Annotated in this window: 41 protein-coding genes, 2 tRNA genes, 1 pseudogene and 1 riboswitch; of the genes and pseudogenes, 39 read left to right on the top strand and 5 right to left on the bottom strand. The window is 34.3% G+C overall.

All coding sequences use genetic code 11. The features are described 5' to 3' along the window. Nucleotides 1-350 precede the first annotated feature (350 nt). Nucleotides 351-1,415, top strand: a complete 1,065-nt coding sequence (locus BUB63_RS05070) for a S66 family peptidase (protein WP_027308635.1) — start codon at nucleotides 351-353, stop codon at nucleotides 1,413-1,415. Between the two features lie 19 nt (nucleotides 1,416-1,434). On the opposite strand, the gene BUB63_RS05065 is transcribed toward BUB63_RS05070, so the two are convergent. Beyond that, on the bottom strand, nucleotides 1,435-2,295 hold the full coding sequence (locus tag BUB63_RS05065; RefSeq protein ID WP_073248217.1) for a transposase: 861 nt from the start codon (nucleotides 2,293-2,295) through the stop codon (nucleotides 1,435-1,437). A 176-nt stretch (nucleotides 2,296-2,471) separates the two neighbouring features. Here BUB63_RS05065 and BUB63_RS05060 point away from each other — a divergent pair, with 176 nt between their 5' ends. From BUB63_RS05060 to purD, 15 genes and pseudogenes are all read left to right on the top strand, one after another. After that, nucleotides 2,472-2,912: a MarR family winged helix-turn-helix transcriptional regulator gene (locus BUB63_RS05060; RefSeq protein ID WP_073248215.1), complete on the top strand. Its 441-nt coding sequence runs from the start codon at nucleotides 2,472-2,474 to the stop codon at nucleotides 2,910-2,912. A gap of 76 nt (nucleotides 2,913-2,988) precedes the next feature. Then, nucleotides 2,989-4,716, top strand: coding sequence for an ABC transporter ATP-binding protein (locus tag BUB63_RS05055; protein ID WP_073248213.1), 1,728 nt, complete (start codon nucleotides 2,989-2,991; stop codon nucleotides 4,714-4,716). 1,688 nt (nucleotides 4,717-6,404) lie between these two features. Continuing rightward, nucleotides 6,405-7,997 (top strand): annotated as a pseudogene (locus tag BUB63_RS05050) (ABC transporter ATP-binding protein); the annotation flags it as partial. Between the two features lie 243 nt (nucleotides 7,998-8,240). Further along, a riboswitch (purine riboswitch) is annotated at nucleotides 8,241-8,342 on the top strand. A 78-nt stretch (nucleotides 8,343-8,420) separates the two neighbouring features. Beyond that, a complete protein-coding gene (locus BUB63_RS05045) occupies nucleotides 8,421-9,845 on the top strand; it encodes an NCS2 family permease (protein ID WP_073248211.1) in 1,425 nt (474 codons plus the stop codon). A 57-nt stretch (nucleotides 9,846-9,902) separates the two neighbouring features. After that, nucleotides 9,903-10,613, top strand: a complete 711-nt coding sequence (gene purC / locus BUB63_RS05040; protein WP_073248209.1) for a phosphoribosylaminoimidazolesuccinocarboxamide synthase — start codon at nucleotides 9,903-9,905, stop codon at nucleotides 10,611-10,613. Continuing rightward, complete coding sequence (gene purS / locus BUB63_RS05035) at nucleotides 10,610-10,858, top strand: phosphoribosylformylglycinamidine synthase subunit PurS (protein WP_073248207.1); 249 nt, start codon at nucleotides 10,610-10,612, stop codon at nucleotides 10,856-10,858. Before purC ends, purS begins: the two co-directional genes overlap by 4 nt. Continuing rightward, nucleotides 10,855-11,517: a phosphoribosylformylglycinamidine synthase subunit PurQ gene (gene purQ / locus BUB63_RS05030; RefSeq protein WP_073248205.1), complete on the top strand. Its 663-nt coding sequence runs from the start codon at nucleotides 10,855-10,857 to the stop codon at nucleotides 11,515-11,517. The genes purS and purQ overlap by 4 nt, the downstream gene beginning before the upstream one ends. 1 nt (nucleotide 11,518) lies before the next feature. Further along, nucleotides 11,519-12,631: a 5-(carboxyamino)imidazole ribonucleotide synthase gene (locus tag BUB63_RS05025; protein ID WP_073248203.1), complete on the top strand. Its 1,113-nt coding sequence runs from the start codon at nucleotides 11,519-11,521 to the stop codon at nucleotides 12,629-12,631. 1 nt (nucleotide 12,632) lies between these two features. Next, complete coding sequence (gene purE, locus BUB63_RS05020; protein ID WP_027308626.1) at nucleotides 12,633-13,127, top strand: 5-(carboxyamino)imidazole ribonucleotide mutase; 495 nt, start codon at nucleotides 12,633-12,635, stop codon at nucleotides 13,125-13,127. Further along, nucleotides 13,120-15,309, top strand: a complete 2,190-nt coding sequence (gene purL, locus BUB63_RS05015; protein WP_073248202.1) for a phosphoribosylformylglycinamidine synthase subunit PurL — start codon at nucleotides 13,120-13,122, stop codon at nucleotides 15,307-15,309. Before purE ends, purL begins: the two co-directional genes overlap by 8 nt. Then, nucleotides 15,294-16,700, top strand: coding sequence for an amidophosphoribosyltransferase (gene purF, locus BUB63_RS05010; protein ID WP_073248200.1), 1,407 nt, complete (start codon nucleotides 15,294-15,296; stop codon nucleotides 16,698-16,700). The genes purL and purF overlap by 16 nt, the downstream gene beginning before the upstream one ends. A 1-nt stretch (nucleotide 16,701) precedes the next feature. Then, entirely contained in the window at nucleotides 16,702-17,694 is a 993-nt protein-coding gene (purM, locus tag BUB63_RS05005; protein WP_073248198.1) for a phosphoribosylformylglycinamidine cyclo-ligase, read from the top strand. After that, nucleotides 17,682-18,275 (top strand): phosphoribosylglycinamide formyltransferase, encoded by a 594-nt coding sequence (gene purN, locus BUB63_RS05000; RefSeq protein ID WP_073248196.1) that lies wholly within the window; start codon nucleotides 17,682-17,684, stop codon nucleotides 18,273-18,275. Before purM ends, purN begins: the two co-directional genes overlap by 13 nt. Then, nucleotides 18,250-19,743, top strand: a complete 1,494-nt coding sequence (gene purH / locus BUB63_RS04995) for a bifunctional phosphoribosylaminoimidazolecarboxamide formyltransferase/IMP cyclohydrolase (protein WP_073248194.1) — start codon at nucleotides 18,250-18,252, stop codon at nucleotides 19,741-19,743. The genes purN and purH overlap by 26 nt, the downstream gene beginning before the upstream one ends. A gap of 9 nt (nucleotides 19,744-19,752) precedes the next feature. Further along, nucleotides 19,753-20,994, top strand: coding sequence for a phosphoribosylamine--glycine ligase (gene purD, locus BUB63_RS04990; protein ID WP_073248192.1), 1,242 nt, complete (start codon nucleotides 19,753-19,755; stop codon nucleotides 20,992-20,994). Between the two features lie 317 nt (nucleotides 20,995-21,311). On the opposite strand, the gene BUB63_RS04985 is transcribed toward purD, so the two are convergent. Beyond that, the gene (locus BUB63_RS04985; RefSeq protein WP_073248190.1) at nucleotides 21,312-22,685 is read right to left on the bottom strand and encodes an alpha-amylase family glycosyl hydrolase; all 1,374 of its coding nucleotides are present in this window, start codon (nucleotides 22,683-22,685) and stop codon (nucleotides 21,312-21,314) included. A gap of 182 nt (nucleotides 22,686-22,867) precedes the next feature. On the opposite strand from BUB63_RS04985, the gene BUB63_RS04980 reads away from it, so the two are divergent. Together BUB63_RS04980 and BUB63_RS04975 are read left to right on the top strand one after the other, a co-directional pair. Next, complete coding sequence (locus BUB63_RS04980; RefSeq protein ID WP_073248188.1) at nucleotides 22,868-23,809, top strand: CPBP family intramembrane glutamic endopeptidase; 942 nt, start codon at nucleotides 22,868-22,870, stop codon at nucleotides 23,807-23,809. 243 nt (nucleotides 23,810-24,052) lie between these two features. Then, nucleotides 24,053-25,216, top strand: a complete 1,164-nt coding sequence (locus BUB63_RS04975) for a CD0519/CD1768 family membrane protein (RefSeq protein ID WP_073248187.1) — start codon at nucleotides 24,053-24,055, stop codon at nucleotides 25,214-25,216. Between the two features lie 35 nt (nucleotides 25,217-25,251). Here the strand turns inward: BUB63_RS04975 and BUB63_RS04970 are convergent, their stop codons facing one another. Continuing rightward, on the bottom strand, nucleotides 25,252-25,437 hold the full coding sequence (locus BUB63_RS04970; RefSeq protein WP_027308614.1) for a hypothetical protein: 186 nt from the start codon (nucleotides 25,435-25,437) through the stop codon (nucleotides 25,252-25,254). A 156-nt stretch (nucleotides 25,438-25,593) separates the two neighbouring features. Here BUB63_RS04970 and BUB63_RS13985 point away from each other — a divergent pair, with 156 nt between their 5' ends. From BUB63_RS13985 to BUB63_RS04895, 15 genes are all read left to right on the top strand, one after another. Beyond that, entirely contained in the window at nucleotides 25,594-26,208 is a 615-nt protein-coding gene (locus tag BUB63_RS13985; RefSeq protein ID WP_278298373.1) for a lytic transglycosylase domain-containing protein, read from the top strand. A gap of 11 nt (nucleotides 26,209-26,219) precedes the next feature. Then, entirely contained in the window at nucleotides 26,220-27,551 is a 1,332-nt protein-coding gene (locus tag BUB63_RS04960) for a patatin-like phospholipase family protein (RefSeq protein ID WP_073248183.1), read from the top strand. A 1-nt stretch (nucleotide 27,552) separates the two neighbouring features. Further along, entirely contained in the window at nucleotides 27,553-28,281 is a 729-nt protein-coding gene (locus BUB63_RS04955) for a pseudouridine synthase (protein ID WP_027308612.1), read from the top strand. 62 nt (nucleotides 28,282-28,343) lie between these two features. Further along, nucleotides 28,344-28,643: a YerC/YecD family TrpR-related protein gene (locus tag BUB63_RS04950; protein ID WP_027308611.1), complete on the top strand. Its 300-nt coding sequence runs from the start codon at nucleotides 28,344-28,346 to the stop codon at nucleotides 28,641-28,643. 104 nt (nucleotides 28,644-28,747) lie between these two features. After that, the gene (pcrA, locus tag BUB63_RS04945; RefSeq protein ID WP_200790155.1) at nucleotides 28,748-30,949 is read left to right on the top strand and encodes a DNA helicase PcrA; all 2,202 of its coding nucleotides are present in this window, start codon (nucleotides 28,748-28,750) and stop codon (nucleotides 30,947-30,949) included. Nucleotides 30,950-30,961: 12 nt separating this feature from the next. Next, entirely contained in the window at nucleotides 30,962-32,956 is a 1,995-nt protein-coding gene (ligA, locus tag BUB63_RS04940; protein WP_073248179.1) for an NAD-dependent DNA ligase LigA, read from the top strand. Continuing rightward, on the top strand, nucleotides 32,953-33,219 hold the full coding sequence (locus tag BUB63_RS04935) for a hypothetical protein (RefSeq protein ID WP_073248177.1): 267 nt from the start codon (nucleotides 32,953-32,955) through the stop codon (nucleotides 33,217-33,219). The genes ligA and BUB63_RS04935 overlap by 4 nt, the downstream gene beginning before the upstream one ends. A 17-nt stretch (nucleotides 33,220-33,236) precedes the next feature. Continuing rightward, a complete protein-coding gene (gene gatC, locus BUB63_RS04930) occupies nucleotides 33,237-33,524 on the top strand; it encodes an Asp-tRNA(Asn)/Glu-tRNA(Gln) amidotransferase subunit GatC (protein WP_073248175.1) in 288 nt (95 codons plus the stop codon). Nucleotides 33,525-33,535: 11 nt separating this feature from the next. Then, nucleotides 33,536-34,987 (top strand): Asp-tRNA(Asn)/Glu-tRNA(Gln) amidotransferase subunit GatA, encoded by a 1,452-nt coding sequence (gatA, locus tag BUB63_RS04925; RefSeq protein WP_073248173.1) that lies wholly within the window; start codon nucleotides 33,536-33,538, stop codon nucleotides 34,985-34,987. Between the two features lie 14 nt (nucleotides 34,988-35,001). Then, nucleotides 35,002-36,429 (top strand): Asp-tRNA(Asn)/Glu-tRNA(Gln) amidotransferase subunit GatB, encoded by a 1,428-nt coding sequence (gatB, locus tag BUB63_RS04920; protein ID WP_073248171.1) that lies wholly within the window; start codon nucleotides 35,002-35,004, stop codon nucleotides 36,427-36,429. A 448-nt stretch (nucleotides 36,430-36,877) separates the two neighbouring features. Next, complete coding sequence (locus tag BUB63_RS04915) at nucleotides 36,878-37,798, top strand: ABC transporter permease (RefSeq protein WP_073248169.1); 921 nt, start codon at nucleotides 36,878-36,880, stop codon at nucleotides 37,796-37,798. Nucleotides 37,799-37,810: 12 nt separating this feature from the next. Beyond that, on the top strand, nucleotides 37,811-38,749 hold the full coding sequence (locus BUB63_RS04910) for an ABC transporter permease (RefSeq protein ID WP_198011947.1): 939 nt from the start codon (nucleotides 37,811-37,813) through the stop codon (nucleotides 38,747-38,749). 15 nt (nucleotides 38,750-38,764) lie between these two features. After that, complete coding sequence (locus tag BUB63_RS04905; protein WP_073248167.1) at nucleotides 38,765-39,775, top strand: ABC transporter ATP-binding protein; 1,011 nt, start codon at nucleotides 38,765-38,767, stop codon at nucleotides 39,773-39,775. After that, nucleotides 39,775-40,746 (top strand): ABC transporter ATP-binding protein, encoded by a 972-nt coding sequence (locus tag BUB63_RS04900; protein ID WP_073248165.1) that lies wholly within the window; start codon nucleotides 39,775-39,777, stop codon nucleotides 40,744-40,746. The genes BUB63_RS04905 and BUB63_RS04900 overlap by 1 nt, the downstream gene beginning before the upstream one ends. Nucleotides 40,747-40,819: 73 nt before the next feature. Beyond that, nucleotides 40,820-42,472: a peptide ABC transporter substrate-binding protein gene (locus tag BUB63_RS04895; protein WP_073248163.1), complete on the top strand. Its 1,653-nt coding sequence runs from the start codon at nucleotides 40,820-40,822 to the stop codon at nucleotides 42,470-42,472. 27 nt (nucleotides 42,473-42,499) lie between these two features. Here the strand turns inward: BUB63_RS04895 and BUB63_RS04890 are convergent, their stop codons facing one another. Together BUB63_RS04890 and BUB63_RS04885 are read right to left on the bottom strand one after the other, a co-directional pair. Then, nucleotides 42,500-42,649, bottom strand: coding sequence for a hydroxymyristoyl-ACP dehydratase (locus tag BUB63_RS04890; protein ID WP_073248161.1), 150 nt, complete (start codon nucleotides 42,647-42,649; stop codon nucleotides 42,500-42,502). A 45-nt stretch (nucleotides 42,650-42,694) separates the two neighbouring features. Continuing rightward, on the bottom strand, nucleotides 42,695-44,068 hold the full coding sequence (locus BUB63_RS04885; protein ID WP_073248159.1) for a hypothetical protein: 1,374 nt from the start codon (nucleotides 44,066-44,068) through the stop codon (nucleotides 42,695-42,697). Between the two features lie 136 nt (nucleotides 44,069-44,204). On the opposite strand from BUB63_RS04885, the gene BUB63_RS04880 reads away from it, so the two are divergent. From BUB63_RS04880 to BUB63_RS04855, 6 genes are all read left to right on the top strand, one after another. Then, a complete protein-coding gene (locus tag BUB63_RS04880; RefSeq protein ID WP_073248158.1) occupies nucleotides 44,205-45,200 on the top strand; it encodes an AIR synthase family protein in 996 nt (331 codons plus the stop codon). Then, a complete protein-coding gene (gene rph, locus BUB63_RS04875) occupies nucleotides 45,197-45,982 on the top strand; it encodes a ribonuclease PH (RefSeq protein ID WP_073248156.1) in 786 nt (261 codons plus the stop codon). The genes BUB63_RS04880 and rph overlap by 4 nt, the downstream gene beginning before the upstream one ends. Beyond that, the gene (locus BUB63_RS04870; protein ID WP_073248154.1) at nucleotides 45,948-46,550 is read left to right on the top strand and encodes an XTP/dITP diphosphatase; all 603 of its coding nucleotides are present in this window, start codon (nucleotides 45,948-45,950) and stop codon (nucleotides 46,548-46,550) included. The genes rph and BUB63_RS04870 overlap by 35 nt, the downstream gene beginning before the upstream one ends. A 12-nt stretch (nucleotides 46,551-46,562) precedes the next feature. Continuing rightward, on the top strand, nucleotides 46,563-47,045 hold the full coding sequence (locus BUB63_RS04865) for a metallophosphoesterase (protein ID WP_073248152.1): 483 nt from the start codon (nucleotides 46,563-46,565) through the stop codon (nucleotides 47,043-47,045). 64 nt (nucleotides 47,046-47,109) lie between these two features. After that, nucleotides 47,110-47,185 (top strand) — tRNA-Pro (locus BUB63_RS04860). A 3-nt stretch (nucleotides 47,186-47,188) separates the two neighbouring features. Next, nucleotides 47,189-47,262, top strand: a tRNA-Gly gene (locus tag BUB63_RS04855). Nucleotides 47,263-47,281 lie beyond the last annotated feature (19 nt).

Below are 47,281 nucleotides of genomic sequence, written 5' to 3'. Positions count from 1 at the left end.
AGAAAAAAGGCTTTTGCAGATAAATATAATAGAAGATTTGAAAGATGAAATGTTGATAATTATGAATTGGATTAATCCAATTTTTAACACCGCATAGTCGATAATAAAATTGGAAATACAGCTTTTCATTATGATGGGGAGGGGGAAGGTGTATCTATATACATGGCCTACGGCCTTTTTCCCTTCCAAAATTTCAATAAAATAGAAAAAATCTAATTTCCTATAAAGAAAAAAGCTTTACTGGAAATTAGATGCGAAATCTCTGACATATCAATTTAATACTTGCTAAAATATGGTTAATATGGTATCTTAAATATTAAATTTCAATAGATTCAATTGGGGGTATGAATATGTTAAAACCAAAGCCATTAAAAAGGGGAGATAAAGTAGCAATTGTAAGTTTATCAAGCGGTGTATTAGGAGAAGATTTTGCAAGACATCAGCTTGAATTAGGAGTTAAAAGATTAAAGGAGTTTGGATTAGAGCCTATCTTTATGCCAAACTCTCTAAAGGGGATTGAATATGTTAAAAATCACCCTGAAGATAGAGCAAAGGATTTAAAGCAGGCCTTTTGTGATGATACAATAAAGGGGATTATCTGTTCAATTGGAGGAGAAGATACATATAAGACTTTGCCATATCTTTTAGGGGACAGGGAGTTTGTTGATGCAGTTAAAAACAATCCGAAGATTTTTACAGGGTTTTCAGATACTACTATTAACCATTTAATGTTTTATAAATTAGGATTGGTAACCTTCTATGGCCCAAGTTTTCTAACAGACATAGCCGAATTAGATAATGAAATGCTTCCATATACTAAAAGGGAGTTTTTGAAGTATTTTGAAGAAAAAGATGAGTTTATTATTGAGTCAAGTGATGTTTGGTATGAGGAAAGAAGGGATTTTTCTAAAAATCAATTAGGCATAAGTAGAACTAAGCATACAGAAAAACGAGGATATGAGGTGCTTCAGGGAAGAGGAAAGGTAAGAGGTAGATTTTTAGGAGGTTGTTTAGAAAGTATCTATGATATATTGACTAAAGATGCATATAAAGAAGTATGCGATAAATACGAGTTATTCCCTAATTTAGAAGAATGGAAAGATAAAATATTGTTTATTGAAACCTGTGAGGAAAAACCAAACCCAGAGTTCTTTGAAAAGGAACTTCTTGCATTAAAGAATAAAGGTGTTTTTGATGTGATTAGTGGTATTATTGTTGGAAAGCCACAAGATGAAACCTATTATGATGAGTATAAAGAAGTTTTTTATAAGGTTATAGATAATAAGGATTTACCTATCCTATATAACGTTAACTTTGGACACGCATATCCAAGATGTATAATACCCTATGGAGTAGAAGCAGAGATAGATTTAGATAGGAAAATGATAAAGTACTGGCAGCCATATCACATATAACTTGTGATATGGCTTAAATTTATTTGTTACTTGACCTATATAATATATTTGAAATAGCTGTTTGACTAACGTTAAGGAATGAAGCAATTTCTGTTAGAGTATACTTTTCATTTATTGCCTTTTTAATAAGTTCAAGTTTGATAGGAGTTAAATTTCTTCTTCGGCTTCCTGATTTTAATAATATAATATCTTCATCAGGTAATTTAAATGAATCTAGTATTTCTTGAAGAGAAGGTCGCCTTGGGATTTCAAATTTTATATCTTCATGAACATTTTCAGGTTTAAAAAAACTAAAGTTTTTACTTATAAATTTGAAGTCATCATCTAGTGTTTTTTCATTGCCATTTATATTCATAAGATTTAAATAGAGTTCAATAGATTTACTTTTATTACTGTTAAGTAAAGATAATGGAAAGGTAACGTTTACAAAATTTGAATATCCCTTTACATAGAAAAAATGACTACTCCATTTATAACTACTTACATTTGAACAAATACCTGCTCTAATAGGATTTCTATGTATATATCTTATTAACCAAAGGAAATATTCATCTGTTTCAACAAGTTTACTATTATATCTACCTTTAAATATGTGACCAGTATAGCCTAAATAGTCTCTAATAAATTTACTTGTTACATTGTTAATGTGAAACATCACTTCACCTATATTGTTATTAAATGTTTGTATTAACAGGTGGTAATGATTATCCATTATTACATAAGCAAATAGGTTATAGTTAAATTTCTTCTTATATTCTTTTAATTGTTTTATAAAAAATTGTTTTACTTTTGGATCTTTGAAAATATATTCGTTATTATTCCCCTTCTGCCATACGTGGTGAATGGCACCTTCAAAATATCCTCTTTCTCTATTTGACATACAACTCACCTCATATAGATTTTTGCCAAAATAAAACATTCTAAACATAATAAGTTATAAGTGATATGGCTGCCAGTTAAATTTCTCTTGACAGTTAGACGTCTAACTATTATTATAATAATTGTTAGACGTCTAAATAATTTTATAATGTATACAAAGGTGAAAGGAGAATTGTAATGGACTTTTGCAATATTGAAGGCCTTTATCAATCCTTCATAAAGGTTATTAAGGTACACCACCAGTACCTACATAACATACTTGAAAAACTTGATCTATACCCTGGCCAGCCGCCACTACTTTTTACACTATATAAAAATGATGGGCAGAGCCAAAGGGAGATTGCGGATAAACTTCACATAAAGCCTGCTACAATTACTGTAATGCTAAATAGAATGGAAAAGGCAGGGTTAGTTACAAGAAGGCAGGATGTAGAGGATCAGAGAATATCAAGGGTTTATTTGACTGAAAAGGGAAGAGAAAAGTGCGAGCAGTTAAAAAATATTATGGTTGACTTAAATGAGCATTGCTTTGGAAACTTCACAGAGGAGGAAAAGGAGGTTTTCAAAACCCTTTTAGAAAAGATGGCAGAAAACATAGAAAAGGTAAAGGATAAGTGATTTTATAACTATGCATCGATAGGAAACCATTAAATTTATACTTAAAAACAATTTATTTGTTAGGAGATGATAGGCTGTGTTAAGACTTTATAAGTTTCTAAAACCATATGCTCTAATGATTGTTGGAGTGTTCTTCTTTGTAACACTACAATCCTTAGGGGATTTATATCTTCCAACCCTTATGTCAAACATAATAAACGAAGGAGTTATGCAGGGAGATACTAAGAGAATACTTCAAATTGGTGGAGTTATGCTTTTAGTAGCAGGTGTTGGAGTTATCTGCTCTGTTATTGCAAGCTTTTTATCAGCAAAGGTTGCAGCAAATTTAGGTACAATATTAAGAAGCAAAGTTTTCAAAAGAGTCGAAAGTTACTCACTTAATGAATTTGATAAGTTTGGAACTGCAACATTAATTACAAGAACAACAAATGACATTACACAAATACAAACAGTTACAATAATGATTATGCGTATGATGATAAGTGCACCTATTATGGCAATAGGCGGTTTAATTTTAGCTCTAAGAAAGGATAGACCGCTTACACTTGTTCTTGCGGTTGCAATACCTGTGCTTGCAATCGTTGTTGCAACAATTGCATCAAAGGTTATACCTTTATTTAAGCTTGTTCAAGTAAAGATTGATAAGATAAACCTTGTGCTTCGTGAAAAGCTAACAGGAATTAGGGTAATTAGGGCCTTCAATACAGTTGAACTTGAGAGAAGAAGATTTGATGAGGCAAATGTTGACCTTACAGAAACGTATATAAAAGTAAACAGAATAATGGCCTTTATGATGCCTTCTATTATGCTTGTTATGAACTTTACTTCACTTGCAATTCTATGGTTTGGAGGAATACGTATAAGCAAGGGAAGTATGGATTTAGGTGCCCTTGCAGCCTTTACTCAGTATGCAATGCAGATTATGTTTTCAATGCTAATGCTTGCAATGATGTTCATAATGGTACCTCGTGCACAGGCAGCAGCAACAAGAATAAACGAAGTTTTAGATACAATGCCAGAGATAAAGGATGCAGAAAAAACTGTAGATACATTTACAGGTAGGGGATATTTAGAATTTAGAAATGTAACCTTCAGCTACGAAGGTGCAGAAGAGCCTGCACTTAAAAATATTTCCTTTAAAGCAAACCCAGGGGAAGTTACAGCCATCATAGGAAGTACAGGTTCGGGTAAATCCACATTGGTAAATCTAATTCCAAGATTTTATGATGTGGATAGCGGAAGTATCTTAATTGATGGTGTTGATATAAGAGAGATGAGTCAAGAAACATTAAGAAATAAGATAGGATTTGTTCCACAAAAGGCCATCCTTTTCTCAGGAACAATTGCAGATAATATAAGATTTGGTAAAGAGGATGCAACAGATGAAGAAATAAGGCACGCAGCAGAGGTGGCACAGGCACTTGAGTTTATTGAAAATATGGATGGTGGATTTAATCACGAAATTTCACAGGGTGGTACGAATGTATCTGGAGGACAAAAGCAGCGTCTTTCAATTGCCCGTGCCCTTGTTAGAAAGCCTGAAATATACATCTTTGATGATAGCTTTTCAGCACTTGATTTTAAAACAGATGCAAAATTAAGGGCTGCACTTAAAAAGGAAACAAAGGATTCAACAGTAATTATCGTAGCACAAAGAGTCGCAACTATTATGGATGCAGATAGAATAATTGTTTTAGATGAAGGTAGGATTGTTGGAATTGGAACCCATAGAGAACTTTTAGAGAAGTGTGATGTATATAGAGAGATCGTTTCATCACAGCTATCGGAGGAGGAAATAGCATGAGTCAAAATAGAGGAATGAATAAACCAATGGGGGCAAGAAGAGGAGATCCGATGGGATTTGGTCGTCCTGTGGAAAAGCCGAAGGATTTTAAGGGGACCTTTAAAAGACTTTTAGGCTATCTAAAACCCCACAGACTAAATTTAATAATAGTCCTTATATTAGCCATTGCAAGTACAACTTTTACTATAGTTACTCCTAAAATATCAAGTAAGGCATTGAATAAACTACAGGATGCCTATATGGCTCGTAAAATGTTAAGTGAATTGTCAAAGGGTCAAAATGAAGCAGTAAAACAGTTAAATGAAAAGATGGGTGACGTTCAAGAGGAAGTTGTCGATAAAATTATAAATAATATGCAGGATGGACAAAAGAAGGCTGTAGAGCAGATAGCAAATAATATGGCGGATGCACAAAAGAAGGCAGTAGATGAAATGTACAAGGGTATAGCCATTCAACTACATCAGGGTGTTATAAGTGGACAAAAGGCTGCAGTAGATAATATAACTTTGCAAATGGGTAAGGTTCAAAGGAATTTAGTTTTAAGTATGCAGCAGCAGATGAGTGGTATGCAGCAAATTCCACAGGGTGGACAGATGCCACCAATGGATCCTAAAATGCTTGAGGCTATGCAAAAACTTATGAAACTTCCAATGATTGATACAATAACCGATAGACAAAGGAAGATTGAAGTAACTCTTGAGTTTATTGATATTCTTCAAAGTATGCCACAGAATCAGCAAATAGATGCAAAAACTCTTTTATCAACAAAGGAGATACTAAGTCTTCCACTACTTGAAGATGTAAAAAATCCAAATGAAAAGATAAATATAATTAAAAAGTTTTTAAGTCTATCAAAGAATATGCCATCTCAAGGGCAAGGTATGTCAATGCAACTTGACGAAAATACTTTAAATAAAGCACTTGCAAAAATACCAGAGATTAAAAATTTCAATACAAATTCAAGCTCTAAAACAAATAAAATGGACAAAAAGACAATGGATGCAGCCCAAAAACTTTTAAAGCTTCCATTGATAAGTGAAATAAAGGATCCTGTAGAAAAGAAAAAGACTTTAATTGAGCTGCTTGACATATTTCAAAGTATGCCAAATACTTCAGGGGCAGGAACAGGTAATATAAATGCTTCAGATTTTAATACACTTAAAGAGCTTCTCTCTCTACCTGATATAAGCAGCATACAGGATAAAGAAGAGAAGAAGAGGACAACTATTAAGCTTATAGATGTTTACAGTAAAATGCCAAATATGAATAGTGATGGCACAGCATCAAATGATATGATGGACAGCGAACAGTTAAAAAATGTAAAAGAGCTTCTTGAACTTCCAATGTTAAATTCAATAAAAGATGCCGATGAAAAGGCAAAGGTTTTAAATAGAATGCTTGATATATTTGGCAAGATGCCAGATATGAATACAGATAATGCTGATTCTAAAAATAAATTTGATACAAAGAGCATAAAGGCTGTTCAGGAGTTTTTAGCCCTACCAAAATTAAGAACTCTCACAAATGCAGATGAGAAGGCTGATGTGGCTAAGAAGATTTTAGATTTAAGCAAAGAAATGCAAAATACAATGGAAAATGCACCAAAGGATGCAAAAGAGAACATTAAATTTACAGATGAGCAAATAAATGCAGTAATAACTGCAATAAGGGAAACAAATGGAGAGTACGACTTTAAATATATAGGAAGAATAGCTTTAATTCTTATTGCCCTTTATATAATAAGTGCTCTATTTAGCTTAACTATGGGACTTGTTATGTCAGGTGTTTCACAAAAGACAGTGCGTGATTTAAGAAGGGAAGTAGATGAAAAGCTTGCAAGACTTCCGCTTAAGTATTTTGACACTCATTTACACGGGGATATACTTAGCCGTATTACAAATGACGTTGATACAATCGCAACAACACTACAGCAGAGTTTAACTCAAATGATTACGTCTGTAATAACAATAATCGGCTATATTATAATGATGCTTACAATAAGCCCAACATTAACATTAATTGTTCTTGCCACAATGCCTCTTTATGTTATATCAACAATGCTTATTGCAAAGAAGTCACAAAAATACTTTGCAATGCAGCAAAAGGAACTTGGAGAGTTGAGTGGACACGTTGAGGAAATGTATACAGGTCACAAAATAGTAAAGGCCTTTGGACGTGAAAAGGATGCAATAGAACATTTTGAATCTATAAATAATAGACTAAGGGAAGCAGGTTGGAGAGCTCAATTTATTTCAGGTATAATGTTCCCACTTATGAACTTTATAGGTAACTTAGGTTATGTTGGAATAAGTATAGTAGGTGGAATATGGATAACAAAGAGCCGTCTTGGAATTGGGGATATAATTGCCTTTATACAATATTCAAGATCTTTTACAATGCCAATAGTTCAAACAGCAAATATAGCAAATGTTATTCAGTCAACAATTGCCTGTGCAGAACGTGTATTCCAAATATTAGATGAAGAAGAGGAGATCCCAGATAGTAAGGATGCTGTTGTAATTGAAGAACCTATGGGTGAAGTGAAGTTTGAAAATGTATCCTTTAGATATAAGGAGGATGTGCCTTTAATAGAGGATTTAAATTTAGAGGTAAAACCAGGACACACAATTGCTATAGTTGGGCCAACAGGTGCAGGTAAAACTACGTTGGTTAACCTGCTTATGAGATTCTATGAAATCAATTCTGGTAGAATAACTATAGATGGTGTTGATATAAGGGATATTAAACGTAGTGAGCTTAGAAAGATGTTTGGTATGGTTCTTCAAGACACTTGGTTGTTTAATGGAACAATAAAGGACAATATAGCCTATGGAAAAGAAGGAGCAACAATGGAGGATATAGTAAAGGCAGCAAAGGCAGCCCACGCAGACCATTTTATAAGAACTCTTCCACAGGGCTATGATACAGTAATAAACGAAGAGGCAACTAATATATCACAGGGACAAAAGCAGCTACTTACTATTGCTCGTGCCATACTTCACGATCCTAAGATATTGATTCTTGACGAGGCAACAAGTAGCGTTGATACAAGAACAGAGGTTTTAATACAAAAGGCTATGGCAAACCTTATGAAGGGAAGAACAAGCTTTGTAATAGCCCATAGATTATCTACAATACGTGATGCTGAGCTTATAATAGTTATGAATAAGGGAAGAATTATTGAAATGGGTAACCACAAAGAACTGCTTGCAAAGGGTGGATTCTACGCAGATCTATATAACAGTCAATTTGCAAATGAGAATGTAGATGAAGTAGTATAAAAGGCAGCTGCAATGCAGCTGCCTAATTTTCTTCTTGCCTTATTTTTTTATCTGTGTTAAAATTACAAAAATAACTTTTGATCAAAAGTTATATGTGATATGGCTGCCAGTCCATAATTAAATGTTCGTTATATAACGAAATATAAAATGAAATTGATGTTATAAACTTATTTTATTCCGAATAATTAAGTAAAAATTACAAAAAATATATTGACTATGGCGAAATATGGTGTTAATATAATAGTGTAAATTACATAAGTCACTCATATAATTCCGATAATATGGTTCGGAAGTCTCTACCGGGGGACCGTAAATTCCCCGACTATGAGTGAGTCGGGCATTGCTATGTTTATTTAGCATATATATCACCCTGACTTACTCATGGTAAGTCAGGGTGATAATTTTTTAAGGGAGGTTTTGATTATGGATATAACTCAAAGAAGAGAAGAAAACGTATCAATTCTTGAGAGACTATTTAAGCTTCAAGAAAACAACACTACAGTAAAAACAGAAATTATAGCAGGTATTACAACGTTCATCACAATGGCCTACATCATATTTGTAAATCCAAACATACTAAAGTTTGCAGGTATGAATAGTAAAAATGCATTAGGTGATGCAGCGGCAAGCCTTAATGCAATAAACGACCCAGTAGTTGCATCAGTTTTTGCAGCAACTTGTATATCAGCAGCAATAGGTACATTTATAATGGCACTTTATGCAAATGTTCCTTTTGCACAAGCACCAGGTATGGGGCTTAATGCCTTCTTTACCTTCAGTGTTTGTTTAACATTAGGTTATACTTGGCAACAAGCTCTTGCAGCAGTATTTATATCAGGACTTTTATTCATACTAATGACAGTAACTTCTTTAAGAGAGATGATAGTTGATGCAATTCCACAAAACTTAAAGCTTGCAATTTCAGGTGGTATAGGACTTTTCATAGCATTAATAGGACTTAAGAGTGGAAGTATAATAGTTGATAATCCAGCAACACTTGTTGGTTTTGGAAGTTTTACAGATAAGCACGCACTATTAACTTTAATAGGTATTACAATAACAGGAATATTAATGTCAAGAAATGTTAAAGGTTCAATACTTATAGGAATCATAGTTACAACAATAATTGGAATTCCTATGGGAATAACAAACATAGAAGGTATAAAGTTAATTTCTGCTCCTCCTTCAGTTGCACCAACTTTTATGAAGATGGATTTTAAGGGACTTTTAGGATTAGGCCAAGCAGGACTAGTTGGTGCTATAATGAGCGTTGTTATGGTTGTTATATCCTTCAGCTTAGTTGATATGTTTGATACAATTGGAACACTTGTTGGAACAGCTCAAAAGGCAAACCTACTTGATGAAAATGGAAAGATGAAGAATATGAACAAGGCACTTCTTGCAGATGCTATTGCAACAACTTGTGGTGCAATGCTTGGTACAAGTACAGTTACAACATATGTTGAATCAACTGCAGGAATTTCAGAAGGTGGTAGAACAGGTCTAACAGCCTTTACAACAGGGGTTATGTTCCTACTTGCAATGTTCTTTACTGGTCTTGTTGGAATAGTTCCAGCAGAGGCAACAGCTCCAGCACTTGTAATTGTTGGTGCCCTAATGATGGGTGCTATAACTAAGATAAATTTTGATGATTTTACAGAAGCACTCCCAGCATTCTTTACAATTGCAGTTATGCCATTTAGTTACAGCATAGCAAATGGTATAGCAGCAGGTATGATATTTTATCCAATAGTGAAAATAGTTACAGGCAAGTCTAAAGAAGTAAATCCTGCCGTATATGTTTTAGCAGTTCTTTTCATCATAAGATTTGCACTTCTCCCTCATTAATTAATAAGTCCAGAGCAAAATGCTCTGGACTTCAATTTCAAATAAAGGGGTGTTAATATGAAAAAATTAAATATGCTCTATGAAGGAAAGGCAAAAAAGGTTTATGAGACTAATGATGTTGATAAGCTAATCGTCTACTATAAAGATGATGCAACAGCCTTTAATGGTCTTAAAAAGGATGTAATATTAGATAAAGGAATACTAAACAACAGCATTTCTTCCATCATATTTAAAAAACTTCAAGAAAACAATATAAAAACACACTTCATTGAAAAACTTTCAGATAGAGAACAGCTTGTCAAAAAGGTCAGTATAGTTCCCCTTGAGGTTATTGTCAGAAACTATGCAGCAGGAAGCATAGTAAAAAGACTTGGTTTAAAGGAAGGACAAAAGTTTAATGAGCCAATTCTTGAGATTTCATATAAAAACGATTCTCTACAGGATCCCCTAATAAATGATTACCACGCAATAGCACTTGGATTGGTAGAGAGGAATGAGCTTATCAATATATATGATACAGCCCTTAAAATAAACAGCCTATTAACAAAAATGTTTGAGGAAATAGGAATAATACTAATTGACTTTAAGCTTGAGTTTGGAAGGTATAAGGGAGAGGTTATATTGGCGGATGAAATATCTCCAGATACCTGCAGGCTTTGGGACAAGGAAACTTTATATAAATACGATAAGGATAGATTTAGACAGGATTTAGGAAATGTAATAGAAGGCTATAGAGAGATTTTAAATAGATTGGAGGAGTTAAGATGATAAAAGCATATATAGATGTTACCTTAAAAAAGAGCATACTTGACCCACAGGGTACAGCAGTTAAAAAGGGACTTGAAAAACTCTCCCTTTATACAGAGGACGTAAGAATAGGAAAACACATAGAGGTGCTTTTAAAGGAGGACAAAATAGAGGCAGCCCGCGAAAAGATAGACGAAATGTGTAGAAGGCTTCTTGTAAACTTTGAGGTTGAAACCTACTCTGTAAGGTTTGAGGTGATAGAATGAAGGCGGGAGTTATAGTTTTTCCAGGTTCAAACTGTGACATAGATGCCTATAAGGTATTAGAAAAATTAAATGTTGAAGTTAAATATATATGGCACGATGAAAAGATAGATGATGAGGATTTAATTGTTCTTCCAGGCGGATTTTCCTATGGAGACTATTTAAGATGTGGTGCAATTGCAAGATTTGCAAAGGCACTTGAAAATATAAATGAACATATTGAAAAGGGAAAACTTGTTTTAGGAATATGCAACGGTTTTCAAATTCTAACAGAGCTTAAGGCACTTCCAGGAGCACTTCTTAGAAATAAAAATCTAAATTTCATATGTAGCGATTGTAACTTAATTGTAGAAAACACCGACACTCCCTTTACAAATCTTTTCAAAAAGGGTGATATTGTAAACTTTCCAATAGCCCACGGAGAGGGTAACTATTATATAGATGATGAGGGATTAGGGGAGCTTATAAAAAATAACCAAATAGTATTTAGATATCAAAACAATCCAAATGGTTCAGTAGCAGATATTGCAGGTATTGTAAATAAAAGAGGAAATGTACTTGGAATGATGCCTCATCCAGAGAGGGCACAGGACAAACTTCTTGGTGGTGAGGATGGATTAGTGTTTTTTAAATCGGTAATTGCCTATTTTAAGGAGGTATAGTATGAAAAGGATTGGGATAGTAGGTGGAGGACAGCTTGGAAGGATGCTCTCCTTTGAGGCAAAGAGGATGGGGTTTGAGGTTGTAATACTTGATCCAACTCATAATTCACCTGCAGGGCAGGTATCCGATTTTCAGATAGTTTCAAGATATGATGATTTAAGTAGGATAGATGATTTTTTATGTCTATGTGACGTTATAACCTATGAGTTTGAACATATATCGGTAGAGCTTTTAAGGGATATAGAAAAAAGAGGTAGAGAGGTTATACCATCTTCAAATACTCTTGAAATAATTCAGGATAAGCTAAAGCAAAAGCTCTTTTTAAAGGAAAAGGGCTTTAATGTACCAAAGATTTATAAAAGGGATGAATTAGATAAAATAGACTGCTTTCCCTGTATGCTTAAGTTTTCAAGGGGAGGATATGACGGGAAAGGGAATATTTTGATAGAAAGCCCATCTCATCTTAAGGACATTGTTTCAAATCTTAAGTATGATTTTTTTATTGAGGAACTAATTCAATTTGAAAAGGAAATATCAATACTTGTTGCAAGGAACAAAAGTGGAGAGATAAAGAACTTCTCTCCTGTTGAAAACATCCATAAAAACAGCATACTTCACCTTAGCATTTCACCTGCAAGGATAGATAAGAAAACTGAAGATAAGATATATGAGATTGCAGATAGGTTTATAGAGGTAATAGGAGATTATGGAATATTTTGCATAGAGATGTTCCTTGATAAAGAAGGAAATATATATATAAACGAAATAGCACCTCGTCCCCATAATTCTGGACACCATACAATTGAATCCTGTATAACAAGTCAATTTGAACAGCACATAAGAAGTATTTTAAACCTTCCACTTGGAAGTACAAGAGAGATTTCAAAGGCGGTTATGAGAAACATACTGGGAGATAAAGATATAGAGGGTAGATATTATTTAAAGGGTTTTGAGGAACTTTTAAAAACAGAAGGACTCTTTTTACACCTATATGGAAAAAGGGAAGTAAAAAGGGGAAGAAAGATGGGTCATATAACCTATCTTTGTAATGATTTAGAAGAAGGAATAGAGAGACTCTCTAATATGGAGTTTGAATTTATAGGAGGATGTTAATATGGCATCTGTTGCAATTATAATGGGAAGTATTTCAGATTATGAGACTATGAAGGGAGCAGAAAAGGTTTTAAAAGAATTTGATGTTGATTATGAGATAGATGTTGTTTCAGCCCACAGAACTCCAGATAAAATGTATGAGTTTGCAAAGGGTGCAAGAGATAGAGGGATAAAGGTTATAATTGCAGGGGCGGGGGGAGCGGCACATCTTCCAGGGATGGTTGCATCCTTAACTACGCTCCCTGTAATAGGTGTTCCAGTTTCTTCAAGACTTCAGGGTATTGATTCACTTCTTTCAATAGTTCAGATGCCAAAGGGAGTACCTGTTGCAACTGTTGCAGTAGGTGGGGCAGAAAATGCGGCCCTACTTGCCCTTAGGATGCTATCAATAAATGATGAAAAAATAGCAGAAAAGCTTTCAGAATATAAACAAAGATTAGAGATGGAAGTTAGTGCAATGAACCTAAAGCTTAAGGAGGTTTGTGAAAATGAATAGATATGAAAAGGTTGGCTTAACAAAGGAGGAATATAAAAGAATAGTTGAAGGTTTAAACAGAGAACCAAATGATTTAGAGCTCTCTATGTTTGGAGTTTTATGGTCAGAGCATTGTAGTTACAAAAACTCAAGGGCTCTACTTAAATTGTTTAATACAAAGGGGGAGAGGGTTCTTCAGGGACCGGGTGAAAATGCTGGTGCTGTAGATATAGGGGATGATTTGGCAGTTGTGTTTAAAATAGAGAGCCACAACCATCCATCAGCATTAGAACCATATCAGGGTGCTGCAACAGGGGTTGGAGGAATATTAAGAGACATATTTACAATGGGTGCAAGACCTATTGCAAACTTAAACTCAATTAGATTTGGACACCTAAATGATGAAAGAAATAAAAGGCTTCTAAAGGGTGTGGTTAACGGAATAGGTAATTATGGTAACTCTGTTGGAATTCCAACAGTTGCAGGAGAGACTGTGTTTGACGACTGCTACAGTGATAACCCACTTGTTAATGCAATGAGTGTTGGAATAATAAGGAAGGATAAGCTAAAGAGGGCAATAGCCCAAGGGGTTGGGAATAGTGTAATACTGGTTGGACACACAACAGGACGTGATGGAATAGGTGGAGCAAGCTTTGCCTCCTGTAATTTAACAGAGGAGTCAGAGGCTATGCGTTCTGCTGTTCAGGTTGGAGACCCTTTTATGGAAAAGCTTCTACTTGAGGCTTGTCTTGAACTTATGGATAAGGAATATGTAGTCGCAGTACAAGACTTAGGTGCAGCAGGATTAACCTCCTCAAGCTGTGAGATGGCCCTAAGGGGTGGATGTGGAATTAAAATAGATGTTTCAAAGGTTGTTACAAGGGAAGAAAATATGCTTCCAGAGGAGATAATGATTTCAGAATCACAGGAGAGAATGCTTTTTGTTGTAAAAAAGGGGTATGAAGAGGAGATATTAAAGGTATTTAAAAAGTGGAATTTAAACGCAGCAGTTATAGGAGAAATTATAGATGATAAAAATTTAACTGTAACAGCAGGAGATAAGGTTGTAGGCTGTGTACCGGTTGAACTTTTAGGAGATGGTGCGAAGGCAACCTTAAGATCCTATAGAAGACCTAAATATTTAGATGAACTACATTTGGATATAGATAGCCTTAAAAGAGTAGAGGATTTAAATGATGCATTAATTAAAGTTTTAAAGTCTGAAAACATAGCTTCAAAGGAATGGGTTTACAGGCAGTATGATTATATGGTTAGGACCAACACAATAGTAAGACCGGGAGGAGATGCTGCTGTTGTTGCAGTTGAAGGAACAGATAAGGCACTTTCCTTAACAGTTGACTGCAATTCAAGGTATTGCTATTTAGACCCCTATGAAGGTGCAAAGATTGCAGTGTGTGAGGCGGCAAGAAATATAGCAGCAACAGGAGCAACACCAATTGCAATAACAGACTGTCTAAACTTTGCAAATCCTGAGGATGAGGAGGTCTATTACACATTTAGGCAGGCAATTTTAGGTATAACTGAGGCAAGTAAGGTATTAAACACTCCAGTTGTAAGTGGTAATGTAAGCTTTTACAATGAATCAAATAAAACAAGAATATATCCAACTCCAACAATAGGGATGGTTGGTCTTTTGGAGGACAAAAATAAAGCTTGTACAATAGATTTTAAGGAATTAGGTGATTCGGTTATATTAGTTGGAGAAACCTTAAATGAAATAGGCGGAAGTGAATATTTAAAGGTTATTTATGGCAAGGTCTTAGGTAGTGCACCAAGGTGCTATCCTGAAATTGAAAAGAATACCATAGAGTGCTTAACAAAGCTAATAAAAGAAGGTTTGATACAAAGTGCCCACGATGTATCAGAGGGTGGAATGATTGTAGCACTTTGTGAATGTGCCTTTAAGAATGAAATAGGGGTAGAGGTAAATGTAAAGACAAGTTTAAGGGAGGATATATTCCTATTCTCTGAAAGCCAAGGAAGGTTTATTCTATCGGCTAAAAAGGAATATGTAGATGAAATAATAACTGAATTTAAAAGATATGGAGTTTTGGCTGAGGTAATTGGAGAAACAAAGGGCAGTAAGATTGAAGTTAATATAAACGGAACAAGGGTTATAGATAAAAGTATTTGCGACTTAAAGAGGGTTTGGGAGGAGGAACTCCAATGCATTATGGATTAGATAAGTTTAAAGAAGAGTGTGGAGTATTTGGTGTTTTTTCAAGGGAAAAAAAGAAGGTTGGGGAGATAGTCTACTATGGACTTTATGCCCTTCAGCATAGGGGGCAGGAAAGTGCAGGAGTTGCCTATTCAGATGGTGAGGAAGTAAATCTAAAAAAGGGTATGGGGCTTGTTGGAGATGCTTTAAAAAGGGAAGATTTAGATAAAATGATAGGCTATTCTGCAATAGGTCACGTTAGATACTCAACAACCGGCGATTCAAACCTTCAAAATGCACAGCCCCTTTTGAGTAAATATAAACTTGGAAGTATTTCAATTGCCCATAATGGAAATTTAGTTAATGCAGATATTATAAGGGAGCTTTTAGAGGAGGCAGGTTGTATATTTCAGACATCCATTGATTCTGAGGTGGTATTAAACCTGATTGCAAGGGGTTATAAAAAGGGAATAGAGAGGGCCTGCTTTGATGCAATCCAAGCAGTTAAGGGTTCCTATGCCATTCTTCTTCTAACAGAGGATAGATTAATTGCAGTAAGAGATCCAAATGGTATAAGGCCTCTTTGCATAGGAAGGCTTGGAGATGATTATATTTTATCATCTGAGAGCTGTGCAATAGATGCTGTAGGTGGAGAGTTTTATAGAGATGTAGAACCGGGTGAAATAGTTGTGATAGATAAGGAGGGACTTAGAAGCTATAAGATGATAGAGAGAACCTCCCTTAAAACCTGCTCCTTTGAATATATATATTTTGCAAGGCCAGATAGTACAATAGATGGAATAAACGTTTATATTTCAAGGGTTAAAGCAGGAGAAAACCTTTTTAAAGAAAAGCCCTGTGATGCAGATATTGTGGTTGGCGTACCAGATTCAGGTACCCATTCTGCTGTAGGGTATGCAAAGGCTTCATCAATTCCATATGGAATGGGTTTTGTTAAGAACAAGTATGTAGGTAGAACCTTTATTGCACCAACACAAGAGCTTAGGGAAGCTGCTGTTTCAATGAAATTAAATCCACTAAAAGTAAATATAGAAGGAAAAAGAATAGTGTTGGTGGATGATTCTATAGTACGTGGAACGACTATGAAGAGGCTAATTGAACTTTTAAGGAAAAATGGTGCAAAGGAGGTACACGTAAGAATTGCATCTCCTATTGTAAAATATCCCTGCTATTTTGGTATTGATACTCCAAGAAGAAGTCAGCTTATAGGTTCAAACTTAAATGAGGAGGAAATAGGAAGAGAACTTGGTGCAGATAGCATAGGTTTTTTAAGTATAGAGGGACTTTTAGATGCCCTCGATGCAAAAAGCTTCTGTTTGGGTTGTTTTAATGGAATATATCCTGTTTCAGCCCCCTTTGAGGCAGATAAATTTATGTTTGAAAGGAAAGAGTGATATGAGGTATTGTGATGCTGGTGTAAACATAGATGAAGGTAACAGACTTGTTTCAATGCTAAAGGGAATGGTTAAGGAAACTTACAAAGAGGGTGTACTTGAGGGTGTTGGAGGTTTTGGTGCCCTATTTGAGATTAAAAATTATAAAAATCCTGTATTGGTATCAGGTTGTGATGGCGTTGGAACTAAGCTAAAGGTTGCAATAGATATGAAAAAACTCGATACAATTGGGATAGACTGTGTTGCTATGTGCGTAAATGACGTTTTATGCCACGGTGCAAAACCTTTGTTTTTCCTTGATTATTTTGCCTGTGGCAAGCTAAGTGCAGAGGATGCCTTTAATGTCATAAAGGGAATAAAGGATGGGTGTATTTTGGCAGGATGTAGTTTAATCGGAGGAGAGACTGCAGAAATGCCAGGTTTTTATGAGGATGGAGAGTTTGATATTGCTGGATTTTGTGTCGGAATTGTTGAGAAGGATAAAATAGTTGATGGAAGCAAAATAAAAGAGGGAGACTTGCTTGTTGGAATAGAGTCTTCAGGATGTCACAGCAACGGATATTCATTAATAAGAAAAATCATTACAGACCTTGAGGAACCATTTAAAGATAAGAGGATAGGAGATGTTCTTTTAACTCCAACTAATATTTATGTAAAGGATGTTCTTCCTCTTTTAGATAAATTCGACGTTAAAGGAATGGCCCACATAACAGGTGGAGGATTTTTAGAAAACATCCCAAGGATGTTTAAGGGAGATTTTAATGCAGTAGTATATAAAGATAGCTATGAAATACCTGATATATTTAAACTTTTACAGCAAAGAGGAGTAGAGGAGACAGAAATGTATAGAACCTTCAATATGGGAATAGGTTTTGTTATTTGTGTGGATAAAAATGAAGCAGAAGAAGTAGTAAGAACAATAGAAGAAGGTGGCAAAAGTGCGTATATAATTGGAGAAGTGGTAAAGGGCGGTGGAAGGGTATGTTTAATATAGCCGTCCTTATATCAGGAAGTGGCACTAACCTTGAGTCAATATTAAATGCAGTGGAAAAAGATGAGATAAAATCAAAGGTTGTTTTAGTAATAGCAGATAGAGAGTGCTATGGAATAGAGAGGGCAAAAAAAAGAGGAATAGAGACATACATTTTAGATAGAAAAGCCTATAGGGATGAGCTTTCGGATAGTATTTATGAATTAGTTAAAGATAAAGCGGATTTTATTGTTTTGGCAGGATTTTTATCAATACTAAAGGGAGATATATTAAAGGGTTATAAGGATAGAATAATAAACCTTCATCCATCTTTACTTCCAAAGTTTGGAGGTGTTGGGATGTATGGGGATAATGTGCATAGGGCTGTTTTAGAAAATAGGGAGAAGATAACAGGCTGTACGGTTCATTTTGTTGATGAGGGAGTAGATACAGGAAGAATAATACTTCAAAGGACTGTTTCTGTGGATTATGAGGATAAAATTGAAGATATAAAGAGGAAGGTTCAAAGGGAAGAACATATAGCTATAGTTGAGGCTATAAAAAAATTGGAGGTGGCTTATGAGGGCATTAATCAGTGTATATAATAAGGAAGGAATTTATGAGTTTGCTAAATTTTTATCAGATAAGGGTGTTGAGATAATTTCAACAGGAGGAACGTTTAGGTATCTTAAGGAAAGGGGAATAGATGTAGTTGAGGTAAGCTCTATAACAGGTTTTGATGAAATATTAGATGGAAGGGTAAAAACACTACATCCAGTAGTACACGCAGGACTTTTAGCAGTAAGGGATAATAAGGAGCATGTAGAACAGTTAATAAAAAGAGGAATAGAATATATAGATTTTGTTGTTGTAAACCTATATCCCTTCTTTGAAAAGGTAGAGGAAGATTTGAAGGATGATGAAAAGATAGAGTTTATAGATATAGGTGGTCCTTCGATGTTAAGGTCTGCTGCTAAAAACCATAAATACGTTGTTCCTTTATGCGATCCAAATGACTACGCTATGGTTATGGATGAGATTTTAAGCTATGGAGATGTAAGATTAGAAAAGAGAAGATATCTTGCAGGAAAGGTATTTAATTTAACATCTGCCTATGATGCAGCCATTTCAAATTATCTTCTTGATGATGATTTCCCAGAATATCTAACTTTATCCTATAAGAAATCTATTGATTTAAGATATGGAGAAAATCCACATCAAAGGGCAGCATACTATACAAATACAGTAGGAAGTGGTGCCATAAAGGATTTTGAAAAGCTAAATGGAAAGGAGCTCTCCTATAACAACCTAAAGGATATGGATATAGCCTGGAAGGTTGTTTGTGAGTTTGATGAGCCCTGCTGCTGTGCAGTAAAGCATAATAGCCCCTGTGGAGTAGCAGTAGGAGAAGATATATATGACGCATATATTAGAGCTTATGAGTGCGACAAGATATCCATATTTGGGGGAATTGTTGCACTAAATAGAAGGGTTGACAAAAGAACAGCTGAAAAGCTTATTGAGATATTTTTAGAGATAGTCATAGCACCAGACTTTGATGAGGACGCACTTATAGTTTTAAAGGAGAGGAAAAATCTAAGAGTTATAAAGGCACTGTCAACACCAAAGGATAATTTAGAGTATATAAGTGTAGATGGTGGAATTTTAGTACAGGATGTGGATAAGAAATTAGTTAGCGAGTTTAGATATGTTACAGAGAATAAGCCGACAGATAAGGAGATGGAGGATATGCTCTTTGGAATGAAGGTGGTAAAGTATGTTAAATCCAATGCTATAGTAGTTGTTAAGAATAAGATGGCTATTGGGATTGCAGGCGGTCAGGTAAACAGAATATGGGCAGCCTGTCAGGCGTTAGAGAGGGGTAAAGGGGCTACTTGTCTTGTGTCAGATGCCTTCTTCCCCTTTGAGGATGTTGTGGAAAAGGCAAATGAATATGGTATAAGGGCTATAATGCAGCCAGGTGGTTCAATAAGAGATAAGGAATCCATAGATGCCTGCAATAGGTATGGCATTTCAATGGTATTTACTGGAGTCAGACATTTTAAACACTGAGGTGGTTTTATGAAGATTTTAGTTTTAGGTTCAGGTGGTAGAGAGCACGCACTTTCTAAAAAGTTAGCAGAGAGTCCATTATGTTCAAAAGTATATGTATGTCCAGGTAATGTAGGAACAATGTTGGAGCACAAGTGCCAGGATGTTGAATTGGAAGACATAGAGGACATAATAGGTTTTGCAAAGACTGAAGGCATAGATTTGGCAGTTGTAGGGCCAGAGAAGTATCTTATGCTTGGGGCAGTAGATGAATTTAGGGAAAACGGGATTAAAATATTTGGACCAAGTAAAAAAGCATCGCTTCTTGAGGGGAGTAAGGCCTATGCAAAGGAGTTTATGAAAAGGTATGGAGTAAAAACAGCCTCCTATGAGGTTTTTGAAGAGTTTGAAAAGGCCAAAGAGTATATAGGCAAGGTTAAATACCCTATTGTAATAAAGGCAGATGGCCTGGCACAGGGTAAGGGAGTTGTAATTTGTAGTAGCAAAGATGAGGCAGAGGATACTTTATTCAGTTTTATGGTGGAGGATTTATTTAAAGGCTCTGGTAAAAGAGTTGTGATAGAGGAATACCTTGAGGGAGTTGAAGCTTCTATTATATGCATAACCGATGGTAAAACTATAAAGCCCTTTATTTCAGCAAAGGATCACAAAAGGCTTATGGATAACGATAAGGGACCAAACACAGGAGGAATGGGGGTTGTTGCACCTAATAGGTACGTAACAGATGATGTCTTTGAAGAGTTTAAAGAGGATATAATGAAAAGAACACTTTTAGGAATAAGTGAAGAAAACTTAGATTATAAAGGTTTTATTTATTTTGGAATAATGATAACAAAGGAAGGTCCATATCTTCTTGAGTATAATGTAAGATTTGGAGATCCTGAGGCACAGGCAATTTTACCTCTTTTAAAAAGTGATTTAGTAGAGCTTATTTTAAAGACATTAAATGGAAGATTAGATGAATGTGAGCTTAAATGGATAGATGGAGCCTCCTGCAATGTTGTTTTAGCAAGCAGTGGATATCCTGTATCACCTATATTAGGTGATGAAATATTTGGACTCCAATCTATTAAAGATGTAGACGTATTTATTTCAGGAGTTAAATTAGAGAATGGAAGATTTTATACAAATGGTGGACGTGTTTTATCTTTAACAGCAATTGGAGAGACTTTAGAGTTAGCAAGGAAGAAGGTTTATAATGAGATAGAGAAGATAAAGTTTGAGGGGATGCATTATAGGAGGGATATATAAGTAAAAGGTGCTACGCACCTTCAGGCTGTTGAAAAAGTTATATATTGATTAGCCCCATTAAGGATTTCTTAGGCATCAGTTCATTTCACTAAGCAATTCTAAGCTTTTCTTTGTTTGAAAAAGTCCTACCCTCGCGATGCCATCGTCCTGATGGCCGCTCGGCTCGGCACGTCCTGTGCCGAATTACGGACTTTTTCAAAGTCGAAAAGCAAGAATTGCTAAAGCTCATGAAAGAGCCTATTGAAATCCTTTCATGGGGCTTTTTCAGATTTTATCTAACAATTAAGTTTGTCAACAAAAAAGGTGCTACGCACCTTTTACTTACTACTTACATATATTGTATAACTCCAAGGAGAAAATTTAACTAAATGGTTCTTTTTTAATTTTACTTTATCATTAGTATTAAAATCAGTATACTTTCCTGCATACTCATTGAGTGGAACCTCTAAATCAAAGCTCTTATCTGAAAGGTTGGCAAATACTAAAACTCTGTTGCCCTCATTTTCACGTACAAAGGCAAGAACGTTATCATTTTTAACATCAATGAATTTTATACTTCCTCCGTGTTCTCCATTCCAAAGAGCTCTATTTTCCTTCTTTAGCCTGATTAAATTCTTATAGAAACCTTGCATAGGATAGTTCTTCCACTCTATTTCATCCTTTTCAAAAAAATTAAGTCTCCTATTTAAGGCAGCCTCTTGTCCGGAGTATATAAGAGGAATTCCAGGAAGTGTAAAGGTTAGCATTGCCATAACATTAACCGAATCCTTCATCCTTTCAAATTCTGTTCCATTCCAGGAGTTTTCATCGTGGTTTGTGATGAAGTTCATTGGGTAGCTATAGTTTGGATAGATTTTATCAAAGTTTTCTGCAAAGCGTCTTATTCCAAAGGCATCAGTCCTTCCATTTGCAATGCTCTCCATAAGGTGCATAAGCCTCCAGTTATAGTTACTGTTGAAGGCTTTATTTAGATATTCTCTGTTACCTTCATCCTCAGCAAGCATATAAACAGGTTTTATTTTTTCAAGTTCCACCCTTGCCTTTTCCCAAAAATCAACAGGAACTCTTCCTGCAACATCGCATCTATATCCATCAACTCCAACCTCTTTTACCCAAAATACCATTGCATCAATCATTGCTTTTCTCATCTCTTCATTTTTGTAGTTTAATTGTGCAACATCTGTCCAGTCGGTTCCTGGAGGATTTACTATATTTCCCTCACTGTCTGTTAGGTACCAGTCCTTGTTCTTAATCCAAAGGTGATCCCAACCTGTATGGTTTGCTACCCAGTCTAATATAACCTTAAATCCCATTTTATGACATTCGTCAACAAGTTCTTTAAATTCTTCAAGTGTACCAAATTCTGGGTTTACTGCCTTGTAATCCTTTATTGAGTAGTAGGAGCCTAAGGTTCCCTTTCTGTTTTTTTCTGAAATAGGGTATATTGGCATAAACCAAAGAACATCAACGCCCATTTCCTTAAGCCTTGGCAGATGCTCTCTAAAGGCTTTGAATGTACCCTCCTTAGTGTACTGCCTTACGTTTACTTCATAGATAACAGAGTTTTTTATCCACTCTGGTTCTCTAATAAGTGTCTTTTTTGTTTCTGTTTTTGTAGCTTTAAAGCCACACCCAGCAAGGTTAATAATAGTTAAAATGATAATTAAAAACAATGCAATACGCTTTTTCATTTTGTTCCCCCTTTTACATAATTTTCTTAAAATAGTTTATCATAGATAAACAGGTAGTACAATAATTTATTAATTTAATTTATAAAGATGATAAATTTTATAATAAATTTTTACCTTATTTTGCTTGATTTAAGAAAGATATTATAATATAATTTACTAAAATTGTAAAAAGGGGGATTGTGATGAAGATATTTAAGAATAATGAGGGAAAAATAAGATCAGGTTGGAGGATTGCATTTGTCCTATTATTAAGTTTTGTCTTCCAAGTTGCGTTTGGGGCTTTTGTTGGAATGATTGGAGCTGTATTATTTGGTTTTAAATCTGTGCTTGAAGGAAATTCTTTAACATCAGAGGAAGTAGTAGGATCGATTTTAGGAGAAAACACTATATCTTGGTTCGTTATTAAAATATTATCAATGACTGCTGTAATACTATCTGTATTTATTATACTTAGTGCAATAGATAAAAAGAGATTTAGGGATATAGGTTTAAAGTTTAATAAAAACAGTTTGAAACATTTATTTATAGGGTTACTAATGGGTGCGGTTTCAATGACCTTCATTTTTGCTGTAATAAGCTTGACAGGCAATGTAACAGTAGAAGATGGATTTAATTTTTCGATATATAATATAACTGGACTTATTATATTTATTTTAGTTGCTTTAAATGAAGAATTGTTTAGTAGAGGATATTGCTTATATGCCTTAAAGGAACAAAACTCAGAAAAGATGGCTATAATTGTATCATCAATAATATTTGCACTACTTCACGTATTTAATCCAAATTTAAATTGGTTTGGTATATTTAATATTTTTCTTGTGGGAGTTCTTTTTGCATATATGACGCTAAAGACTGATAATCTAATGATGGCAATTGGTTATCATTTAACTTGGAACTACTTTCAAGGAAATGTATTTGGGCTTTCAGTAAGTGGTCAAGAGGCGAAGGGAATAATAACTGTTTCAAATTTAAAGGATAATATAATTACAGGTGGAGCTTTTGGACCAGAGGCAGGAATACTTACAACCATTGTTCTTGTTATAGGATTTTTATTTGTGTATAGATTTGTAAAGGGGTCTGAAAATAATAATATTAATCAAGCAAATATTGCAGGTAATATATAGAGATAAAAGAGAATTGATAAAGCTCATCAAAGGGCCTAATAAAATCCTTTCTTGGGGCTTTTTTATACTTTAGCTAACAAGAAGGTTTGTCAACAATCTGAGGTGCTTAATATGTGTTTAAGCACCTTATTTTAATGGAAAAATATAAAATTATAAAGAGTTTGTAATATATAAAAATATACTACTAAAACACTAACCTATATGTTAAAATAATTCTGTAAACTTAGGGGGTAACAAACTATAATGGCAAGGAGTGATATTGTGCAAAAGAAGTATGTTAAGGCAATCAATGCAGAATCTTTTATTTTTCTTGGAATTTTAGCAATATGTTTTACTTTCTTATCAAGGGTTATGGGGCTTGCCAATATGTTTAGTACGATGATGAAGACAGCCCACGACCTATTATTAAACACGGTATTTTTTATTATGGCAATAGCAGTTCTTGCTGGAGCCTTTGGTGCACTTTTAACTGAGTTTGGAGTTGTTGCACTTATTAACAAGATATTATCTCCACTTATGAAGCCTCTTTACGATATGCCGGGGGCTGCAAGTATTGGGGTAATAACAACCTATCTTTCAGATAATCCAGCAATTATAACTTTAGCAAAGGATAAGGGATTTACAAGATACTTCAAGAAGTATCAGATACCTGCATTAACTAATTTAGGTACAGCCTTTGGAATGGGACTTATAGTTACTACATTTATGATAGCCCAAGCTCCAAAGGGTGAGAGCTTTTTTCTACCAGCACTTATTGGAAATATTGGTGCTATTGTAGGTAGTATAGTAAGTGTAAGAATAATGATGCATTTTACAAAAAAAGAATATGGAACTGAAATGATGGCATATGAAGGCGAAGAGGGTGTAGATTTAACTCAATATAGAGAAATAAGAAGTGGAAGCTTATTTCAAAGAGGCCTTGAAGCAATATTAGATGGAGGAAAAACAGGTGTTGAGATGGGATTATCCATCATACCTGGGGTTATTGTAATATGTACACTTGTTATGATGCTAACTAATGCACCAAAGGGTGGGGTATATACTGGTGCAGCCTACGAAGGTGTACCAGTTCTACCTTGGCTTGGAAGTAAAATTAACTTTATACTAAAGCCACTTTTAGGATTTAAATCACCTGAGGCTATAGCCTTCCCAATAACTGCACTTGGTGCTGTTGGTGCTGCAATTGGTCTTGTTCCAAAGTTTTTACAACAGGGACTCATTGGGGCAAATGAAATAGCAGTATTTACAGCAATGGGAATGTGCTGGAGTGGATATCTATCAACCCACGTTGCTATGATGGATGCACTTGAAAGTAGACAGCTTACAAATAAAGCTATACTGTCTCATACAATTGGAGGTCTCGCTGCAGGCATAGTTGCACACCTACTTGTTATGATTTTTGTATAATAAAAATACCCACTTGGAATCCAAGTGGGTATTTTTTATGGTAATATTCCTTTATTTTTTAATACATCAATATTTTCCATTGGAGTATCTGGGTCCTTTGGAACAGAAGATATTTCATAAGTATCCACTAAATCAATTCCACCTTTGATTGTCTCTGGCCAAAGAAGTGCATTGTTTGTATGTTCAATAATTGGGTATTTACCATTTGATTCAATTTTCATACTATCACCTCGAAATTTATTTTTTATATTATTATTAGAAATAAATCGATAAACTATGCAACCAAGAAAAAAGGAAAAATATGAATAAAAATGTAAAAATATTTTTTATATTAACTTAAAATATTATGCTATAATATTCTTAAAGGAGTGATAGTATTGAGAACAGAACAAATAGCACAACTTTTAGCTGTATATTTATTACAAACAGCGTATGCTTCAAGTAATGAACAAACAGGAATGATGTTTGGAGCTATTTTGGATAAAATGCTGGAATCTCAAAATACATTAGGTGGACAAGCATATCAAAGTAATAGTAAAAATTCAACTGAAGTTTTTAGTGATATAAAAAAAATAATTAACGATAGTCCAAAGGATTTAGATGAGGCGATAAAGGAAGTTTCAAGAAAATATGGAGTTGAAGAAGAATTAATTAGAGCTGTTATAAAGCAGGAGTCAGGTTTTAATCAAAATGCAGTATCAAAGGCAGGAGCAATAGGACTTATGCAGCTTATGCCAAGCACTGCTAAGTCTTTAGGGGTTAATCCCTATGATGCCTTAGAAAATCTTGATGGGGGAACAAGATACCTAAGAAATCTTTTAAACAGTTTTTCTGGAAATAAGGCTTTAGCTCTTGCTGCATACAATGGTGGAATAGGCAGAATGAAGAGGTTAGGCGTGGATACTGTAGAAGAGATTAGCAAGATGCCGACCGAAACAAGAAACTATGTAAACAAAGTACTTAAAAATTATGAACAGTACAAGAAACTTTAAGGAGTGGTTATATGGCTTATGGTTTGGTTTTAGGTGGTGGAGGTGCAAAAGGGGGATATGAAATAGGAGTATGGAAGGCTCTAAGGGAGCTTAATATTCCTATATGTGCTGTTTGTGGTACATCGGTTGGGGCTTTAAATGGAGCACTTATTGTTCAGGATGAATTTGAGAAGGCACTTGAAATATGGACAAGCATAACTATGGATACAGTAATAAAGCTTGAGGGAGAGATAGCAACATCCCAAGACGGCGAAAACAAAATATCAAATAAAATAAGGAATATAAAGGCGGCAATAAAGTCAGGAGGACTGGATGTTACGCCTTTAAAAATGCTAATTGATGAGGTTGTCGATGAGGATAAGATAAGAAATTCGGATATTGATTTTGGGCTTGTTACATTTTCTTTATCTGATTTAAAGCCAGTTGAAGTATTTAAGGATGAAATACCCTATGGAAAACTTAAGGATTATCTACTTGCAAGTGCCTGTTTCCCAGCCTTCAAGCCCCACGAGATAGATAATAAAAAGTTTATTGATGGGGGAGTATATAATAATATTCCTGTTTCAATGATGAGAAAAAAAGGTATAAAGGATATAATTGTGGTAGATGTTTCAGGTATAGGAATAAGCCAGAGGACAAAATATAAGGACTGCAACATAATTAAGATTAAAAATTCAGAGGATTTAGGAAGAACGCTTAATTTTGATAGTGAAAAATCAAAGACTAATATAGAGATTGGATATTTAGATACGCTCAAGGCCTTTAAAAAGGTTGTTGGATATAAATATTATATAAAGAATAATAATGAAGGTATAGGAAGTAGTTATATTGGAAAACTAGATACTGAAGATTTTAAAAACCTGTATAGATTTTTAGGATTAGAATGGGGAAGAGCTAATAAAAATAATAAAATAATAATAGATAAAATTTTAAGGGTAATTCAACAATATACCCCTTCCAATTTAACTACAGATAGTGTAATATTAGCTATGGCGGAAATAACAGCAGAACAGCTTGGAATTAATAGAAGAAGAGTATATGAATTAGATGAATTAATTGATGTCATCTATAATACCTACAATGAAATTAAAACAAGCAATGATTTTAATGAATATGTCGCAGGGCTTAAAAAATTAATATTAAGCAGAAACGAAATAGAGTTTGATAGGGAAATGAAGAAGGTTTTTATGGAGGCAAAGTTTTTACTTTCCTTTTATCCAGGTATGCAACAGAATGAAGATATAAAAAGATTTAGAAGGCTTCTTTCTGTTTTTATGCCAAAGGTTGTTGTAGCGAACCTCTTTATATCACTAATACTTCAAAGAAAAGGCGTGGAGGTTTAAGATGTCTAAAGAAAGATTAGATAAAGTTCTTGCAAATATGGGATATGGTACAAGAAAAGAGGTAAAATCTTTAGTTAGGTCTGGAGTTGTACTGGTTAATGGAAACAAAGTTAAGGATTTTTCAATGCACGTTGAACCAGAAAAGGATATAATTGAAGTAGATGGAGAAATTCTTCAGTATAAGAAATATATTTACGTTATGTTAAATAAGCCTCAAGGGGTAATTAGTGCAACTGAGGATGATTATGATGAAACGGTTGTTGATATATTACCCGATGAGTATAGAATATTTATGCCAAGTCCTGTTGGAAGATTAGATAAAGATACTGAGGGACTTTTGATATTAACAAACGATGGAGAATTAAATCATCTGTTATTATCTCCTAAAAGACACGTTCCTAAGAAATATTTTGCAAAGGTGCAGGGTGTGGTTACAGAGGATGATGTTAATAAATTTAAAAAGGGTGTAGTTTTAGATGATGGTTATAAGACTATGCCTGCAGAGCTTACTATATTAAAATCAGACGAGATATCAGAAATAGAGCTTGTTATATATGAGGGAAAATATCATCAAGTAAAAAGAATGTTTGAGGCAGTTGGTAAAAAGGTTATATACCTAAAGAGAATTGAGATGGGTCCCCTAAAATTAGATGAGAACCTAAAACTTGGTGAGAGTAGGGAATTGACTGAAGAAGAAGTTGAACTTTTATATAGTGCAGTTAAAAAGTAGAGGGAGTTTTCCCTCTTTTTTATGGTATAATGTATTTGAATAATTTTTACGAGGTGATAAGTGTGAGGGAATATACATCAAAGCTTAAAAGTGAAGAGATGGATTATCTATTTAATGCAATATTAAATCTTGAGACACTTGAGGAATGTTATAGATTTTTTGAAGACCTTTGTACAATAAATGAGCTTCAGGCAATGTCCCAAAGACTTCAGGTTGCAAAAATGCTTCTTGAAAGAAAGACCTATATAGATATAGCAGAGACAACAGGTGCAAGTACAGCAACTATAAGTAGGGTAAATAGAAGTTTAAATTATGGACAAGATGGATATAAAATTGTTTTTGAAAAGATGAAACAAAAATAAAGGGTAGCAATTGCTGCCCTTTTTGATTGTTAAGTAGCAGCAATTTAAAAATAATGGTATAATCTATAATATTGAAGTCGTATTAGGAGGAATATATAGGTATGTTGGATTTGAGTGTTTTAAATAAAGAACAGAGAGAGGCAGTTGAAACTTTAGAGGGGCCTCTTTTAATACTTGCAGGTGCAGGTAGTGGTAAAACAAGGGTTTTAACTTATAGAATAGCAAATTTAATTGAAAATGGAGTGTATCCTGGAAATATATTAGCAATAACTTTTACAAACAAAGCAGCACAGGAGATGAAGGAAAGAATAATTCAGATTGTTGGAGATGAAGCAAGAAATATATGGATAAGTACCTTCCATTCAGCCTGTGTAAGAATTTTAAGGCAGGATATTGAAAAGATTGGCTACAACAAGGATTTTGTAATATATGATACGCAGGATCAAGAAAAAATAATAAAGGAATGCTTGAGCGAGCTTAATATAGATGAAAAGGCAATGCCTCCTAAGGATGTTTTATCAAAGATAGGTTCTCTAAAGGATGATCTTATTGATGCAGAAACCTATTATAGTAGATATGGTATGGACTTTAAAACAAGAAACCTTGCAAATATATATAAAATGTATCAAAGAAAACTTAAAAAGAGCAATGCATTGGATTTTGACGATATAATAATGCTTACTGTAAAACTATTTAAGGAAAATGAAGATGTATTGAATTATTATAGAAGGAAATTTAGATATATTTTGGTAGATGAATATCAAGATACAAATAGGGCTCAATATGAGTTTGTTAATATACTTGCAAAGGAACACAGAAATCTTTGTGTCGTTGGCGATGATGATCAGTGCATTTACAGTTGGAGACATGCTGATATAAGAAATATTTTAGAATTTGAAAAGGATTTTCCAGATGTAAAAGTTATTAAACTTGAACAGAACTACAGATGCACAAAGAAGATACTGGATGCTGCAAATTATGTGATACAGAATAATGAAAATAGAAAACATAAGAGGCTCTGGACGCAAAATGAGCTTGGAGAAAATGTGAGATTTTATAAAGCAGAAAATGGAGAAGATGAAGCACTATTTATTGTAAAGGAGATAAAGAGGCTTGTTCAAGAAGGATATAGTCTATCAGACTTTGCAGTGCTGTATAGAACAAATGCAATGTCCCGTATTTTAGAAGAAGCCTTTGTTACATCATCTGTTCCCTATAGGGTTGTTGGAGGACTAAAGTTCTATGATAGAAAAGAAATAAGGGACATTTTAGCATATCTTAGAGTTATAAATAACCCTCTTGATAATATAAGTCTTGAGAGAATTATAAATGTTCCAAGAAGGGGAATAGGACAGGCAACAATTGACAAGGTAAAGGAATATGCAAACAGCAGGGATATAAGCCTGTATTCTGCCCTTCTTGAGATAGACAGAATAGATGGAATTACAAAACGTGCAGCAAATGCTATTGAGAAGTTTATAAGCCAGATGAACTACTTTATTGTAAGTAAAGATAGAATGACTGTATCAAGCCTTATTTCAGAGATACTCGATACAACAGGTTATATAAAGGAACTACTTGAGGATAATACAAAGGAGAGCCAAGATAGAATAGAAAACTTAAACGAATTTAAATCAGCAGCTGTAGAGTTTGAAGAACAAAATGAGGATAAAAGTTTAGCAGCATTTTTAGAAAGAATTGCACTTGTATCAGATCAAGACCAAATTGAAAATATAGATGCAGTTACATTAATGACACTTCATACAGCAAAGGGACTTGAGTTTAATATTGTTTTTATTGCTGCAATGGAGGAGGGAATATTTCCACACTTTTCAGCAAAGGATGATGAGGATGAGCTTGAAGAGGAAAGAAGGCTCTGCTATGTTGGTATAACAAGGGCGAAAAAGAAGCTTTATTTAACCTGTGCACAGCAGAGAATGATGTATGGAAGAACTATGTTTAATAATGTATCAAGTTTTATTGAGGAAATACCAGAACATTTAATAGATGATATATCTCCAAAGAGAATGAGCTTTAACAGGGTGTATAATTATGATGACTATAGGGCACCAAGTAAGACAATATCAACAGTTAATAAGATAAATACAACACCTGTTATTCAAAAACCTAATTTAAATAAATCTGCAAACTACGATGTTGGAATGCTTGTTAAACATAAGATATTTGGAGTTGGAAAGGTTGTAGCAGTTAAGGAGATTGCAGCGGATAAAATGATTACTGTTGAATTTGATAAAGCAGGAGTTAAAAATTTACTTGCATCTACTGCACCCCTTGAAAAAATATGATGAGGTGATTTTATGGAGGATGTAAAGTCAAGAATAGAGGAGTTAAGAAGATTAATTGAGTATCACAACCATAGATACTATGTTTTAGATGATCCTGAAATTTCCGATGCTGAATATGATAAGTTGATGAAGGAGCTTGAAAAATTAGAGAAGCAGCATCCAGAATACTTCGATGAAAACTCCCCAACCCAAAGGGTTGGTGGAGCTCCTTTAAAGGAGTTTAAAGAAGTAAGACACAATGTACCAATGCTTAGCCTTCAGGATGTGTTTAGCTTTGAGGAGTTAAAGGATTGGGATAGAAGAGTAAGAAGCGAAGTTCCTGAAGTGGAGTATGTTGTTGAACTTAAAATAGACGGACTTTCTGTATGTTTAAGCTATGAAAATGGAGAGTTGAAAACTGCAGCAACTCGTGGTGATGGTGTTGTAGGAGAGGATGTTACAGCAAATGTTAGAACAATAAAGAGTGTTCCTCTAAAAATTAATTATTTAAATCCACTTGAAGTTAGAGGCGAAATCTATATGCCAAGGGATGCATTCTTAAAGCTAAATGCACAAAGGGAAGAAATGGAGGAACCTTTATTTGCAAATCCAAGAAATGCAGCAGCAGGTTCAATAAGACAGCTTGATTCAAAGGTTACAGCAGAGAGAAAACTTGATATATTTATATTTAACATACAGAGAATTGAGGGAAGAGAATTTGAAAAACATTCAGAGGCTCTTGAGTTTTTAAGGGAGCTTGGCTTTAAAGTAAGTCCAAAGAGAATTATTTGTAAAAACGTTGAAGAGGTTATAGAGGTAATAAAGCAGCTTGGAGATACAAGAGGAGAGCTACCCTTTGATATAGATGGAATAGTGGTTAAAGTAAATAGTCTAAAGGATAGAGAAAGGTTAGGCCAGACAGCAAAGGCACCAAGATGGGCAGTTGCTTATAAATACCCTGCAGAGAAAAAGAAGACAAAGCTTGTTGATATAATTGTTCAAGTAGGTAGGACAGGTGCTATAACACCTACTGCAATTTTAGAGCCAGTTAGAATAGCAGGTTCAACCGTTTCAAGGGCTACACTACATAATGAGGACTATATAAGACAAAAGGACATTAAGATTGGGGATAGTGTAATAATTCAAAAGGCAGGAGATATAATACCTGAGGTTGTAGAGGTAGTATTTGAAGATAGAGATGGAGATGAAGTAGAGTTTAATATGCCAACAAAATGCCCAGAATGTGGTGGAGATGTAGTAAGGGAAGAAGGAGAAGTTGCACTTAGGTGTACAAATATGTCCTGTCCTGCACAGATAAAAAGAAGCATTATTCACTTTGCATCAAGGGATGCAATGAATATAGAGGGACTTGGACCACAAATAGTTGCACTCTTAATAGACAATGGGCTTATAAAGGATGCAGCAGACCTTTATTATTTACGATTTGAAGATGTAGTTAAACTTGAAAGAATGGGTAAAAAATCTACAGAAAATCTTCTTAAGGCGATAGAAAATTCGAAACAAAATGATATAGATAAGTTAATATTTGCATTAGGTATAAGATATGTTGGAAGTAAAACTGCAAAGAATCTTGCAAAACAATTTAAGAGTATAGATGCATTAATGAATGCTACCTATGAAGAGTTAATATTAGTTGAAGAAGTTGGAGATAAGATGGCAAAAAGTATAGAAGCCTTCTTTAGGGAAGAACATAATAGAGCCCTTATAGAAAAGTTAAGGGGTGCAAATGTTAATTTTAACTCAAAGGATGAAGGGGAAAAATTTGACCTATTTAACGGACTTACATTTGTTTTAACGGGAACACTTTCAAAATATACAAGAAATGAGGCGAGCGAGCTTATTGAAAAGTTTGGGGGTAAGGTATCATCAAGCGTATCTAAAAAGACAAATTATCTATTATGTGGAGAAGATGCAGGAAGTAAGCTAAAAAAGGCACAGGAGTTAGGTGTAAAGATTATTTCAGAGGATGATTTTGAAAAAATGATAAATGAAGGGGAACTGGTATGAAGGTTTTAGATTATTTAATGTGGGTCAGTTTTTTATTTACAAGTATAATCTCAATATTTACCATAATTGTTTCCTTTGGTATAGTGTATATAAGTGAATTTTCAACATTTATTCCTCTTGAAATTTCTCTATCACTGTCGCTTATATTATGGGGAATAAATTGCAGATACAATCAGGATGTATGCTATACAAAAAATAATTTTTATATTAGCTTTTTATTAGCTTTTATACTACTTTTGTTTTCTATTTTAGGAGTTTATTAAGAAGGGAAGGTGTTTATATGTTAGTTACTATTCGCGATGTAGAATACGTTGCAAAGCTTGCAAGACTTGAGTTTACAGAAGAACAAAAGCAAAGGTTTACAGAGGATTTAAATGGTATTTTAAACTATGTTGAGATGCTAAACGAGGTTGATACAGAAAATGTAGAAATAAGCATAGGTGCCTACAGAGTAGAAAATGCATTAAGGGAGGATGTAGTTAAGGATTCCTTCAATAGAGATTCTCTACTTAAAAACGCACCAGATTCTCAAGATGGATTTGTTAAAGTACCAAAGGTTATTGAATAGGAGGGATATAGGTGCATACTAAAACACTTCACGAAATAAGAGAACTTATAAATAAAGGTGAGGTAAGTTGTGTAGAGCTTACCAAAAATACATTAGACAGAATAAGTAGCGTAGATGATAAGATAGGTGCATATCTTCAAATAGATGAAGAGGGTGCATTAAATAAGGCAAGGGAAGTAGATGAAAAGATAAGAAGGGGAGAAGAAGTTTCCTTCCTTGCAGGTATTCCAATGGCTATAAAGGACAATATATGTGTAGAAGGTCTAAAGACTACCTGTGCTTCAAAGATGCTACAAAACTTTGTATCACCCTATGATGCACACGTTACAAAGCTTTTAAAACAAAATGATGCTGTTATTTTAGGAAAGCTTAATATGGATGAATTTGCTATGGGTTCTTCTTCAGAAAACTCAGCCTTTAAGAAGGTAAGAAATCCATATGATTTAGAAAGAGTTCCTGGTGGTTCATCAGGTGGTTCTGCAGCAGCTGTTGCAGCTGGAGAGGCCTACTATACTTTAGGTTCAGATACAGGTGGTTCAATAAGACAGCCTGCTTCCTTATGCGGTGTTGTAGGTTTAAAACCAACCTATGGAAGAATATCAAGATATGGTCTTGTTGCCTTTGCTTCATCCCTTGACCAAATAGGACCATTTACAAAGGATGTTGAGGACTGTGCTCACGTTCTAAAGGCGATTGCAGGATATGATGAGATGGATTCAACAAGTGCAAAGAGGGAAGTTGAGGATTATACAAAATATTTAAATCAAGATATAAAGGGATTAAGGATAGGTATACCAAAGGAATGTTTCGCAGAAGGATTAAATGAAGATGTAAGAAGAGAAATAGAAAATGCAATCGAAGTTTTAAGAAGGCTTGGGGCAGAAATTAAAGAAATAAGCCTACCAATGTCAAAGTATGCCCTTGCAGTTTACTATATTCTTGCAAGTTCAGAGGCAAGTTCAAATCTTGCAAGATTTGATGGTATAAGATATGGATATCGAGCAAAGGACTTTGAAGATGTTGTCGATCTTTATGTAAAATCAAGAAGCCAAGGTTTTGGAGATGAAGTAAAGAGAAGAATTATGCTTGGTACATATGCACTTTCTGCAGGATATTATGATGCTTACTATAAAAAGGCACTTAAGGTTAGAACTCTAATTATAAACGAATATAAGAGGGCCTTTGAGGATGTTGATGTAATACTTACTCCTACATCACCAACTGTTGCCTTTAAGATTGGAGAAAAATCTAATAATCCACTTGAAATGTATCTATCAGACATCTATACAGTTCCGATAAATATTGCAGGAGTTCCAGCTATTTCAATACCAGCAGGTTTTGTTGGAGGTCTTCCAGTTGGAATGCAGCTTGTTGGAAATTACTTTGATGAGGGAACATTAATTAAGGTAGGCCACGCCTTTGAAAGAGAAACTGAATTTTCAAAGGTTAGACCAAGCATCTAATAGGAGGTGTAAAAATGGAGTTTGAAGCAATAATTGGACTTGAAGTTCACGCTGAACTTTCAACAAAAACAAAGATATATTGCGGTTGTACAACAGAGTTTGGTGGAGAACAAAATACCCACTGTTGTCCTGTATGTATGGGACTTCCAGGTGCCTTACCTGTTTTAAATAAAGAAGTTGTAACTTATGCGATGAAGGCAGGTCTTGCTCTAAACTGTGAAATAAATAAAGAAACATATATGGCAAGAAAAAATTATTTTTATCCTGACTGCCCAAAGAACTATCAAATAACTCAAGACGAAACTCCTCTTTGTAAAAATGGATATATTGAAATTACAACAGAAGAGGGAACAAAAAAAATAGGAATTCAAAGAATACATATTGAGGAGGATGCAGGAAAGGCTCTACATAGAGAAGATGGAACCTATGTTGATTTTAACCGTTCAGGCGTACCTTTAATTGAGATTGTTTCAAAGCCAGATATGAGAACTGCCCAAGAGGCAAAGATGTATTTAGAAAATTTAAAGGCTATACTTCAATATACAGAAGTTTCAGACTGCAAGATGGAGGAAGGTTCACTTAGATGTGATGCCAATGTTTCAGTAAGACCTAAGGGTTCAACTGAATTTGGCGTAAAGACAGAAATAAAAAATATGAACTCCTTTAAAGCGGTAGAAAAGGCAATTGAATATGAAATAAAAAGACAAATAGAAGCTATAAATAGAGGAGAAAAAATAGTACAGGAAACAAGAAGATGGGACGAGGCAAAGGGCGAAACTGTTGTTATGAGAAGTAAAGAAGAGGCCCACGATTATAGATATTTCCCAGAACCAGATATGGTTTATTTAGTTGTTGATGATGAATGGATAAACAATGTTAAAAGTACGCTTCCAGAATTACCAGATAAAAAGAGGGCAAGATATATAAGCGAATATGGCCTTCCAGAGTATGATGCCTCAATACTTACATCATCTAAGGCACTTGCTGCATTTTTTGAAGATACTGTTAAAGAAGGAGCTTCACCAAAGGATGCAAGTAACTGGATTATGGGTGAAGTTTTAAGAACTTTAAACGATAGAGAGATGAGTATAGAGGATATTAAAGTTCAACCTAAACATCTATCAAAGCTAATTGAACTTATAAACAATGGAACAATAACAGGTACAATAGCAAAGAAGGTATTTAAGGATATGTTTGAAACAGGAGACGATCCTGAAAAGATAGTTAATGAAAAGGGAATGGTTCAAATCTCTGATGAAAATGCCATAAGGGATATAGTAAATAAGGTTTTAGATGAAAATCCACAATCAGTTGAAGACTTTAAGAATGGTAAGACAAAGGCTATGGGATTTGTAGTTGGTCAAGTTATGAAGGCATCAAAGGGAAAGGCAAATCCGCAGCTTGTTAATAAGTTAGTGGAAGAAGAATTGCAAAAAAGATAGGGTAAAAACCCTATCTTTTATTTTTATATAAAATTCAGAAAAATAAAAGCAAAAAACATAAAAATTGAAGAAAAAATTAAAATATTAAGAAAAATTAACATTAATTAATATGAAATTATTAAATTATTTAATTTATTAAAAAGAATAAATATGCATTAAAAATATGTAAAAAACTAAAATTTAGTTGCATAAAAATAATTTATGTGCAATAATATCATCTATAAAATATCATAATTTTAACATTTGTAAATAAAACCATAAAAATACAGAAGGATATAATGAAAAAATATAGTATAATAATATTACTAAAAGAAAATTAAATTAATTTTAAATTCAAGTGTCGCAATACACAAAAAATTTTATTGATTTTTTTTAGGTTTTAGTTTAATATTTATTTAAAATCTGTTTAACCTATGAGGGGGAACATTATTTTAAGGAGGAGAGAAGAATGATTAACTACATCATCAAGAGACTGGTTACGAGTGTTATCACACTATTTGTAGTACTTACTGCAACATTCTTTTTAATGCACGCATTGCCAGGTGGACCATTCGACAATGAAAAACCATTGCCACCAAAAATAAAAGCAAATCTTGAGGCAAAGTATGGATTAAATAAGCCTCTATATGAACAATATGTAATGTATCTAAAGAATTTAAGTAGAGGAGATTTAGGCCCTACTTTAAAGTATGAAGGTAGAACAGTTAATGAAATGATAGCATATTCATTCCCGGCTTCTGCAAAGTTAGGAGCAGTTTCAATAATATTTTCATTGATTTTAGGAATTTACTTAGGAGTTGTTGCGGCACTAAACCAAGGTAAATGGCAGGATAGATTAGTTATGGTTATTGCGACACTGGGAGTTACAGTTCCAAGCTTCGTTATAGCAACATTACTTATGTATGTATTTTCAGTTAAATTAAGATTATTACCATCATCAGGCTTTGCAGGACCTAAATATATGATATTACCTGCACTTGCACTTAGTGGTTATTCATTATCCTTTATAGCAAGACTTACTCGTTCAAGCTTACTTGATGTTATAAGACAAGACTATATAAGAACTGCAAAGGCAAAGGGGCTATCAAGAAACGTTGTTATATATAAACACGCCCTAAGAAATGCACTTATACCTGTAGTAACTTATCTTGGACCACTTGTAGCGGGTGTTTTAACAGGTAGCTTCGTTATAGAAAAGATTTTTGCTATACCAGGACTTGGTAGAGAATTTGTAACAAGTATTGGTAACAGAGATTTTATGCTTATTATGGGTACAACAATTTTTTACAGCACCCTTCTTGTAGTATGTAATCTAATAGTAGACTTGCTATATGCTGTGATAGACCCAAGAATTAAATTAGAGGCATAAGGGGTGATATAGATGGATATAAATATGGATATAACTAAGGATATGTTTGAAAGAGTTCCTGAGAGTGAAAAGGATTTAAATACAATTGTAAGACCAAGTGAAACATATTGGCAGGATGCTTGGAGAAGATTAAAACAAAATAAGCTTGCAATGTTTGGTTTATATTTTGTTTTATTCATAACACTTTTAGCAATAGTAGGACCACCACTTGTTAAGATGTTTAGAGGTATAGATTATGCAACACAAAACTACAAATACTCAAACCAACCTCCAAATTCAAAGTTTTGGTTTGGAACAGATATGTTTGGTAGAGATATATTTGTAAGAGTACTTTATGGTGCAAGAATCTCCTTAACAGTTGGCTATGCAGCAAGCGTGCTAAACCTTGTTATTGGAGTTCTATACGGAGGTATATCAGGTTACTTTGGAGGAAAAGTTGACCTTATAATGATGAGAATAGTAGATATACTTTACTCAATTCCAATGATGATATATGTAATTCTACTTATGCTTATATTTAAACCAGGACTTGGAAGTATACTTGTAGCTCTTGCAATAGCATATTGGCTTTCAATGGCAAGAATTGTTAGAGCACAGATTCTTTCATTAAAGCAACAGGAATTTGTACTTGCAGCAAGAACCCTTGGTGCAAGCAACGCAAGAATACTACTTAGACACTTAATACCAAACAGTATGGGACCAATAATAGTAACACTTACGCTATCAGTTCCATCAGCTATATTTACAGAATCCTTCTTAAGTTTTATAGGGCTTGGAGTTTCAGTTCCAAAGGCATCCTGGGGAACATTAGCATCAGAAGCATTGGAAGGATTGCAAGTTTATCCATACCAATTATTGTTCCCAGCACTTGCAATTTCACTTACAATACTTGCCTTTAATTTCCTTGGAGATGGTCTAAGAGACGCTCTGGATCCAAAGATGCGTAAGTAGTTAGGGGGTAACATAATGGAAAGATTGCTTGAAATAAAAAATTTAAGAACTTCATTTTTTACACACGTAGGAGAAGTTCAAGCTGTAAGAGGAGTTAGTTTTCATTTAGATAAAGGTGAAGCTATAGGTATAGTTGGTGAATCAGGTAGTGGTAAGAGTATTACTATGATGTCTGTTATGAGACTTTTAGCAGATAATGGTAAGATAGTGGAAGGAGAAATTCTATTTGAAGGAAGGGACTTAGCAAAACTTCCTGAAAATGAAATGCAAAAGGTTAGAGGAAATGAAATAGGAATGATATTTCAAGATCCAATGACATCATTAAATCCAGTTTTAACAGTTGGCGACCAATTAATGGAACCACTTATAAAACATAAAAAGATGTCAAAGGAAGAAGCATTTAATAGAGCTGTTCATATGTTGGAGCTTGTTGGAATACCAAGCCCAAAGAGCAGAATGAGTCAATATCCACACGAATTTTCAGGTGGTATGAGACAGAGAGTTATGATAGCAATGGCACTTGCCTGTGAACCAAAGCTTCTTATTGCAGACGAACCAACAACAGCTCTTGATGTTACAATACAAGCACAAATTTTGGAATTAATGAAGGATTTAAAACAAAAAATAAATACATCTATTATATTAATAACTCACGACCTTGGAGTTGTTGCAGACCTATGCAGCAGAATAAATGTAATGTATGGTGGACTTATTGCAGAAACAGGTACTACAAGGGATATATTCTATAATCCAAAACACCCATATACTTGGGGACTTTTAAACAGCGTACCAAACCCAAAGAATCTTGTTAAGGAGAGACTTAAACCAATAGATGGTCAACCACCAGATCTTTTAAAACCACCTGCAGGTTGTCCATTTGCACCAAGATGTCAATATGCAATGAGAATTTGTATGACACAAAGGCCTCCTTTATTTGAAATAGGAGAAGGACATAAAGCAGCGTGCTGGTTAAATCATAAGGATGCACCAAAGGTTGAAGCACCTATAAGAAGGGGGGACCTATAATGAATAAGCCTCTTTTAGAGATTAAAAATTTAAAGAAATACTTTCCTATTAAAAAAGGTTTATTTAACAAAACAGCTCACTACCTAAAGGCAGTTGATAATGTTTCCTTTACTATAAATAAGGGAGAAACTTTAGGACTTGTTGGCGAATCAGGCTGTGGAAAGACTACCTGTGGTAGAACAATAATAAAGCTATATGAACCAACAGATGGCCAAATAATTTATGATGGTGTTGATATCGCAAAGTTTAGTGATAAACAAATGTTAGAGTATAGAAAAAAGATGCAGATGATATTCCAAGATCCATATGCTTCTCTTGACCCAAGAATGACAGTTGGTGATATTATTGGAGAGGCAATAGATGTTCATAAGCTTATGGGACCAAAGGAAAGGGAAGAGAGAATACAATATCTGTTAAATAGAGTAGGATTAAACAGCGAACACGCAAGTAGATATCCACACGAATTCTCAGGTGGTCAAAGACAGAGAATTGGTATAGCAAGAGCACTTGCAGTTCAACCAGAGTTTATAATATGTGACGAGCCTATATCAGCACTTGACGTTTCAATTCAAGCACAGGTTGTAAATATGCTTGAGGATTTACAGTCAGATTTAGGACTAACTTACCTATTTATAGCACACGATTTATCGATGGTTAAGCACATATCTAATAGAGTTGGGGTTATGTATCTTGGTAAGTTAGTTGAACTTGCAGACAGTAATGAACTTTATACAAAACCACTACATCCATATACACAAGCATTGCTTTCAGCAATACCAATACCAGACCCAGATGAGTCAGCAAAGAAGAAGAGAATAGTTCTTGAGGGAGAAATCCCATCACCAATAGACCCACCACCTGGATGTAGGTTTAAGAATAGATGTAGATATGCAAAACCAATATGCAGCGAACAAGAACCTGTGTTTAAGGATATGGGTGGAGGACATTTTGTTGCCTGTCATTTATATTAATAATTTCGGCGGCATAAATGCTGCCGAAACATAATAAAATTATATTAAACTATATTAAAGGGGAGGAATTGAGATGTTAAGGAAGAAAGCAGCTAAGTTTTTGACATTAGCATTAACAGCTGTGCTTTCAGTATCACTGTTTGCAGGCTGTGCTAAGTCAGGCAAAGAAGGCGAAAAGAAGGCAGAACAAGTAATTAAGTACAACTTAGGTTCAGAGCCTAAGACACTTGACCCAGCACTAAATAGTGCAGTAGATGGTGCAACTGTAATTGTTAACACATTTGTTGGACTAACAAGACTTGATGCAAAAGACCAACCAGTTCCAGGTGTTGCAGAAAAGTGGGATGTTTCAGCAGATGGAATGACTTATAAGTTCTATTTAAGAAAAGATGTTAAGTGGTCAGATGGAAAGCCAGTTACTGCTAAGGATTTTGAATATGCTTGGAAGAGAGCTCTTGCTCCAGAGACAGCAGCAGAATATGCTTATCAATTATACTACCTAAAGAATGCTGAAGCTTACAATACTGGCAATGGAAAGGCAGAAGATGTAGGAGTTAAGGCACTTGATGATTATACACTTGAAGTAAATCTTGAGTATCCAACACCATATTTCCTATCACTTACTGCATTCCCAACTTATATGCCTGTAAGACAGGATATAGTTGAAAAGGATAAGGAAAAATGGGCAACTAATCCAGAAACATACATAGGAAACGGTCCATTCAAGCTAAAGGAATGGAAAATAAAAGAAGCATTAATTCTTGAAAAGAATCCAAACTATTTTGATGCAGCAAACGTTAAGTTAGATAGAATAGAAATTAGAATGATTGATGACCAAAATACTGCATTAACATCCTTCCAACAAGGAGAATTAGATTTTATTGAATCACCACCAACACAACAAATTCCAACACTATTAAGCCAAGGAGTAGCTAAGAAATATCCATATCTTGGAACATACTTCTATGTAATTAATTTAACTGATAATGCAGATAAGATAGATGCAGCAGCTGCAAAGGCTCTAAAGGATGTTAGAGTAAGAAAGGCATTAACACTTGCAATTGACAGAAAGGCTTTAATTGAGACAGTTACAAAGGCTGGTCAACAACCTGCTACATCATTTGTACCAAGTGGTATAATAATGGCTGATGGAAAGGACTTTAAGAATAAGGATTACTACAAGGCTGAAGGTGATGTACAAGAAGCAAAGAGACTACTTGCTGAAGCTGGATATCCAGATGGAAAGGGATTCCCAAAGATAACTGTTATGTACAATACAAGTGCCGGACATCAAAATATAGCACAAGCAATTCAAGCTATGTGGAAGGAAAATTTAGGAATAGATGTTGAACTTGCTAACCAAGAATGGAAGGTATTCCAATCAACAAGAAATAAGAAGGAGTATCTAATTGCAAGACACGGTTGGATAGGAGACTATAATGATCCAATGACATTACTTGATATGTGGACTTCAAAGAGCGGACAAAATGATGCAGGATATAATAATCCAGAATATGACAAGAAGGTTGATGCTGCAAAGAGAGAATCTGACCCAGTTAAGAGAATTCAATTACTACACGAAGCAGAAGACATTCTTATGAACGATATGCCAATAATTCCATTATACTACTATGTAAACGTTGTGTGTATGAAGGATTATGTAAAGGACGTTCATAAGTCACCACTTGGATTTGTTTACTTTGATAGAGCATATGTTCAAAAGTAATATAAAAGCCCACGTAATGTGGGCTTTTTATTTTTCAGGAGGAGTCTCTTTTCTTGGTGTGTAGTAGGCACAATCAGTACCGTGACCAATTGCGTTTACAATAACGCTGATATGGTTAAGTGTACATTTACCGTTTTTTTCGTGTACGCAATTTGCAGAACAGTTAATATTTGTCATAAATAATCCCCTCCTTAACTTTAGTATGGTTCATATAATTATTTTTTAATCAGAAGGTTTCTCTAAATTTAAAAAGACGTATGAGCTATATAGTGAGTATTGAGTATTAACATATTTAGAAGCCTTTATTTGAATACTGTTTTTAGAGTTTATTCTAAAGCTTTTTAGAAAAACAGGAGGCTTTGTGCTTACCTTCATATTATCAAATATGTCTTCAATTTCATCTGTGATTAGCATATCATTTTGCATAACACCTGATGGCTTTATAACGTTATAATATGTTTTATTTAATCTATTTAGAGAGTCAAAATCTTTATTGATTATATATTGGTAATTAAATAGTTTAAACATTTCTGCAATGTCTCTTATTGAAATGCTTATCTTATTATCATAGTCACGTATATATAAAGCAAGGTCGTTATTATAATAAGAAGAAATATATTTAATTATTTTATTTGAAGCATCTAAGAATTTATCAATACCTGTAGATAAATAACCTTCAAAAAGTGCATTTGCACATCTTAAATTAGTGTAGAAGGAGACAGGCTCGAAATTATTTTCGCCCTTTTCCACTTCGCCGCTTGCCTTAATTCTGTTTATAATTTCATCACATAAAAGAGCAATAAATTCCCTATACATTTCTGTGTTTTCTGATTCTTTATCTAATTTGCTACATTCATATAATATATCTATAAACTGTGATAACTGCCTTGATGGAAGTGATAGTGCAGCTTCTATAGAATCAGAAATAAAATTAAGTATACTATTTAATTCAGCAGGGTATCTCTCAATATTTAAGTCCTTTGCATACTTTTTATATATTTCATCATTATACATTTTATTTAAATATAGTAGGCTGAGGTAAACAAGTATTTGATCTGAAAGCTTATAGTTTGATTTATTAGGTTTGATACTTATTTTTTCGTCGCTATTTTTAGTTTTATTTTTAACATCTATAAAAAGACCAGTTTCATCTCGCATAAAACTAACCAAAAAATCATAAAAAAGGGAGGAGTAATAAATAAGAATTTGAGAAAGATAAGGACGCGAATCTTTATATTTTTCTGCTAATTTAAGCATAGATAAAATAGCATAGCATTGTGCTTCAACCTTTATAACCTTATTGAAACTTGAGATATCCCACATATATATTCCAAAATTGACATATTCATCTGTTGGAGTCATAAAAATTGGTTTTGCCTTTTTATAAATGCATTGAATTGGTATAGCATTGTCGAATAGTTCGTGTAGTTTTCCATCCGAGTGTCTATATATTTTTTCAATTGTTTTGTCATCTTCCTTTATCAAAATACCGGAACCTGACAAAATAATAGTGTTAAGTACATTTATCTCGCTGAATTTTTTTAGTTCAATATATATATTGCTGATTTGTTGTAATAAATTATTATTCTCCTCCATTAATACACCACCAGTTTATATTCTTTAGTAAATATATTATGAATAGTGGACAGGTTAAGTGACTATATTTAAAAAATATTTGTAAATATATATGAATAAAATGTATAATTATAGAAGATAACAAGGAGGGGATATTATGGATATTGGTAAGTTACCAAATGATGTTTTAAAGGAGATTATACTTAATAGATTTGAGATAAAAAATAGGGAGGTTTTAGTAGGACCAAGTTTAGGGGAGGACTGTGCAGCAATAAGCTTTGGAGATGATGTATGTGTTTTAACTACTGACCCAATAACTGCAGCCACAAAAAACATAGGTGAGCTTGCAGTTAACATAAATTTAAATGATATTGCATCATCTGGAACAAAACCATTAGGTGTTTTAATAACAATGCTAATACCACCAACAGAATCAATAGAAAATATAAAAAGAATTGTTGAAGAAATAAATGAAACCTGCATAAGACACGGTGTAGATGTTTTGGGGGGACATACAGAGGTTACAGACGCTGTAAATAGAATTGTAATTTCTGTTACTGCAATTGGAAAGGGTAAAAAGGATAGATTTGTTAAAACAGGTGGAGCAGAAGTAGGTGATGATGTAGTTTTAACAGGATATGCAGGACTTGAGGGAACAAGTATATTGGCCCACGAATATGAACAGTATTTAAAAAATAAATTAGATGGTGATATAATTGAAGGAGCTAAAAAATTACTTAAGGATATAAGTGTAGTTAAAGTAGCAGAAGTTGCAGTAGAATATGGCGTGACAGCAATGCACGACGTTACAGAGGGCGGCGTATTAGGTGCTATTTGGGAGATAGCGGAGGCGTCAAATAAGGGAATTTATATTATAAAGGAGAATATTCCTATACTTGAGGAGACTAAAAAAATATGTGAAATATTTAATATAGATCCGTATAGGCTGATTTCAAGTGGTAGTATGGTAATAACCTGTAAAGACGGGGTAGGCCTTTGTACAAAACTTAAAGAGAAGGGTATTAATGCAGAGGTTGTAGGGAAAATTATTGAATATGATAGAATATTAGAATCAAATAATATAATTGAAAAGCTTACACAGCCATATTTGGATGAGATTTATAAAGCTTCAGTTAAGGAGGATAATATATGAGAGTAGACGGAAGAGAGTATAATCAAATGAGGGAAATAAAGATAACAAGAAACTATACTAAATACGCAGAGGGCTCTGTATTAGTTGAGTTTGGAGATACAAAGGTTATATGTACCGCTTCCTTTGAGGATAAGGTTCCACCATTTTTAAAGGGAACAGGAGAAGGATGGATTACTTGTGAATATGGTATGCTTCCAAGGTCAACACAAACCCGTAAACCAAGGGAGTCAAGCAAAGGCAAATTAGATGGAAGAACTGTTGAAATTCAAAGACTTATAGGAAGGGCTTTGCGTTCCGTAGTAGACCTTAAGGCAATCGGAGAAAGAACAATATGGATAGATTGCGATGTTATACAGGCAGATGGAGGTACAAGAACAGCTTCAATAACTGGTGCCTTTATTGCACTTGTTGATGCTGTAAATAAACTTGATAAGGAAGTAAATTTTGAAGTTTATCCAATTAAAAACTATGTTGCAGCAATAAGCGTTGGTATAGTGGACGATATACCTATGATAGATTTATGCTACTTAGAAGATTCAAGTGCAAAGGTTGATATGAATGTTGTTATGACAGATAAGAACGAGTACATAGAAATTCAGGGGACAGGAGAAGATAGACCATTTTCAAAGGAGGAACTTACAAAGTTATTAGAACTTGCAGAGGCAGGACTTAATGAAATTTTTATGTTACAAAAGAAGGTATTAGGTGAAGATGGTATTAGAGTAGGAGAGAGAAGGGAGACTGAAGATGAGGTTAATAGTAGCGAGCAACAACAATCATAAGGTTAAGGAAATTAAGGACATACTAAAGCCACTTGGATTAGAAATTGTATCATTAAAGGATGCGGGAATTGACGTTGAAGTTGTAGAGGATGGGAAAACCTTTGAGGAAAATGCATATAAGAAGGCAAAGACAATACACGATTTAACAGGGGAGGCAGTGCTTGCAGATGATTCAGGCCTTGAGGTATATGCATTAGATAATGCTCCTGGTGTATATTCTGCAAGGTTTGCGGGTGAAGAATGTAATTATGACAAGAATAATGAAAAATTATTAAAGTTGTTAGAAGATGTGGACGATAAAGATAGAGGTGCAAGATTTGTTTGTACAATGATTCTTATAACAAAAGATGGAGAAGTAATAAAATCAGTAGGTACCGTTGAGGGAGTTATCTCAAGGTATAAAAGAGGAAATAATGGCTTTGGATATGATCCGCTGTTTATAGTTCCTGAGATAAATAAAACCTTTGCAGAACTTTCAGAGGAAGAAAAAAATAAGATTAGTCATAGAGCAAGGGCATTAGATAATTTAAAGGAGCTTTTAGAAGATTATTTTGCAAATAGGTCATAGGGGGGAAATATTTTGAAGATTGCAGTGGTCAGTGATTCTCACGGAAATTTATACTCCCTTGATAGAGCTTTAAGTAAGATAGGGGAGTTTGATATGATAGTTCATCTTGGGGATCATTTTAATGATATTATTAAGGTCAATGAGAAATATAAAAAACCAATAGAATATATATGTGGTAACAACGATTATGGTAAGGATGTGAAATATGAAAAGATAATAGAATTGTGTGGTAAGAAAATATTATTGGTACACGGCCACCGATATGATGTTTATTATAATATATTAAAGCTTTATTTAAAGGCTCTTGAGGAAAAGGTGGATATTGTTTTATATGGACATACCCACGTACAAAGGATAGACAGAGAAGGAGATGTTTTATTTGTAAATCCAGGAAGCACATCAAGACCAAGGGATGGTATGCCAGGTGCAGCAGTCCTTAATATTAGTGAAGATGGAGAAGTAGAGGTTAATACCTTAAGATTTACGATAGAGTAAAAAAATAACATAAAAAAGGGTATTGACGAATTTATTTTTATGTATTATACTTTATTATGTCAGTCGGGGTGTGGCGCAGATGGGAGCGCGCGTGGTTTGGGACCATGAGGTCGCAGGTTCAATCCCTGTCACCCCGACCACTTGCGGGTGTAGCTCAATGGTAGAGTCCCAGCCTTCCAAGCTGGTTGTGTGGGTTCGATTCCCATCACCCGCTCCAAGATATGCGCCTTTAGCTC

This window comes from Caloramator proteoclasticus DSM 10124 (genome assembly GCF_900129265.1).
Classification (GTDB): Bacteria; Bacillota; Clostridia; order Clostridiales; family Caloramatoraceae; genus Thermobrachium; species Thermobrachium proteoclasticum.
The sequence above is the reverse complement of the archived record's forward strand: the minus strand, read 5'-3'. Positions and strand labels throughout refer to the sequence as shown.

Excerpts from the sequence above, each read along its gene's own strand:
- BUB63_RS04960 (WP_073248183.1), top strand. The coding sequence starts at position 26,220 with ATGGCTTATGGTTTGGTTTTAGGTGGTGGAGGTGCAAAAGGGGGATAT.
- purQ (WP_073248205.1), top strand. The coding sequence starts at position 10,855 with ATGAAGGCGGGAGTTATAGTTTTTCCAGGTTCAAACTGTGACATAGAT.
- BUB63_RS04970 (WP_027308614.1), bottom strand. The coding sequence starts at position 25,437 with ATGAAAATTGAATCAAATGGTAAATACCCAATTATTGAACATACAAAC.
- purD (WP_073248192.1), top strand. The coding sequence starts at position 19,753 with ATGAAGATTTTAGTTTTAGGTTCAGGTGGTAGAGAGCACGCACTTTCT.
- BUB63_RS04905 (WP_073248167.1), top strand. The coding sequence starts at position 38,765 with ATGGAAAGATTGCTTGAAATAAAAAATTTAAGAACTTCATTTTTTACA.
- purC (WP_073248209.1), top strand. The coding sequence starts at position 9,903 with ATGAAAAAATTAAATATGCTCTATGAAGGAAAGGCAAAAAAGGTTTAT.
- purL (WP_073248202.1), top strand. The coding sequence starts at position 13,120 with ATGAATAGATATGAAAAGGTTGGCTTAACAAAGGAGGAATATAAAAGA.
- BUB63_RS04980 (WP_073248188.1), top strand. The coding sequence starts at position 22,868 with ATGAAGATATTTAAGAATAATGAGGGAAAAATAAGATCAGGTTGGAGG.
- BUB63_RS04890 (WP_073248161.1), bottom strand. The coding sequence starts at position 42,649 with ATGACAAATATTAACTGTTCTGCAAATTGCGTACACGAAAAAAACGGT.
- BUB63_RS04975 (WP_073248187.1), top strand. The coding sequence starts at position 24,053 with ATGGCAAGGAGTGATATTGTGCAAAAGAAGTATGTTAAGGCAATCAAT.
- BUB63_RS05065 (WP_073248217.1), bottom strand. The coding sequence starts at position 2,295 with ATGTCAAATAGAGAAAGAGGATATTTTGAAGGTGCCATTCACCACGTA.
- BUB63_RS04870 (WP_073248154.1), top strand. The coding sequence starts at position 45,948 with ATGAGGTTAATAGTAGCGAGCAACAACAATCATAAGGTTAAGGAAATT.
- gatB (WP_073248171.1), top strand. The coding sequence starts at position 35,002 with ATGGAGTTTGAAGCAATAATTGGACTTGAAGTTCACGCTGAACTTTCA.
- BUB63_RS05060 (WP_073248215.1), top strand. The coding sequence starts at position 2,472 with ATGGACTTTTGCAATATTGAAGGCCTTTATCAATCCTTCATAAAGGTT.
- BUB63_RS04935 (WP_073248177.1), top strand. The coding sequence starts at position 32,953 with ATGAAGGTTTTAGATTATTTAATGTGGGTCAGTTTTTTATTTACAAGT.
- purH (WP_073248194.1), top strand. The coding sequence starts at position 18,250 with ATGAGGGCATTAATCAGTGTATATAATAAGGAAGGAATTTATGAGTTT.
- BUB63_RS04910 (WP_198011947.1), top strand. The coding sequence starts at position 37,811 with ATGGATATAAATATGGATATAACTAAGGATATGTTTGAAAGAGTTCCT.
- ligA (WP_073248179.1), top strand. The coding sequence starts at position 30,962 with ATGGAGGATGTAAAGTCAAGAATAGAGGAGTTAAGAAGATTAATTGAG.
- BUB63_RS05070 (WP_027308635.1), top strand. The coding sequence starts at position 351 with ATGTTAAAACCAAAGCCATTAAAAAGGGGAGATAAAGTAGCAATTGTA.
- BUB63_RS04955 (WP_027308612.1), top strand. The coding sequence starts at position 27,553 with ATGTCTAAAGAAAGATTAGATAAAGTTCTTGCAAATATGGGATATGGT.
- BUB63_RS04880 (WP_073248158.1), top strand. The coding sequence starts at position 44,205 with ATGGATATTGGTAAGTTACCAAATGATGTTTTAAAGGAGATTATACTT.
- purM (WP_073248198.1), top strand. The coding sequence starts at position 16,702 with ATGAGGTATTGTGATGCTGGTGTAAACATAGATGAAGGTAACAGACTT.
- BUB63_RS04900 (WP_073248165.1), top strand. The coding sequence starts at position 39,775 with ATGAATAAGCCTCTTTTAGAGATTAAAAATTTAAAGAAATACTTTCCT.
- gatC (WP_073248175.1), top strand. The coding sequence starts at position 33,237 with ATGTTAGTTACTATTCGCGATGTAGAATACGTTGCAAAGCTTGCAAGA.
- purS (WP_073248207.1), top strand. The coding sequence starts at position 10,610 with ATGATAAAAGCATATATAGATGTTACCTTAAAAAAGAGCATACTTGAC.
- rph (WP_073248156.1), top strand. The coding sequence starts at position 45,197 with ATGAGAGTAGACGGAAGAGAGTATAATCAAATGAGGGAAATAAAGATA.
- BUB63_RS04985 (WP_073248190.1), bottom strand. The coding sequence starts at position 22,685 with ATGAAAAAGCGTATTGCATTGTTTTTAATTATCATTTTAACTATTATT.
- BUB63_RS04895 (WP_073248163.1), top strand. The coding sequence starts at position 40,820 with ATGTTAAGGAAGAAAGCAGCTAAGTTTTTGACATTAGCATTAACAGCT.
- purF (WP_073248200.1), top strand. The coding sequence starts at position 15,294 with ATGCATTATGGATTAGATAAGTTTAAAGAAGAGTGTGGAGTATTTGGT.
- BUB63_RS05045 (WP_073248211.1), top strand. The coding sequence starts at position 8,421 with ATGGATATAACTCAAAGAAGAGAAGAAAACGTATCAATTCTTGAGAGA.
- purN (WP_073248196.1), top strand. The coding sequence starts at position 17,682 with ATGTTTAATATAGCCGTCCTTATATCAGGAAGTGGCACTAACCTTGAG.
- purE (WP_027308626.1), top strand. The coding sequence starts at position 12,633 with ATGGCATCTGTTGCAATTATAATGGGAAGTATTTCAGATTATGAGACT.
- BUB63_RS04885 (WP_073248159.1), bottom strand. The coding sequence starts at position 44,068 with ATGGAGGAGAATAATAATTTATTACAACAAATCAGCAATATATATATT.
- BUB63_RS05025 (WP_073248203.1), top strand. The coding sequence starts at position 11,519 with ATGAAAAGGATTGGGATAGTAGGTGGAGGACAGCTTGGAAGGATGCTC.
- BUB63_RS04915 (WP_073248169.1), top strand. The coding sequence starts at position 36,878 with ATGATTAACTACATCATCAAGAGACTGGTTACGAGTGTTATCACACTA.